Below are 57671 nucleotides of genomic sequence, written 5' to 3'. Positions count from 1 at the left end.
GGTGTACTTCGGGAACAGGCCCGCTGGCAACTTACTGCCAGCGGGCCTGTTCCTGTTTGTCGGGGGAGTGCAACGGGCAGAGCCGAACCGGTCGGGCACCAAAAAAGGGCGGACGCCGTAGCGCCCGCCCTAAAACAATCGACAGCTCAAGCCAGCAGATCGGTCTAGTACACCATGCCCATGGCGTCCTGAACCTCGGCTAGGGTCTGCTCGGCGATCTCGTTGGCGCGACGGTTGCCCTCGTGCAGGACGTCCTTGACGTAATCCAGGTCGTTCTCGTAACGCTGGCGACGCTCGCGAATCGGCGCGAAGTACTCGTTGACGGCCTCGGTCACGTACTTCTTGAGCTGGCCGGAGCCGCCCATGCCGATCTCCTCGGCAATCTCGACCTCGGAACGACCGGTGCAGATGGCGGCCGTCGAAAGCAGGCCGGACACGCCGGGGCGGTTCTCGGGATCAAACGTGATCATGCGCTCGGAGTCGGTCTGGCTCTTCTTGATGCGCTTGGCCGTCTCCTCGGCGGTCATCGAGATGTTGATGGCGTTGCCGTAGCTCTTGCTCATCTTGCGACCGTCAAGGCCGGGCAGCAGCGGGGTCTCGGACAGCAGCGCTTCGACCTCGGGAAATACCTTGCCGTAGCGGTTGTTAAAGCGGCGTGCGATGGTACGGGTGAGCTCGATGTGCGGCAGCTGGTCGCGGCCGACGGGAACCACGTTGCCCTTGCAGAACAGGATGTCGCAGGCCTGGTGCACCGGATAGGTGAGCAGAAGGCCGGTGAGCTCGTGGCCCGAGGCCTCCATCTCGGCCTTAACCGTGGGGTTGCGCGCCAGCTCGGCCTCGGAGACCAGCGACAGGAACGGCAGCATGAGCTGGTTGGCGGCGGGTACGGCGGAGTGCGCGTAGATCATGGTCTTGTCGGGGTCGATACCGCAGGCAAGGTAGTCCATGACCATGTTGTACACGTTGTCCTGGATATGCTCGGTGGTGTCGCGGTCGGTGATGACCTGGTAGTCGGCGATGAGCACGTTGGTCTTGGCGCCCATGTTCTGCAATTCAACACGTCCCTTGAGGGTGCCGAAGTAGTGACCCAGGTGCAAGCGTCCGGTCGGGCGGTCGCCGGTGAGCATGGTGAACTTCTCGGGCGTCTTTGCCAGGCCCTCGCGAATGGCGTTGCTCTTTTGCAGCGCGACTTCGTAGCTGTTCTCGTTTGGCATGATTGCTCCTTACGTATGCGTATTGGTCAAGATGATAACGCGTTTATTGAAGGGGGTGAGGCGTAAGCAGGAGAGGGGCGAGAAAGGGCGGCTTGCGCGATGGGTACAGAGCTGTGCGACGGGTGCGGCGTGGCTGCGCTTGGCCAGCGGCACCTGAGTGCATCCTCGGCAGCTTACCCTAGCGCCTGTGGTGGCGCTCTTCCCTACGTTCCTCGGCTGCCTGCTCCTCCTGCTTAAAGGCGGGGTCGTCGGGGGTTACCAGCTCGTCTTCGTGCGTCCGCTTGTTGTAATGGTGGCGCAGGACGGGCTCAAACAGGTGCAGATGCTTGGCGAAGGCAGCCGAGCCAATGGCGAGCACGACAAAGATGAGCACGCGCGTGGGCACCTCGACCTGATTGATCGCGGCGGCGCCGGCCGAAAGCATGATGCACCAGGCGTAGATGAGCAGCACGGCCTGCTTCTGGTTGTAACCCTCTTGGATCAGGCGGTGGTGGATGTGGCCCTTGTCGGCCTGTCCGATGCTAATGTGGGCGCGCTTGCGGCGCACGATGGCGCTGAACGTGTCGATGATGGGCACGCCGGCTACGATGAGTGGGATGATGAGTGAGGTGAGCGCGGCGGTGCGGCTCACGTTGAGCAGCGATATGGAGCCCAAAGCGAAACCCAACAGCAGCGACCCCGAGTCGCCCAAGAAGATGCTCGCGGGGTTGAAGTTGTAATGCAGAAAAGCCACGCACGAGCCAAAGAGCGCGATGGAGAGCGCAGCGGCGTCGATGCGGCCCGAAAGCATGGCCATCGTGAACATGGTGAACGATGCGATGCCGCAGATGCCGGTGGCCAGGCCGTCGAGGCCGTCGATGAGGTTGATGATGTTGGTGAACGCCACCAGGTAGATTACGGTGATGGGGTAGGCGAGCCAGCCGAGCACGATCTCGCCAGGGGCAAACGGGTTGACGATGACGCCGATTTTAAGGCCGCCCACGCAGGCGATAAGCGCGGCGAGCACCTGGCCGGCCAGTTTTTGCTTGGGCTTGAGCTGGAAGACGTCGTCGATCGCGCCGGTCGCAAAGATCACAGTAAAGGAGAGTGCCAGCACGGGGTAGCTGATGTGCAGGCGCGGGTGCGGCACCAAAACGGGCGGCCAGCCCAGGTACCAGGTGCCCAGGATCTGCACGATGCAGGCGACGACGAGGCCCAAAAAGACCGCGGTGCCGCCCATGCGCGGGATGGGCTTAGTGTTGATACGGCGCTTGGAGGGATAGTCGACGGCGTCGAGCTTAATTGCCAGGCGCTTGACCAGGGGCACCGTGAGAAAGGTCGTGATAAAGGCAGCGGCCGCCACGCATAAGTACGGTATGAAGCTCGTGGATGAAGCCATGAATCGAAAACCGCCAAGCGTCGAAGGAAAAGGTCAAAGGGCGCTACGCGCAAAAGGGCATAGCTGACCCATGATACTCGACCGAGGGGGTGCGGGGGTTTGCGCCGTGCGATTATCACGCGCTTACCAGATATTGGGATGTTGGCGGAGGTTCTGCCGAGTGCCGTTGTTGGGTGTCATACGGGATCTGCGATGGCAATTCTTGGCAAAATCGGTAAAAGAAAACCACCCCCCACGTTACGAAAATGAACCCACCTAAAACAGGTGGGTGCCCTCATCGACCGTTCCAGCGTCCTTAACAACGAAGGATACCTGTACTAAGTACGACTGTGTGGGCTCCCTAAATAAACGCGACGGTTCACCCAGTTGCTCCGCGGGGGGCGGAATACCTATATCATAAAGCGGCGCTTTGTTGATTCCAGTCTTGACATTACAAAATTCGTGTCGGACGATTACGGCGCCTTGGGCTTGGAGCCGTCTGTGCGGTCCGGGCCTTTGCGTTTGAGCTGCTGAATCGTTGTTTTGGAGCATGTTTTTATGCCGACGTCGTTGACCGAACTTTTTTCGCCCGCCTGCCATTTGTGTCCACGCCGTTGCGGCGCGGCACGCGACGAGGGCGCGCGTGGCGTGTGCGGCGCAGACGACACGCTTAAGGTTGCCCGCGCGGCGCTCCATATGTGGGAGGAGCCGCCTATCTCGGGCGAGGCCGGCTCGGGCACGATTTTCTTTAGTGGCTGTTCGCTCAAATGTGTCTACTGTCAAAACCACGAGATCTCGACGGGCAATTTTGGGCTTGAGATTTCGCCCGAGCGCCTGGTCGAGATTATGTTGGAGCTGCAGGACCAGGGCGCCAACAACATTAACCTGGTGACTGCGACGCATTATGCTCACCTGCTGCCGGCCGCGATTGACGCAGCGCGGGAGCGCGGGCTGGACATCCCGATCGTCTATAACACGAGCGGCTATGAGCGGGCGAGTGCCGTGGCTGCCCTGGGTGACCTGGTTGATGTGTGGCTCACCGACTTTAAATATGCCGATGCCGGGCTTGCGCAGTCGCTCTCTCATATTAAGGATTACCCGCGCGTGGCCGTGTCGGGCCTGGCACAGATGGCGCGCGAGATCGAGCGCCGCGGGGGAGAGCTGGTGGACGACGAAGGGCTCGTGAAGCGCGGTATCATCGTGCGTCACCTGGTGCTTCCGGGCCATGCGGACGATTCGTGCCGCGTACTGGACCTGGTGTGGCAGACGGTGGGCGACGTGCCGATTTCGGTCATGAACCAGTACACGCCCAATGCGCTCATGCGCGAGCAAGGCGGCGAGTTAGCACGCGCCGTGACGCGCGAGGAGTACGAGCAGGTGCTCGACCATGCCGACGACCTGGGCTTTACGACGATGTTCTGGCAAGAGGGCGGCGCGGTAGACGAGAGCTTCACCCCAGCCTTCGACACCACCGGCGTCCTCACCAGCGCAAAGTAGCGCGTTTGCCGATGATTTTTCTGGGACGGGGATTAAAAAATCATTAGGAGTAGTCTTTTTGGGCGTTGACAGTTGGCGAGCCGTGGGTAAAATATCAACTTGTCCTGGGGACGTAGCTCAGTTGGGAGAGCGCTGCCGTCGCATGGCAGAGGCCGAGGGTTCGACTCCCTTCGTCTCCACCCTTGGATTTGATAAGCCGCTGACATTGTGTCGGCGGCTTTTTTTAAAAAGAAAGGGCTGAACTATGGCCGAGCTTGAGTCCCAACCATTGTCTGACGAGGAGCGCGCCGAGTTGGAAGAGCTCCGCGCCGAGAAAGCTCGTCGCGAGGCCCAGGAAGAGGCACGCCGCGAGCGTGAGGAGCTGGCCGCCCTGCGTGCCGAGCGCGAGAAGGCCGAGGAGGCCGCTGCGAAGGTTGCATCCGAGCCTGCGCCCGCGCCCAAGCCCGCCGCCGCGAAGCCCGCGCCCACTTCACCCAAACCTCAGCCCAAAAGAGCCACTCACCCCAAGCCCGCCGAGCCCAAACCGAGCCGTGACGAGATGACCTTTGCCCAGCGCATGGTCACCTCCAAGGAGCCTACGGGCGAGAACGAGATCCCTGGCATGGCGCCGGCTCAAAAAATCATCATTGTCCTTGCCCTCATCGCGTTTGTCATCTTTATGGGCTACACGATCCTGACCAGCATGGGCCTGCTCTAGCCCATTCGCGCTGGGTGCCATGCCCGAACACTCTGCCCTTTTCCAACCCTCAACCTCTGCACAACGCATCCGAAAGGTCGCCCCATGGCTTTGACCGACATCTCGCATCCCACCGACATTGCAATGCTCACCGATCTGTACGAGCTCACTATGGCCCAGGGCCTGTGGGAGAGCGGCAAGGCCAATGAGCAGGGTTGTTTTACCGCGTTTTACCGCGACCATCCTTTTGGCAGCGCCTATGCCGTCATGTGCGGCACCGCCGAACTGCCCGAGCTGGTCGAGAATCTGCGCTTTACGCCCGAGGACATCGACTACCTCGCCTCGCTCCAGGCCCCGGCCGGCGGCGCGATGTTCAAGCCTGGATTCCTCGACTACCTGCGCGATTTTCGTGCGCATGTAAACATCGACGCCGTGCCCGAGGGCGAGCTCGTCTTTCCGCGCGAGCCCATGGTTCGCGTCACCGGCCCCGCGCTGGAGTGCCAGCTGCTTGAGACGGCGCTGCTCAACATCGTTGGGTTCCAGACGCTTGTCGCCACCAAGACGGCGCGCGTGGTGCTGGCGGCGGACGGCCGTCCCGTTGCCGAGTTTGGCCTGCGCCGCGCTCAGGGTCCCGATGGCGGCTTGGCCGTCGCGCGCGCGAGCTACGTTGCCGGCTGCTCCTCTACGTCCAATGTGCTCGCCGGCCGCCGCTACGGTATTCCCGTCTTTGGCACGCATGCGCACAGCTGGGTGATGAGCTTCGACTCCGAGCTCGAGGCATTCCGGGCTTTTGCTAAGTCGAGTCCCAAGAACTGCACGCTGCTCATCGACACCTACGACGTACGCGAGGGTTGCGAGCATGCCATTACGGTTGCCAAGGAGATGGAGGCGGTGGGCGAGCGTCTGTCGGCTATTCGCATTGACTCGGGCGACCTCGCCAAGCTCTCCAAGTATGTTCGTGGCCGTTTTGATGCCGAGGGCCTGCCCTATGTGGGGATCTCGGTTTCTAACGATCTGGATGAGTACACGATTCAGTCACTGCTCGACCAGGGCGCGCCCATCGATAGCTTTGGCGTGGGTACCAAGCTTGCGACCTGCTATGACCAGCCGGCGCTGGGCGGCGTGTACAAGCTTTCCGCCCGCCGTGCGAGTGAGACGGACCCGTGGACGCCGGTGGTGAAGCTCTCCGAGCAGCCCTACAAGCGCACAATTCCCGGTGTTCAGCGCGTACGACGCTATTACGACGGCTTTGGCGGCCCGGTTTGCGACATGATTTATGACGAGGACCATCTGGCAGGGGAGGGCGCCGCGCGCGGCAATACCCTTGTGGCCGTGAACGATGCCGCCCTGGTGACCGACGTGTCCGAACTTGAGTATCGCGAGCTGCTGGTGCCGATCGTGCGCGATGGCAGTGCGGTGGCTCCGCGTGAGAGCATCCAGGACGCGCGCGAGCGCTGTGCTTGGGCGCTCGACCATCTGGACGCAGCTTTCAAGCGCTTCCTGTACCCGCAGACCTATGTGGTGGGTATGGAGCAGGGCCTGGCTCAGGTGCGCGACGAGCTCGTGCGTAAGAACATGGCCGCGGCCTCTGCCTTTCCCTGGGCCCACTAATTCCTTGGGCGGTAGGGGCGAGTCACGCTTCCCTGGCCGCCGGCTCGGCCGTTCGCTGAACAGTTGATTGGTTTGACGTATGACGACTTCTTATAAAACGATGGTGGTAAAGATCGGTTCGTCCACGGTGGTGGGTGCCGATGGCAAGGTCAACCGCGCCTTTATCGGCGGACTTGCCGATCAGGCCGCAGCGCTGCGCAAGCTCGGCTGGCGTCTGGTTGTGGTGAGCTCGGGCGCTATCGCCTGTGGCTATCCCGTGTTGGGCTTCGACCGCAAGCCGGTCGGTGACCTGCCGAGCCTGCAGGCCTGCGCCTCGGCCGGTCAGTGCATCATCTCGTCGGCCTACGACGAGGAGTTCCATGCGCGCGACCTGCTCACCTCGCTCGTGCTGCTCACGCGTCACGACACGGCGCGCCGCACGTCCTACCTGCACGCGCGCGACGCCCTGCTTCGCCTGGTGGAGCTGGGTGTGGTGCCGGTCGTCAACGAGAACGATACCGTCACCGTCGATGAGATCAAGTTTGGCGACAACGACACGCTGGCGGCGCTTGTGAGCTGCCTGGTTTCTGCCGATCTGTGCGTGACGCTCTCGGACATCGATGGTCTCTATACTGCCAATCCGCATGAAGACCCCACGGCCGAGTTTGTTCCTGTCGTGCATAAGATCGATGCCAAGATTATTGCCTCGGCGGGCGATTCTTCCACATCGGTGGGCACGGGCGGCATGATTACCAAGATCCGCGCGAGCCGCATCCTGATGACGGCGGGCATTCAGAGCGTGATTTGCTCGGGCGAGGAGCCCGATGCGCTCGTGCGTCTCGCCCGCGGCGAGAGCGTGGGCACGCTGTTCGATCCGCCGGCGGAGCGTCTGGACATCGCACCCCGCAAGCTGTGGATCGCGCTGGGCGACAAGGCACATGGCTCGGTGACGGTCGATGATGGTGCTGCGAAGGCGCTGGTCAGCCGTGGCTCTTCCCTGCTTGCGGTGGGTATTCGCGAGGTCGATGGCCAGTTTGCCGAGGGCGATGTGCTCGATGTGTGCGATCCGAGCGGTATGGTCGTCGCCCGCGGTATCGCCGAAGCCGATTCGGACGTGCTGGAGCTTGCTGCCGGTCGCCGCCAGGACCAGATCGCCAGCAACCGCCTGCTCGCAGACCTGGCCGAGAAGCCCGCGATACACAGGGATAATCTAATCGTCTTCGCCTAACGGGTCGACGCTGCGCGCCGCCCAGAGCGACAATTTGTCATTCAAAAGGCGAGGCATGACCATCAGGTCTATGCCTCGCCTTTTTCATGCCAACTTGTTCGCTCTGGGCGGCGCTCGCTTCTTTTGTTCGACCTACGATTTAAAGCCACTGCTAAGGGGCGTTTTCGCTTTCCGTCCTCTACCTGCGGCATTGTCGTTGCCGGCACTTGTTCGGCACTTGGGGACGTTCCTTTTGTGCCGGCAGGTGGGGACGCTCCTTTGCTAGAAGATTTGGCGCAGGTCTCCGCGGTTGAGGGCTTCGTTGAAGAGGTGCTTGAACACCACGCTACCGTGTAGACCGTCGTGCTCGAACTCGTTGGTCACCCAGGCGTGCGAGTTGCCCACGCGGCTGAGCGTATCGAGCTGCAGGCCCGAATCGACGTACATGTCGTCGAAATACACCGCGGCCTGGAGCGGCACCTCGTTGCAGGCCAGGCGCTGCGGGTCGTAGATCTTGTCCCAGCTGGTGTCTTCCATCAGCAGGTCCATGGCGGGTTTAAACGGCTTAAGTTCGGGCATTTGCTCAAACATCCACGGGAACATGGCCTCGCCGGTAAACATGAGCGGGCGCGCGAGGGTGTCGAACTCGGCACGGTGTGCCTTCTCTTCTGCCGCGGCCCAGCGAATGGGCATGGTATCGCCGTCGGCGTAGATGAACTCCTGCAGTGTCCAGTACAGCGGGTTTGTACGCGTGTTGGTGCGCTCGAAGGCGCGCATCAAAAAGCTGTCAGATACCGAGGCGTCGCAGGTCAGCGTGCCGTCGCCATCAACAAAAGCGTGATCGATAATCCAATGCATGCGTTCAAAGCTCGGCTTCATGCCAAAGTCGCTGCCCATGAGCTGTAGGCGCTCGACCGTCATCGGCGAGCCGTCGGGCAGCACGGGCTTCTGTGCCTCGAGCGCATCGGCCAGGGCTGCCACGCGCTCGACGTCGGCGGGGTAGCGGTCGTAATACTGCTGCGTCTTGGCGGCCATGCGCGGGAAGGTGTGCGCGTAGACCTCGCTGGCGCTCGCCGGCACGTGGGGGATGCCGCCGCAGGTAAAGCTCGCCGCCACGCCCTCGGGGAAGAGCGACAGATAGCTCAGCGTCAAAAAGCCGCCGTAGCTCTGGCCGAGCGTGACCCACGGCTTGCCGCCAAAACCCACCAGTCGCAGGTATTCAAAATCGCGCACGATGGAGCTGGCGAGGTGGCGCTTGAGGAAGTCCGCCTGCGAGCGTGCTGTATCGGCGCCGGCGGCCGTTGCGCGATCACCCAGTGCCTTGATCGTGCGTCCGTCCACGCAGTTACTGCGTCCGGTGCCGCGCTGGTCGGGAAGGACCACGCGGAAGTGCTTGACGGCCTCCTCGATCCAGCCATCGCTTGTGGGCGACAGCGGACGCGGGCTCTCGCCGCCGGGGCCGCCCTGCAAAAACAGAAGGAGCGGCAGGTCGTCGTTGATGCGGTCGGGTGCGCAGACCACGCGGTAGAAAAGCTTGATGCTCTCGGGTGCGCCGGCGATGGGTGCCGGCATGGCGCCGCGGCGCATGGTGCTGCCGACGGCCAAAAGCATGGGGTCCAGCCCGCGCCAGTCGAGGGGGACATCGATGCTGTGGTCCTCAACATACAGGCCGGGGACGTGGTACGAAGTAATGAGCGCCATGTGATGCTTCCATTCATTGGGGTGTTTCGGGTTGACCAATTCTACCGCCGCAGACGAAGGTATGTGTAAATCGGCTACCATGGTGGGCAAACATCTAGGAGAAAGGGCCGTCCATGTCGGTCGATATAGCCACGTACGTTCACGATCTTGCCGTTGAGGCCAAGGCCGCCTCGGGCGCGCTTGCCACTGCGAGCGATGCCCAGCGCCAGGAGGCCGTGCGCGCCATGGCCGCGGTGCTGCGCGACGGCATCGATTCCATCGTTGCCGCCAACGAGCTCGACATGTCCGCCGCGCGCGATGCGGGCACCTCGGCGGGGCTCCTCGACCGCCTGCTGCTGACGCCCGAGCGCGTCGAGGGCATGGCCGCCGGACTGGAAAAGCTCGCCGAGCTGCCCGATCCCGTCGGCCGCGTACTCGACCACCGCGCGCTCGCAAGCGGCGTGGACCTGACCCGTGTGAGTGTGCCGCTGGGCCTAGTCGCCATGGTCTACGAGGCGCGCCCCAACGTGACGGCCGATGCCGCAGGCATCTGCATCCGTACCGGCAACGCCTGCATTCTGCGCGGCGGCTCGCTGGCCTATCACTCGTGTGCCATGATCGCCGAGCTGCTGGCCGATGCGCTCGAGGCCAAGGGCTTCCCGCGCGAGGCCGTGTCGATGATCGAGTCCACCGACCGCGAGGCCACTGGCGAGCTCATGAAGCTTCGCGGCATTGTCGACGTACTCATTCCGCGCGGCGGTGCAGGCCTGATCCAGCGCTGCGTGCGCGAGTCGCTTGTGCCGGTGATCGAGACGGGCACGGGCAACTGCCACATCTACGTGCATGAATCCGCCGACTTTGATAAGGCGCTCAATATTATCGTTAATGCCAAGACCCAGCGCGTAGGCGTGTGCAATGCCGCCGAGTCGCTGCTGGTCGACCGTGATGTGGCCGATGCGTTTTTGCCTGCGGTCGTTGCCGTGCTGCACGACCACGGCGTGCTCATTCACGGCGACGAGGCCACGTGCGCCGCGTGCGCCGACGCCGGCTTTGTGGAGGGCGATGACTACGTCGCCGCGACTGAGGAGGACTGGGGTCGCGAGTACCTGGCGCTCGAGATGAGCGTGAAGGTCGTGGCAAGCGAGGACGAGGCCATCGCACACATCAACCGCTATGGCACCATGCATTCCGAGGCCATCGTCGCCGAGGACGCGGACGCCTGCGAGCGCTTCCTGGATGCGGTCGATGCCTCGGCCGTGTACGCTAACGCCAGCACGCGCTTTACCGACGGAGGCGAGTTTGGTCTGGGCGCCGAGATCGGCATCTCGACCCAAAAACTCCACGCCCGTGGCCCCTTTGCCGCCGAGGCCCTCACTACCTACAAATACAAGCTCCGCGGCACCGGCCAGGTCCGCCCCTAACGCCCACGCAAACAAAAACCACCACAAAGGTGCCTGTCCCCTTTGTGGTGGTTTTGGTGCTAGGCCTGGAAGGCGTCGCGATCGGGAGCGAAGGACTGCATAGCCGCGATGGTGCGGTCAAAGAGCTCGGGAAGCTCCCAGCCCAGCATCTCAGCGCCTTGCGAAATCACGTCGCGCGAGCATCCGGCGGCAAAGCGCTTGTCCTTGAACTTCTTCTTGAGCGACTTGGTCGTAAAGTCCATGACGCTCTTGCTCGGGCGCATGATAACCGCGGCTCCGATCAGGCCGGTAAGCTCGTCGCAGGCAAACAGGATCTTCTCCATCTGCAGTTCGGGCTTGGGCAGCGAGGTGTTGAAATCAGAGGTGTGCGACTGAATGGCGCGGATGAGCTCAGGAGAGGCACCCTCGCCTTCGAGGATCTCGGCAGCGTAGATGGTGTGGTTCATGGGGTCGTCCTCATGCTCCTCCCAATCCAGGTCGTGGAGCAGGCCGACGATGCCCCAGAACTCCTCGTTCTCGGGGTCGAACTCGCGCGCAAAGTAGCGCATGGTGCCCTCGACCGTTTCGCCGTGGGTGATGTGGAACGGATCCTTGTTGTGCTCGTTGAGCAGTTCGAATGCGCGGTCGCGGGTGATTCCGGCGGTAAGCGTCTCTGCCATAACAGACTCCTTGTGCTCGTGGGTATCGATGAGATTGAATACTACTAGAACAAGAAAACCACCACAAAGGTGCCTGTCCCCTTTGTGGTGGTTTTTGACAGGTTAGTTGAGGGCGGCTTGGGCTAGGCGGGCTTCGGCGGCCTCTTCGGTGACGCCCAGGGCCACGGCGAACTCCTCGATGGAGCGGCGCTTGGCTTCCTTGAGTACGCGCATGTAGTAGGAGCTGGGCTTTTTATCAGCTTCCTCGGCCTGGCGGATGCGGTGCATCATCGTCTTGGCCACACGGACCGTCTCGGGCGCGCCCAGCTTGAGCTGCTGCTTAAAGTGTGTCTCTTCAAGCGAGCTGTTGCGCTCGGTAAAGGTGTCGCACTCCAGCTCGTCGTAGTGGCTCAGCAGGTGCTCGGCATCCTGCTGAGAGATGGCGGCATGTAGGCGGTCGGCCTGCGCCACGGGGTACATGAGAATCGTCTGCGCATGTCCCTGCTTGGTCTCGAGCAACAACATGGGCTGCGGCGTGTCGTCCCTAAAACCGACGACGGTGCAGACTCCCTGGCCCGGATGAATGACGTGTTGACCGATTGAGAACATGCTACCTCCAACTTATACGAATTTGCGTATGTCTAGAATACCACGTTGACGTGCGCAAACCATTACTTTATGCAGGAAAAGCACACAACTCCGATAGGTAAGAGTATTCGATATTCCGAGCAGCTCATGCACATGTTTATGCATTTTCGGCAGGTGCACAATCGGCAGGCAGACCGCTATCTTTGAATGGTCCTGTGCGAGCTGTAGTCATTTTTGTGCATATGCAATATCGATTAACTTTACCCTGCGACAGTAGCTACTGCTTGTGATAGAGTGCTACAAACTCTGGCTTTTGCCCTACGAGTGACCAAGAGCTCGGGGGCTTTAACACAAGGAGGATCTATGCCCGAGAAGATTGAAGAGCTGGTACGCGCTGCGCTTGCTGCGGCCCAGGAGGCCGGCGACCTTTCCGCATTTGAACTTGACGATTGCGCTATCGAGCGACCGGCTGATACTTCTCATGGCGAGTGGACTTCCACCATGGCTCTGAAGTCCGCCAAGCTGGCTCACTGCGCCCCGCGCAAGATCGCCGAGGCCGTCGTTGCCCATATGCCCGAGGACCCCGCGATCGAGAAGGTCGAGATCGCCGGCCCCGGCTTCATCAACTTCTACCTCTCCGTCGCCGTCAAGAACGCCATCTTTGGCGAGGCCCGCGAGAAGGGTATGGACTTTGCTAAGTCCAACGTCGGCGGCGGCCTGAAGACTCAGGTCGAGTTCGTCTCCGCCAACCCCGTCGGCCCCATGCACATCGGCCACGGCCGCTGGGCTGCTCTGGGCGACTCCCTTTGCCGCGTCATGGACCACGCCGGTTACGACATCCAGCGTGAGTTCTACATCAACGACCACGGCTCTCAGATGAACACTTTCGGCAACTCCATCAGCACGCGCTACATGCAGCTCGCCGACATCATCGCCAAGCAGGGCGTTGATATCGACGAGGCTCACAAGCTGCTGATCGCCGACCGTGACGCCTTTGTTGCCGACGAGAACGACGAGCACCCCGAGACCCATCCGTATCAGGACAACTTTGCCGAGACCTTGGGCAAGGACTCTTACGGCGGCGACTACATCATCGACGAGGCCGCCGAGTTCTGGCGCACCGACGGCGACAAGTGGGTCGACGCCGATCCGCAGGAGCGTATGGAGAGCTTCCGTGAGCGCGGCTACGTGAAGATGGTCGACAACATGCGCGACCTCTGCCACGCCGTCAACTGCGACTTTGACCGTTGGTACTCCGAGCGCTCGCTGTATGTGAAGGACACCGAGGGCGAGACCGCCGGCACCTCCGCCGTCGACCGCGCTTTTGAGAAGCTCGACAAGATGGGCTACCTCTACACCAAGGACGGCGCCCTGTGGTTCCGCTCCACCGATCTGGGCGACGACAAGGACCGCGTCCTGATCAAGTCCGACGGCGAGTACACCTACTTCGCCTCCGACGTCGCCTATCACTGGGATAAGTTCCAGCGCGTCGACCACGTCATCGACATCTGGGGCGCCGACCACCACGGTTACATCGAGCGCGTCCGCTGCGTCTGCGACGCTCTGGGTTACCCCGGCAAGTTCGAGGTTCTACTGGGCCAGCTCGTCAACCTGCTGCGTAACGGCAAGCCCGTCCGTATGTCCAAGCGCAAGGGCACCATGGTGACCCTTCAGGAGCTCGTCGACGAGGTTGGCTCCGATGCCGCTCGCTACACGCTCATCTCCAAGAGCTCCAACCAGATGGTCGACTTCGACATCGAGGCCGTTAAGAAGCGCGACAACTCCAACCCGGTCTATTACGTGCAGTATGCTCACGCCCGCGTGTGCTCCATCCTGCGCCGTGCCGCCGACGTTACCGCCGAGCAGGCCGACGAGATGGGCATGAAGGCCGTTGCCGCCAAGGCCATCGGTGAGAACGTCGATTACTCGCTGCTGACCGACCCGACCGAGCTCGCCCTTTCGCGCAAGCTCAACGAGCTCACCGACCTGATCGCCAGCTGTGCTCGCGATCGCGCCCCGTTCCGTCTGACCCACTTTGCCGAGGAACTCGCCGGTGACTTCCACAGCTTCTACGCTGCCTGCCAGGTGCTGCCGAGCGAGGGCCGTCCCGTCGACCCCGAGCTTTCGCGTGCCCGTCTGGCCGCTTGCGATGCCGTCCGCGTGACGCTCGCCCTGGTGCTCACCCTCGTTGGCGTTTCCGCGCCCGAGCAGATGTAACCTGCGGGTCATTTGACCGTGTAGGTTTGGTTTAACTGGGCCCTATAAGCCCGATCTCCCACGGAGGTCGGGCTTTTTTCGCAAATGCCGACGTATTGACGAATTTGGAACTGCTGGAAATACGAAACTATGCCGGTTTACTACGATGAATTGGGAATTTCCAACCACGCCGGCTTTTCGCAAAAAAGCGCAAGGCATCTACCTGCGGTTTTTAGTTCAACATGTTTCGGAGTGGTCGCGGTTGATCGATTCGTCGTAGTAAACCGCCATAGTTTTGGCGGAGGCAGTCTGATTTGTGGGTGGTAGACCAAAGAGTGTCCCTTTTGACTAGTCGTTTAAGAACGCCCCCAATGACTAAGTTGCAGGTGGCGGCGGTTGTGTTACACTAACGCTGCGTAGTTGACGCAATCATCTCGATACAGATCAATGATGTCCGTCGTTTTGAACGGAACTAGACTGTTTAGCCGCCCTGAAGGTTTATGCAGGGAGCATGTGATCACAGGGCTTGAAAAGAAAGTTGAGCAAACACTGTGTCTGATCAACAGCAAGAAAACGAAATAACGACGACGCAAGCCGCTCCCGCTGCACCGGTTGCGTCGGACCAGGTCGCGGCGCCCGCGCAAGCCTCGGCTCCCGAGACGCCTAAGGCTGCTTCGACGCCTGCGCCTGCAACTGGTGAGGAGGCTGCTCCGGCAAAGCCCAAGCTCGCGCGCCGCACGGCCAAGCCTGCCGCTGACGGCGAGGAGGTCACCAAGCCCAAGCGCCGTACCACGCGCACGACGCGCGCCAAGCGCACCGTTGCAGCTGACTCCTCGGCGCCGATTTCCGATGAGGTCGCGCAGGCACGTGCGTTGGCGCAGATTAGCGAGGCTCAGGTGGTGCGCGCCCGCCGTCGTGCTGCCGAGCGCGAGGCCGCGGCTCTGACCGAGCTTGCAGCTCCGTCTGTGCCCGAGACGCCTGCCGCCATCGAGACCCCTGCCGCCGACCTGCCGACCGAGAAGCCGGCACCGCGCACACGCCGCCGCACGGCTGCTAAGGCCGAGCAAGTTGCGGAACAGGTAGCCCCCGAGCTCACTGAGGCTTCGGTCCGTTCCGCGGCAGGGGAGGGCACATTGCCTGTTGAGCCCGCTGCGCCTGTCGAGGCCAACGAAGTTCCCGTTGTCGATCCGGCTTTGCGCCCGCACCGTCGCGGTCGCAAGCCCAAGGCCTTTGTCGAGGCAGAGAAGGCCGCAGCAGCAGCCGCCGCCGCTCGGGATGCTGCGGCGACCGCCGAGTCTGCAACCGCTGCCGATGCACCCGTCCAGGATGCTACGACTTCCGAGGCCGCTCCCGCCGATGCCGAGCCCGCCGACGTCCGTCCCGGTCGCAGCCGTCGTACTGCTGCTAAGCGCACGTCCAAGGCCAAGGCTGCCAAGAAGGGTGCGTCCGAGGATTCTGCCGAGACGACCGCCGATGCGTCGACTGATGTCGCCAAGGCCCAGGACGTCGAACAGCCTGCGTCCGAGAAGCCCAAGCGCGGTCGTAAGAAGTCCGTTAAGGCCAAGGCGTCCGAGCAGCAGGATGTCGAAGCGCAGGTTGATTCTGGCGCCGAGGCCAATGACGCCGCCGCGGCCAATGTTGGCACCGCCGCAACCGATGGTGCCGCCCCCGCTGAGGGCGAAGACGGCACTCGTCCCAACCGTCGCCAGCACAAGCGCAACGACGAGCGCAACGAGCGTAAGGACGACCGCAACAACGACCGTCGCAACCGCCAGCGCGATCGCAAACAGCGCAACAAGGAGCGTAATGCCGCTCCCACCGAGCCCACGCTTTCGCGCGAGGAACTCGCGGCCATGAAGGTCGCTGAGCTGCGCGAGAAGGCTAAGGAGTTCGAGATCGAGACGACCGGCAAGAAGAAGGCCGAGCTCGTCGAGGAAATCTACGTCACCGCTGCGAAGGCCGAGGGCTTCCGCGACATCAAGGGCATTCTGCAGATTCGCCCGGACAGCTCCGGCATCATCCACGCCCATGGCTACATGAAGTCCAACGACGACGCCTTCGTGCCCGCCTACCTCATCCGCTCCGCGCGCCTGCGCACGGGCGACGTCATCGAGGGCTCGCTGCGTCCTTCGCGCGGCGGCGACAAGCGCGCCGGCCTCGCCAAAATCACGACCGTCAACGGTCTGGACCCCGAGCAGATTCGCAACCGTCCCAAGTTCGGCGACCTCACCCCGGTCTATCCCAACGAGCCGCTGCGCATGGAGCACGGCAAGGACTCTATTACCGGCCGCGCCATCGACATCGTGTCACCGATCGGCAAGGGCCAGCGCGGCCTGATCGTGTCCCCGCCCAAGGCCGGCAAGACCACGATCCTCAAGAAGATCTGCCAGTCTATCTCGATTAACAACCCCGAGGTGCACCTCATCTGCCTGCTCGTCGACGAGCGCCCCGAAGAGGTCACCGATATGCAGCGTTCCATCAAGGGCGAGGTTGTGGCGTCGACCTTCGATATGCCTGCCGACAACCACACCCGCGTGGCAGAGCTCGTCATCGAGCGCGCCAAGCGCATCGTAGAGCTGGGTGGCGACGTCGTGGTGGTGCTCGACTCCATCACGCGCCTCGCCCGCGCCTACAACTTGGCGGCGCCCGCCTCGGGCCGCATCCTTTCGGGCGGCGTCGATTCGGCGGCCCTATATCCGCCCAAGCGCTTCCTGGGTGCAGCCCGCAATATCGAGAACGGTGGCTCGCTTACCATCCTGGCCTCTGCCCTCATCGACACCGGTTCCAAGATGGACGAAGTCATCTTTGAGGAGTTCAAGGGCACCGGCAACATGGAGCTTAAGCTCGACCGCGACCTGGCCGACCGCCGCATCTTCCCGGCTATCGACCCCGTTGCCTCCGGTACGCGTAACGAGGACCTGTTGGTCGACGAGCAGATGCGTCCGTTTGTCTTTGGTCTGCGTCGCATTCTTGCCGGCATGAACAACACCGAGCGCGCAGCCGCATCGTTTATCAAGGGTCTTAAGGGCACCAACACCAACCAGGAGTTCCTGGTGCGTTCGGCCAAAAAACACAGCGACTACGAGCAGACGTTCTAGGTTGTCATCCACGCGCAGCGATAGTCATCAATGCGATAAAGGGTCGGGGCTTTGAGCCTCGGCCCTTTTCTATAGCGCCGCTCCGCGCTTATTTTTGACCGTAAGACCGACGAGCAGCAGGTTTCCCGTTTCAATCCGACATCGTCACTTGCAATCGACAGGACGGTTTCGCATAATAACTTTTAAGCTTCGCGACGGAAAACGCAGATGAAACGAACCATATACCGTTGCTTTGGGGCATAGCCCCGCTTCATCTTCTCTCGCGCAGCCAACTGAATGATGCGATTTGGGTGCTGGAAGATGGGGAGAGCTCATGGCTTCTTCTGATGCAACACAACGAGCAGTCCTTGCCGGACTTTCGTGCGGGATCGGCCTTGCCGCTCCCGTGGTTATGTATGCCGCGACGCTGCCGTTTTCGTCGGTGAACGAGACGGTCGTGGCGGGTGCAGTTCCCTTCGCCGTGGGCGCGGTGGCGGGCGTGGGTATCTATGCCGCCTCGCTGGGTATCTCCGAGTATCGTGCGCAGCGTGAAGAGCGTCTGTTCCAGCCCGATGCCATGGGCGGTGCCGCCAATCTCAATCAGCATCAAAGCGAGTTCAAGACCGCCTCGATTCCAGCTCAGCAGCAGGATGCGATTCCGTACGCTGCGGCTTCTGCTTCTCAGGCTCAGTCGGAGCAGTCTACCTCGGCACTCCTTTCCGGCCTGACTGGTGCGTTCCAGCGCCGTCATGTCGATGATGGTGTCCCTACCATCGCTCGAGCCGCAGATGCTATGGACGAGGCCGAGGCTTGGTCCATGATCGACAGCATGCTCGACGACGATTCGCCGGTGAGCTGCGACCCTGCACGCTCGCGCGACGTCTATCAAGTCGCCATCGACGAGCTCACCAACGGCGGGCAGACCGGCTCCTTCAATCGCGATGATATCGCCGCCGCGGCACGCGCCGTGTCGGGCTCCCAGGCCGCCCCTGCGGGCAGCACGGCGGCTTTCGTGGCACTCGTTGCCAATGCGGCGGTCAATAACGCCTACAGCGCTACCTCGGCGGACGCGAACGCTTCTGCCGATAATTCGTACGTTGATGAAGCCATGACCGCGGACGAGGAGGCTGTTGCCGCCCGCCGTGCCGCCGAAAGCTCGCTTTGGGGCGCTCCTGCCCAGCAGCAGGCGGCTGAGGCTGCGCCGTACAATGCAAACCTCGCCAGCATGCCTATCATCTCCGGTGCCGCGGGCATCGATCTCGATGACCTCGATGAGCCTGCAGCCATCACCGCATCGATTGATGCCCAAGATCGCATCGACACCGGCGACCTTCCGGACGCCTCGCTCGAGGTTGATGTCCCCATGGCCGATTACTCGGGCCACGAGGGTATGTGGGCCGCCGCCACCGCGATTCTGGATGAGATTGACGAGCCTGCTCCTGTTTCAGCCCCCGCTCCCGTCGCTGCCCCTCAGCCTGCTGCCCCCGCCTATGTCGGCCGTCACAGCGCTGTGTTCCCCGAGGATACTGCCCGTATCTCGCGTGAGAGCATCGAGCGGGCCGAGGCTATTGCCGCCGGCATTATGGAAAATCGTCGTCACGAGCGCGTCAATCAGATCCTCGAGGAAGAGATCGAGCGTCTTCAGTCCTCTACCGCCAAGCGTACGGGCCGTGCTTATCTGAGCGTTATCGAGGGCGGTACCGCCAGCTTCGCGCCGCTCCGTGCGGAGGCATAACTTCTGCATGGTTAAGATCAATCGAAAATGGGCGGTCGTAACCTGCCTGATGGCGCTCTTGATCTGGGGCAATTCGCTGGTTCCCGGCTCGGGGTCGGGCTCACTGAGCCTAACGGTCATGGAAGCTATCCGCGGTTTTCTGCACGGCGTGGGACTTCCATATGAATGGGTGACCAACTTTGTTGTTCGTAAGTGCGCGCATTTTACCGAGTATTTGGTGCTCGGCATCCTGGCAACGCACGCCTTTGATTTTGAGGGCCGACGCACCTTTGACGTGCTGCTGCCCACGGCAGTGTTCCTGCTGCTGATTCCCTCGATCGACGAGACGATTCAGCTCTTTGTGCCGGGACGCGCCGGCATGATCACTGATGTGATGATCGACTGCTGTGGAGCGGCAACGGGCGTTGTGCTCCGATATCTCTTACGGTCGCTGATGTGCGCCAAAAAGGCCGCCTAAGGACGCATTGTTTGGTCCTAGGCGGCCTTTTTTATTGGAGGGCTTATATGAGGTGTGGCGGCGTCGTTCCATAGGTCGGATTTGCCGGGTGCGCCACGCCCTGTGGGTGCGTCTGTTACTGAAGCGCCTGTGCGCCTAGGGCCAGGCAGCCCATGATGCCCTGCTTGCCCTCGAGGCTGTTGTTGACGATGTAGCTATCGATGTCGGCCATCTCGGGCGTGACGATGTAGCCGTTGAGCATCTCGGCGCACTTCTTGCGTGCGAGCGGCGCGATGGGGGTGTGGTCGGCCACGCCGCCACCGATGACGATCTTCTGCGGTGCGTAGCACAGGATGTAGGTCATGAGCGCCTGCGCAAGATAGCCGGCGAGCAGGTCCATGGCCTCCGGGTCATCGGCCATCTCTCCGGCGCTCTTGCCACCCCAGCGCTTTTTAACGCCGGGGCCGGCGATGAGGCCCTCGAGGCAGTTGTCGTGGAAGGGGCAGCCGCTGTGCTCGCCAATGGTGTCGCGCGGGTCGCGCGTGACCAGGATGTGACCGGCCTCGGGGTGCATCATGCCGTGCACGAGCTGGCCGCCCGAAAGCACGCCGGCGCCCACGCCGGTGCCGATGGTCAGATACGCCACGTCAGTGAGGCCCTGGGCGCAACCAAAGGTGACCTCGCCCAGGCAGGCGACGTTGACGTCGGTGTCGTAGCCGCAGGGAATGTCGAGCTCGTTTTGAATGGTGCCCAGCAGGTCAAAGTAGCGCCATGCCGTCTTGGGGGTCTCCAAGATCTTGCCGTACTGGGGCGAGGCGGGGTTGACTGCGGTGGGGCCAAAAGCTCCGATGCCCAGTGCGGCGATGCCCTTGTTTGCAAACCATGCGTTGACGGCCTCGACGGTCTCCTGCGGGGTCGTGGTCGCGATCTGCTCGCACTCCAGGACCATACCGTCTGCATAGCCCGTGGCGCAGACCATCTTGGTGCCGCCGGCCTCGAGCGCTCCGATAAGCTGCTGCTCTGCCATAGTGTTCCTCTCTCTATGACGAGTTGCTCTGTCACTAAAGTATAGCGCCCTAAACAATGTAAGAAAGCGCTATAAAAAGAATCCTCGCAACGCGGTGGACGGTGCGAGGCTTCTTTGGTTCCTATAGTTGTCGGGCTGTCCTTACCAGCGCGGCTTGATTTTATCTCGCAGAGACTCGAGGTTCTCAAGCGCAGCGTTGAGCGTCTCGTCTCGCTTGGCAAAGTGGAAACGAATCAGATGGTTGACGGGCTCGCGGAAGAAGCTCGAGCCCGGAACGGCGCCCACGCCCACCTTGGAGGCCAAATCCTCGCAGAAGTCGAGGTCGCTGTCATAGCCAAACTCCGAGATATCCATCATCACGTAGTAGGCGCCCTGCGGCACGTTGTGCGTAAGGCCGATGCTGTCGAGTCCCTGACAGAACAGGTCGCGCTTGGCGGTGTAGAGGTCGAGGACCTCCTGGTAATAGCTGTCGTCGAAGTTGAGGGCGGTGACGACGGCTTCCTGCAGGGGAGCGGCGGCGCCTACGGTGAGGAAGTCGTGGACCTTCTTGATGCGCTCGGTGATCTGGGCTGGGGCAATGGTGTAGCCCAGACGCCAGCCGGTGATGGAGTACGTCTTAGACAGTGAGCTGCAGCTGATGGTGCGCTCAAACATGCCGGGCAGCGTGGCCATGTACACGTGCTCGTGGGGCGCGTAGACGATGTGTTCGTAGACTTCGTCGGTGATGCAGTAGGCGTCGTGCTTTTTGCAGAGGTCGGCGATAAAGGTGAGCTCCTCGCGGGTAAAGACCTTGCCGCAGGGGTTGGACGGGTTGCACAGGACGATCGCCTTGGGATCGTTGTCGCGGAAGGCTGCCTCGAGCGTCTCGCGGTCAAAGTCGAATGTGGGCGGGTTGAGCGGCACGTAGATGGGCTCGGCGCCCGAAAGGATCGTGTCGGCGCCGTAGTTTTCGTAGAACGGCGAGAAAATGACGACCTTGTCGCCGGGGTTCGTGACCGCCATCATGGCGGCCATCATGGCCTCGGTGGAGCCGCAAGTGACTACGATATTCTCGTTGGGGTTCACCGGCATGCCCATAAAGTGCTCCTGCTTGGCGGCGAGCGCCTCGCACATGGCCTGGGAGCCCCAGGTGATGGAGTACTGGTGGTAAAGCGGCTTGGGGTCGGCGGCGATGGTGCTCAGGCTATTGAGCAGCTGCGCCGGGGGATCGAAGTCAGGGAAGCCCTGCGAGAGATTGACAGCGCCGTACTTATTGGAGATGCGTGTCATGCGGCGGATGACCGAATCGGTAAACGTTGCCGTACGGTTGGAGAGTTCTTTCATGCCGGTCCTTTCGAGCATTTGCAGTGGGGCAAGTTTACTCCTATGAAACCGGTGGGAATTGCTCGAAACGCGCTTGAAAAACTCTTTTCAAAATTCTTGAAAATTGGGGCTTGCATCGCGTGGCGTTCCTTGCAATAATAGTCGAGCGCGAAGCGCACAGGACACGGTGGGTGTAGCTCAGTTGGCTAGAGCGACGGGTTGTGGTCCCGTAGGTCGAGGGTTCGAGTCCCTTTACCCACCCCAGTTCTTGCTTCGTGTTGATATCGGGTCGTTAGCTCAGTTGGTAGAGCAGGGGACTCTTAATCCCAAGGTCCAGGGTTCGACCCCCTGACGGCCCACCACACGATATCTCCTCTAAAGTCCGCCACAACGGACTTTAGCTTTGGGTCGTTAGCTCAGTTGGTAGAGCAGGGGACTCTTAATCCCAAGGTCCAGGGTTCGACCCCCTGACGGCCCACCCAAAGATGATTAAGACGGTCAACGAAGGTTGGCCGTCTTTTTTTGTTGACCTTTCATGGGGTCGAACCCGTCGGGGCGCGGAGCTGAGGAAATGCGTGAGCATTTACCAGCGCAGCGCGCAAGGCGCGAAGCGCCGCAGCGGCCGCCTGCAAAGCAGGCTGACCCCCTGACGGCCCACCAAAGCAAGTTAAGACGGTCAACGAAAGTTGGCCGTCTTTTTTGTTGACCTCGCTTGGGGTCGAACCCGAAAGGGCACAGCCGCTTTCACAGATCGAGTCTACCCTGGGGATCAGTAAAACCGGCGCGTCTGCACGGCGAAGTACGCCTGTGCGAGCGCGATTTCTTGCTTGTTTGAATCTCCGTTTTGGGCGATTAATAGCATGCATAGCGCGTAAGCTTGTAGTCTTTAACCGCGCGAGCGGCGACACCGGCAGTTATCATTTTCGTGGTGTCACGAAAATGGGAATCAACTGGAGTTTTGTTTGTTTCGCACGAGACTTTTGCCCTCTTAACAACTTCGGCGAAGTTCTCCCATCGAGTGTATCCCATGGGTTCCATTAAATCGCGTGCGAGCCAATACTCAACGCCGTCTTCCACATTGGCGTAGCTATCAAGTTCGACACGCCACTTCTCGATATCTCTACTGTCCATATCTCCTCCTCGCTGATCTATTGTCTATGCGCGCTTTGCCCGCTCTGTACTCAGAATAAGGATACGCTGCCGTGCGGACACGAATGGGCCCCGTGCCACTTCGAGGTCACGGGGCCCATAGATATCGATTAGTTGTGCTCTGCTCTAGATAGGTGTCCAGTTTAATTCGATCGATAGTGCGAACCCAGGCTTTCGGTCCGCTTGCGCATGGCTTTGACCATCTCCGTTGCCAGCTGATTCTGCGATTGCAGGCGGGCGAGGGCTGCGATCTCGCTGTCTTTGGCATGCGGCTTGCTCAGCGCCGTTGCCTCGTCTTTCAGGCTTTCAAGCTGTTGCAGGGCCTTGGATAGACCTGCTTCGGTCCTGTTGATCATGCAATAGGTACTCATCGTGTGCTTAAGGCTGTGTGTCAGGCGTTCGGCATCTGTTGTGGCAATGCCATACTGAGGGAGGGCGATATCCATCGGAGCGGCCGCCTCGGGAGCGTCCAGCGCTGCTTGGGCTGCCGATGCGCCCGCGATGCGCCCAAACACGATGCCGTTGGCGCTTGACAAGCCGCCGATGCGGTCGGCGCCGTGCATGCCGCCTGTTGCCTCACCGCAGGCGAAGAGGCCCTCAATGCCCGTGTACGCGGTCATGTCGATCTTGATACCGCCGTTAGCGGCGTGGGCATACATCGCAACGCGCATCTCGTCAGTCGGGGCGATGCCGTGCTCGTCTTGCAGCCAGGTGGCAAAGGTCTGCACGAACTCGGGGACATTCTCTCGCGGGAAGTCGTAGTGGAGCGCCAGGCCTTCGTCACCAGCATGATCGATGGCAAGATCGATGGCGCGGGAAGCCAGGCGCGAAGTGAAGGGACCATATCCGGAGCGCTGCTCAAGCAGATCGTCCAGCTTGCCGTCGGCAATATCGACCGGTTGGTCAAATGTGACGTAGCGCCAAGTCTTCTCGTTAAAGACAAGGTTTCGCTTGGGTTCGATGAAGCCAGGCATCATCTGCATGAACTCTATATTAGTAAGGGACGCGCCGTGCGCCAGCGCGATGGCCTGTGAGGAGCTGAGTACATCGGCGGAAGTGAGGCTGCGCTCGAACAGGCCACCCGTGCCTCCGGCAGCGATGATAGTGGCCTTAGCTGCCATAGGCACGAGACGCTCGTTTGTCCGGTCGTAGAGCGTGGCGCCGACAATCTTTTCGTCCGTATCTTCAACAAGGTCGATAAGCTCGTGGCGGGGGAGCAGGCGAATGCCGAGCGACTCGATCCGGGTCGTCAGAGCGTCCTCAAGGGGCTTGCGGGTGAGGCCGCGCCACATGCGCGTCTTGTGGTCAAAGCAGGGGATAAACTGCTTTTGCTGAGCGCTCTCAGCGCTTTGCGGACGCTGGAGCTCAACGCCCAGGTCCTGCTCGAGCCATTCAATTGCCTGGGGAATGCCGTGGACGAACGTCTGGACGAGTTCAGGGTCGGCAACGCCGCCGCCGACGGCCTGGATGGTGTCGATAAGGTTCTGTTCGTCGCCTTCGTCGACGGGACCAATAAGGCCGAGGCCCCAGGTGCCCGGGAAGAAGCTCGATCCACTCATAGTCTTTCCGGCGCTTGCCACAGTGACGGTTGCACCCGTGCGTGCCGCTTCGATGGCGGCGCAAAGGCCCGCAATGCCAGATCCAATTACCAGTACGTCAGTCGATTCCATCGGATTCCTTTCTCGTCCGGCGCATTGTCGCACGGGTGATCGGCAATGGGGCCGCAAAGACTCGGCAAATCGGTAAAGGGCAAATATGGCAGGTGGGCGTCATGGACGCTCTGGCGCTCCGTCTCATCACATCTCGTATTTCGCCCCAACTGATATATCGGCATTAGCTACCCTGCGACAGCGTAAACAAAAAGAGCCGCTACCCCGAAAGGTAGCGGCTCCAAAGCTCAACTATGTGAGCATCGCGCGGGCGCGACTAGGCCTTGAGGGCCTCCTCGACGGCGACAGCGCAGGCGACGGTGGCACCGACCATGGGGTTATTGCCCATGCCGATGAGACCCATCATGTCGACGTGCGCAGGCACGGAGGAAGAACCGGCGAACTGGGCGTCGGAGTGCATGCGGCCCATGGTGTCGGTCATGCCGTAAGAGGCAGGGCCGGCGCCCATGTTGTCCGGGTGCAGGGTACGGCCAGTGCCGCCACCAGAAGCGACGGAGAAGTACTTCTTGCCAGCCTCGAGGCGCTCCTTCTTGTAGGTGCCAGCGACGGGGTGCTGGAAGCGCGTGGGGTTGGTGGAGTTACCGGTGATCGAGATGTCGACGTTCTCGTGCCACATGATGGCAACGCCCTCGCGGACGTCATCGGAACCGTAGCAGTTAACGGCAGCGCGGGGACCATCGGAGTAGGGGATGGTCTCGACGACCTTGAGCTCGCCCGTGTAGTAGTCGAACTGGGTCTTCACGTAGGTGAAGCCGTTGATGCGGGCGATGATCTGAGCGGCGTCCTTGCCCAGACCGTTGAGGATAACGCGCAGCGGCTTCTTGCGAGCCTTGTTGGCGTTCAGAGCCAGGCCGATAGCGCCCTCAGCGGCAGCGAAGGACTCGTGGCCAGCCAGGAAGGCGAAGCACTCGGTGTCGTCGGAGAGCAGCATAGCGCCCAGGTTGCCGTGGCCCAGACCGACCTTGCGGTCCTCGGCGACGGAGCCGGGAACGGTGAAGGCCTGGATGCCCTCGCCGATGATGGCGGCAGCCTCAGAAGCGGTCTTGGCGCCACGCTTGACAGCGAGAGCGCAACCGAGGGTGTAGGCCCACTCGGCGTTCTGGAAGGCGATGGACTGGGTGTTGTTGACGATCTCACGCGGGTTGAAGCCCTTGTCGGTGCAGATCTGCAGAGCTTCCTCGAGGGAGGCGATGCCGTTGTCGGCGAGGCACTTGTTGATCTTGTCAGCGCGGCGCTCGTAACCTTCGAACGTAACAGTCATAGTTATTTCCCTCCCTTTCTACTCGTGAACCGGGAACACGCTGGCGACGGAGTGAGTCTCCTCGTCGGTGCGCGGGTCGATGTACTTGGCAGCGTTCTCCCACTGACCATAGTGGCCCATAGCGCCAGCGATGGCCTCCTCGGGGGTCTTGCCGGCCTTGACGGCGTCGGTGAACTTGCCGAGGTTCAGGAACTCGAATGCGATGATCTCGTTCTTGTCGTTGAGAGCCATGCGGGTGACGTAGCCCTGAGCGAGCTCGAGGTAACGAGCGCCCTTGGCCTTGGTGCCGAACATGGTGCCGACCTGAGAGCGAAGGCCCTTGCCGAGGTCGTCGAGGGAGGCGCCCACGGGCAGGCCGCCCTCGGAGAACGCGGTCTGGCTGCGGCCGTAAACGATCTGCAGGAAGATCTCGCGCATAGCAACGTTGATGGCGTCGCAGACGAGGTCGGTGTTGAGGGCCTCGAGGATGGTCTTACCGGGAAGGATCTCGGAAGCCATGGCGGCAGAGTGGGTCATGCCCGAGCAGCCGATGGTCTCAACGAGGGCCTCCTCGATGATGCCGTCCTTGACGTTCAGCGTGAGCTTGCAGGCGCCCTGCTGAGGTGCGCACCAACCCACACCGTGCGTAAGACCGGAGATGTCGGAAATCTCCTTAGCCTGGACCCACTTGCCCTCCTCGGGGATGGGTGCGGGGCCGTGGTATGCACCCTTGGCAACGGGGCACATGTTCTCCACTTCCTGTGAGTACTGCATGCCTCTCCTCTCTATCGTGTTGGCGTCCCGTCTGGGGGTCGTGGCTGGCGATTGCCGGGCGACCCTTCGAAAGGGACATGACATGCAGCCCCTATAATACCGCGAAATGCACGGAATATTCGGCGAACGGCTCAGTTTTCGTAGCGAGAAGTCCGGAAGTTTTAATTGAAACGGTTTAACTATATGTTCTGTGGTCGCGAACTTCCGTAGAGGGGGTTCGTCTTGGGCAAGCTTTTGGTCAGCTCTTGTAAGCGTTGCAGGGGTTGACCTGTTGCAACGGTGCCGTTCGCCGCCCGTTTACTGCCTTTGGCCGCGCGAGTGTATTGTTTTGCGTGAATGTTTTGATGGCACGCTTCAATCGTGCTGTATTGGATGGCAATCAGATCCCGGCGAAGGGAGCGCCATGCAGCGCGTTTGGAGAACGGTTACCGGCTTTTACCATGTCTGTGCCCGCGGTGTGGGCAAGCAGCTCATCTTTGAGGGCGATGAAGACCGGTGGGAGTTTTTGGAGCTGATGCGCGAGTGCTGCCGCGAGGCGGGCGTGACGGTTATCGCCTGGTGCCTTATGGGCAATCACGTGCATCTGGTGCTTGCAGATTACGAGGACGCGATGAGCGCGGCGATGCACCGGCTGCTTTTGACGTACGCGCGGCGGTTCAATAAGCGCACGGGGCGCACGGGTCATCTGTTCCAGAACCGTTTTGACCGGCGCTCGCTCGATACCGACCGTTATCTAATGGCTGCCATTCGCTATGTTCACGCTAATCCGCAGGAGGCGGGTATCGCCCTGATCGAGCGTTATCCCTGGAGCAGCTTTGCCGAGTATCTGAGAGCGTATGACAACGATACGACGAGGGGATTTTCGGACCCTTCTTGTGTGCTTGAGCTCTTTGAGTCTGCCAAGGGGTTTCTGGATTATTCTCTGTCGATGCCCGATGGTTCCGATCCGGTGATTCACGATATGGATGAGACAGAGTGGGAGCGGCGTGCGTTTGCCGACAAGATGGCGAAGCGCCTGGGCGTGCCGCTCAACGAACTCAAGACCGTAGCGCCCTCGCGGCGAGATGGAATCATTTTCGCCCTGCACGATGTCGGCTACACGGTGCGCGAGATCGAACGATATACGGGAATCAGCAAGAGTACCGTCTCTCGTATCGTGCGCGCTTATGTTCGGGTGAATGCTCAGGCTGAGGGCTCGGAATAGAAAATGGCCGAACCACTCTTGTCAAGCGATTCGGCCAACAAAATTCTTAAGATTTGGGACAAATACTACTGATTATTTTGTCCCGTGAGCATGCCGTCGAGGGTGCGCCAGGCGAGCTCGGCGCATTTGACGCGGGCGGGCATGTGCGAGATGTCCTGGAGCTGGGCGGCCTCGTCCAGGTCTTCCAAGTCCTCCTCGGAGAGCTGCTCGCCGCGGATCATGGCGAGGAAGAGCTCTGCCAAGCGGCGAGCTTCCTCGACGGTCTCGCCGGTGATGAGGTCGGCCATGATGTCGGCGCTGGCCTGGCTAATGGCGCAGCCGTGGCCGGTAAAGGACGCCTCCTCGATCACGTCGTTCTCAACGCGCAGCTGCAAGGTGAGCTCGTCGCCGCAGCTGGGGTTGATGCCGTCGTGCTCGTGCGTGGGAGCATCCATCTCGTACTTATAGTCGGGGTGCGAGTTGTGCTCCATAAATGTGGTGGAGGTGTACAGATTACCCATTGAACGTGCTCCAAACGTGATGCAGGCCGGCGATGAACTTGTCGATGTCGGCCTTGTCGTTGTAGAAGGCCACGCTGGCGCGGCAGCAGGCAAGGTTCTCGACGCCCAGCCAGGTGAGCAGCGGCTGCGCGCAGTGGTGACCGGCGCGGATGCAGACGCCGTCCATGTCCATGATGCTCGCGACATCGTGCGGGTGGATGCCCTTGACATTAAAGCTCACGACACCGTGGTGGTTATCCCAATAGATTGAGCCGATGATCTGGACAAAGTCGAGCTGCATGAGCTCGCCCATCAGGTAGTGGACGAGTGCCTGCTCGCGTGCCTGGATGTTTTCGTAGCCCACCGTGTTGACGAGGTAGTCGAGGGCGGCGCCTGTGGCGAAGATGCCGGCGGCGTCCTGCGTGCCGGCCTCGAACTTCTCGGGGACGGGAGCCCAGACGGCGTCCTGCTCAGTAACCGAGTCGATCATCTCACCGCCGGTAAGCATGGGCGGCATGGCGTTGAGCAGGTCCATCTTGCCCCACAGCACGCCGATGCCCATGGGGCCCATGGCCTTGTGCGCGCTAAAGGCAAAGAAGTCGGCGCCCAGATCGGCCACATTGACTGGCATGTGCGGCAGCGACTGTGCGCCGTCGACGACCAGATAGCCGCCGTACTTGTGCACGAGCTTGCCGAGATTCTTGACCGGGTTCTCGACGCCCAGCACGTTAGAGACCTGACCCACGGCCAGGATCTTGGTCTTGGGGCCCACCTTGGCCAGAACCTCCTCGGTCGTGAGCTGGCCGGTCTTGGTGGGGTAGAGGTAGACGAGCTTGGCACCGGTCCCGCGGCAGACCTGCTGCCACGGAATCAGGTTGGAGTGGTGCTCCATGATGGTGATGACGACCTCGTCGCCCGGTTCGAGCACTGTGGGCGCAAAGCTCTTGGCGACCAGGTTGAGCGACTCGCTCGTGTTGCGGGTGAAGACAATCTCGTTGGCGTTGGGGGCGCCGATGAGGTCGGCGATCTGTTGGCGGACCTTCGCGATGGCGTCGGTGGCCTCGACGGACAGCGAGTACAGGCCGCGCAGAGGGTTGGCGTTCATGCGCTGGTAGAAGTCGCGTTCGGCGTCGAGCACACAGGCAGGGCGCTGCGCGGTGGCGGCGCTATCGAGGAAGGCGATCTCGGGGTGCTGCTGGAACAGCGGGAACTGGCCCTTGTAGGGGTTGGTCTCGATATCTACGGTGGGCCAGCCGCGCGAAGCCTCGTCGCTGGCGTCGAGCTCCATAGGCTCCGGTGCGGTACAGGTGTCACATTTAACGTGCTCGGTATCGATCATGCGAGCTCCTCCTCAAAGTTGTCGATCAGGTTGTTGCCCAGGCGGACGACGGCGGCGCGGGTGCGCTCGTCGGTGGCGGAAAGCGCAGCGTCCTCCAGCTTGGCGCGGATGAACAGGTCCTCGGCTGCGTTTTGGTCAAGGCCGCGGCAGGCGAGGTAGAACAGCTGCTCGTCGCGGACGTGGCCGATGGTGGCGCCGTGGTTGCCGGCGACGTCGTCCTCGTCGCAGAGGATGACGGGAACGGTTTTGTTGTCGACGCCCTTGTTAGCCAAGAGCACCGTCTCGCGCTCGGTGCCGGTTGCACCCTTGCAGCCGTGCACGAGGTCGATGGTGCCGCGGTAGACCTTCTTGGACGTGCCGGTCAGCACGCCGTTGGCGTCGATCTCGCACTCGGTCTTGCGACCGCGGTGGCGCAGCTCGTAGTTAAAGTCGCGCACCTGCTCGCGGGCGCCCAGGTAATCGGTATCGATGGTCACCTTGGCGGTGTCGCCCAGCAGGTCGCCGGCAAGGCCGGTGGCGCTGGCGCCGGCACCCAGGACGGTGTGCTGCACGTTGACGCGCGCGCCCTCGTCCAGGAACAGGCCGGTGTCGTCGAGTGCGATCCAGCTGTCGTCGAGTGTCTGCGTGCAGGTCACGTTGACGGTGGCGTACTCGTGGGCGCACACGCGTAGCACGGAGCCCACGACACCCTCGCCGGTAACAGGAGAGTCTAGGGCAATATGCAGGTCGAGCGTTGCCTGCGGGCGAGCGACGATGTCGATGGCGGCGATGGCCGCGGCGGCATCGACACCGCTCACACGCACGGTAACCGTGGCGTGCTGGTATGCGGGCACATCGATGACGATGCGCTTGGTAGCGTGCTCGGCCAAGTAGGCGTAGGCAGCCTCGCCCATGCCGGTTTCGAAGGCTTCAGCAGGGGAGAGCTCCTCCTCGAGCTTAATGGCACCGGCCTGGTAGACGGAGGTGGCGGGGACATCGAGCTCGGTCTCGGGCGTGATGCGGGCGCGGTCGGCGGCATCACCGGGGGCGGAGGCACGGCGCTCGGGGAAGCGCTCGGCCATGGCGTCCATGGCGGTGTCGAAGGCGTCGGCCGCGCCGGAGAACTGCTCGTCCAAGCCCTCGACCTCAACGGCCTCGGCGGGAGTGGCGGCAAGCTCGTCAGAGAGCTCGAGCTTGGTCTGGTTCATTTTCAACCAGCCCCAGGTTGCTGCGGGCATCGCGTTGACCTGCTCGAGCGTGGTAGCAGCGGCGTTGGTTTCCTGTTTCATTATCCGATCGCTCCTTCCATCTCGAGCTTGATCAGGTTGTTCATCTCGACGGCATACTCCAGCGGCAGCTCCTTGGAGACCGGGTTAGCAAAGCCGTTGACGATCATGGTGCGGGCCTCTTCCTCCGAGATGCCGCGGCTCATCAGGTAGAACACCTTGTCGTCGCCGATGCGGCCGATGGTGGCCTCGTGGCCGATGTCGACGTTCTTGGCGCGGATGTCCATGGCGGGGATGGTGTCGGAGCGGCTCTGGTCATCGAGCATGAGCGACTGGCAGCTCACGGTTGCCTTGGAACCCTCTGCCTTGGGCGTGGCCACGATAGAGCTGCGGAAGGTCTGAATGCCGCCGCTCTTGGAGATACCTTTGGTCTCGACGGTTGCCGAGGTATCGGGCGCGTTGAGCACGACCTTGCAGCCGGTATCCAGGTTCTGGCCGGCGCCGGCAAAGGTGATGCCGGTAAAGCTCGAGCGGGCGCGGCGGCCGTTGAGCACGCTCATGGGGTAGAGGTAGCCCACGTGGCTGCCGAAGGAACCGCTGATCCACTCGATATCGCCGTCCTCGTCCACGCGCGCACGCTTGGTGTTGAGGTTGTACATATTCTTGGACCAGTTCTCGATGGTCGAGTAGCGCAGATGTGCACGCTTGCCCACAAAGAGCTCGACGGCGCCGGCGTGGAGGTTGGCAACGTTGTACTTGGGCGCGGAGCAACCCTCGATAAAGTGCAGGTCGGCGTCGTCCTCGACGATGATGAGCGTGTGCTCAAACTGGCCGGCACCCTTGGCGTTAAGGCGGAAGTAGCTCTGCAGCGGAAAATCGAGCTTGGTGCCCTTGGGCACGTAGACAAACGAGCCGCCCGACCACACGGCACCGTGCAGGGCCGCAAACTTGTGGTCGGTGGGCGGGATGAGCGTCATAAACTTCTCGTGGATGAGCGGCTCCCACTGCGGGTCGTGCAGGGCCTCCTCGATGCCGGAGTAGACGATGCCCATCTTGGACGCCGTGTCCTGCATGTTGTGGTAGACCAGCTCGGAGTCGTACTGCGCACCGACGCCCGCCAGGTAGCTGCGCTCGGCCTCGGGGATACCCAGGCGCTCAAAGGTGTTCTTGATGTCGTCGGGCACCGACTCCCAGTCGTGCTTTTGGTCGGTGTTGGGCTTGACGTAGGTGACGATGTTGTCCATGTCCAGGCCCTCGATCGAGGGGCCCCACGTCGGGTCGGGAAAACGATTGAAGATCTCGAGGGACTTTAAGCGCAGATCGAGCATCCACTGTGGCTCGTCCTTCTTGGCGCTGATCTCGCGCACGATGTCGGGCGTGATGCCGGCGTCGAGGCGCTCGAATCCCTCCTCGCCGTAGGTGAAGTCGTAGAGGCTGCGGTCGATGTCCGCGACCTCGGTGCGGTTCTTGGTCATTGCGTCGCCCCTTTACGCCTGCTGCTCGGCAGCGGCGGCCTCGGCCTGGGCGCGCTGCTCGGCGGCCTCGCGCTCGAAGGTCTCAAAGCCGTTCTTGTCGATCCAGGGGATCAGCGAGGCATCGTCCTCGCGCACGATGTGGCCCTTGACCATAACGTGGACGCGGTCGACATCCAGGTGCTCCAGGATGCGCGTGTTGTGCGTGATGATGAGCATGGAGCCGTCGCAGCTCTTGCGGTAGGCGTCCATACCGTGGCTGACGGTGGACAGGGCGTCGACGTCCAGGCCGGAGTCGGTCTCGTCCAAGATGGCGAGCTTGGGCTGCAGCAGCAGAAGCTGGAGCATCTCGACCTTCTTTTTCTCGCCGCCCGAGAAGCCCACGCCCAGCTCACGGTTGAGGTAGGCGGTATCCATGTTAAGCTCGGCCGCGAGCTCCTTGACGCGACGACGGAATTCCTTGCCCTTCATCTCCAGGCCGGGGCGGCCGGCGATACTGGCGCGCAAAAAGCTCGACAGTGGCACGCCGGGGATCTCGACAGGGGCCTGGAAGCTCAGGAACAGGCCGGCGCGCGAGCGCTTGTCGGTGGTGAGCTCGGTGATGTCCTGGCCGTCAAAGACGATGCGGCCGTCGTTGACCGTGTAGACGGGGTCGCCCATGACCAGGTGGCCAAGGGTGGACTTGCCGGCGCCGTTGGGTCCCATCAACACGTGGGTCTCGCCGGCGGCGACGTTAAGGTTGACGTTGTGGAGGATGGTCTTCTCGTCCACGGAGGCGGTCAGACCTTCGATGGAAAGCAGCGGATTTGCGCTCATGCTGTCCCTCTCTGTATATGGTGTACTCATAGGTGTGCTAAACCCTAGGAATCTTCTCGGAATAAAGTTACTATGGGTTCGGCGTTAGTCAAGGGAAAACCCGACTAATCCACTCGACTTTTCTAGATGTGGGACAAAATAACCTGTTGTGTTTGTCCCACTTACTTAAGATTTGGGACAAACAAACCTGGTTATGTTGTCCAAGATGCGATGGGAGGGTAGGTATGCTCATTTCTTCTAAGGGCCGCTATGCCCTCCGACTGATGATCTATATCGCAGCGCTTGGTGACGCCGAGGGCAAGATCGCCCTGCGCGAGGTCGCCGACCGCGAGCGTATCTCGCAAAAGTATCTGGAACAGCTGGTTCGTCCGCTCATGAAGGCGGGCCTGCTTAAGAGCGTACGCGGCAAGGGCGGTGGCTACATGATGGCCAAGGACCCGGCCGAGGTTCGCGCCGGCGACATCCTACGCGCCGTCGAGGGCAGCACGGCCCCGGTGGCGTGCGATGGCATCGACAACAGCTGCGCCCGCAGCGATCTTTGCTCGACCGTCAAATTCTGGCGTGGTCTGGACGACGTGATCGAAAAGTACGTCGACGGCGTGACGTTGGCCGACCTGGCCGCCGTCCCCGAGATCAACTTCGACATTAAGCTGTAGGATTTCAAATGGCATCTCTCGACAAGGTGTACAAGCAAATCGAGGTTTTTGCTCGGGAATGTGACGCCGAGAAGGTTGTGCTGTTTGGTTCTCGTGCCCGCGGTGACAATTTGCCTAAGAGCGATATTGATATTGCTGTAGCAGGTTGCCGGGATTTCGACCGTTTCTCATATCTGATAGAGGAGCGTCTTGATACTCTTTTAGATATAGACGTCGTCAATCTGGATGAGTCCTTATCGCAGCAATTGCTCGATGAAATTGCCAGGGATGGTGTGATTCTATATGAAAAAATATGAGAACTTTGCCAGCGCCTTGGCGAATCTTGAGGATGCACCCAATCAGGATCTTAGCAATGATTTTGTTCAGAGTGGATTGATTAATAAGTTCAACCTTCAGTTTGAACTGAGCTGGAAGCTCCTTAAACGTCTGCTCGAGTATGAGGGCGCCACGCTTGCTGCATCGGGGTCTCCTCGTGCCATCTTGAAGGAAGCCTACCGATTCTACGATTTTATTGATGAGGCGGCATGGCTAGATATGCTCAGGGATCGCAATACGAACGTTCATATCTATGACAACAAGCTCGCTCAAGATTTGATTCAGCGTATCTTGAACGTCTATATCCCCGCTTTCTGTCAGTTGAGAGACGGGCTGATGGGGCGCTACGGCGATCTTCTTCTGGTGCCCGACGACCAGTTTGTTTAATTCCTTTAGATTTCGCGGAGGGTTGTTGCCGTTTACCGAGGGGTTGTTGTGCAACAACGGGCGAGCTGCAATACTTATTTTTATCTTTGCAAACTGCACTTTAACTACACCAATGCAGGGAGGATCTTATGCAGCCCAAGCATTCTGCTATTGTCGCGGGCCTGACGCTGGCGCTTTCGTTTGGCGCCGTTTCCGTGCCGGCACCCGCCGCTGCCGAGGAGCCCACGCCGGGCGTTGCCTCGGATGCCACCGATATCGATAAGGGTCTCTACACCCAGCAGTCCTTCTCGGGCGTGCTGAGGTCGGTCCAGGGCGTTTCGTTTGTTAACGTGACTCCCGAGATGAAGTACTTCACCAAATACGAGAGTCACGGCAACTATAACCAGGGCTTTTCGTACGGTGACGGTTATAACGCGCTGGGTTATTACCAGTTCGACCGTCGTTGGTCGCTCATCCCGTTTATGAAGCAGGCCTACAACTACAACCCCGAAAAATACAGCATGCTCAAGGATGCGATTGATCGCGGCAGCGAGATTTCCAACACGAGCAATGCCATGTACGAGAACGGCCAGCTCACCGAGTTGGGCCGTATTGCGCAGGAGGCTTTCCAAGGTGCTTATAACACCGACCCTGTTGAGTTCTCGGCTCTGCAGGATGCGTATGCGTACAACTCGTACTATGCGGTGACCGAGGCGTGGCTCAAGAGCGGCCTGGGCATTGATATTTCGGGCCGTGCCGATTGCGTTAAGGGCATGGTGTGGAGCATCACCAACATGTGCGGCACCGGTGGTTGCAGGGACTTCTTCCGTTGGGCAAACCTTTCTAACAGTATGACTGATCGCGAGTTTGTGACGGCGCTTTCCAACAGTGTGGTCAATAACGTGGCGACCAAGTATTCGAGCCAGCCCCAGTATCATGAGGGCTGGAAGAACCGCTACCGCAACGAGCTGAAGGACTGCTTGGTTTATATCGCCGAGGACGAGGCCGCTGCCGCTGCGACGCCCGTGCAGCCCGAGCCCACGCCGGCGCCCTCGCCGACGCCTGATTCGAATGACGACTCGAGCGACGATGCCAACGATGACAGGATGGATGCGCCCTCGACCGGTGCTGACGGTGATGGCTCTGCTGGTGGCACTACCAACAACGGCTCTACCTCGAACGGCTCCGATTCAAACGGCTCTGCTGCGGGCGATTCGTCTTCAAGCTCTGCCGGCAATACGGACAGCGACGCTTCTGGTTCGACCGGCGCTGGCACCTCTAACTCATCCACCGGCTCGAGCGATTCGTCCGTTGGCACCGGCCCTAACAACGGCTCCGGCTCTGACGCAACCCCTGGTTCCGATGCTTCCAAGGATGACTCGAATAAGGCGCCGGACGTTCCCGTTGCTTCGCCGGACAAGAAGCCTTCTTTCTCCGAGCAGCTTGGTTCTACGCTGGGCTCTTCGCTGATGGCTGGCGTCAATAACGGCTCGACCCAGAACAAGGGCAACTCTGATCAGGTTTCCACGGAAAAGATCGAAGCCGCAAAGGGCGACTCCAAGGACAAGGCTCCCGAGAAGACCAAATCCGATAAGGGTTCTAGCTCTGAGGAGAAGAGCGACAAGTCCGAACAGAAGAAGGACGAGGACGAGAGCAAGACCGAGGGCGGAAAGCAGCAGGGCGAGAACAGCGGTAAGGGCAACACCGATGACCAGGTCCAGGGGCAAAATGACTCCAAAACGGTGACCACCACGACCACGACGACTACAACTACCAAGTCTTCGGGCGGTAACATGCCCAAGACGGGCGATCTGATTGTGATGGCGAGCCTTGCCAGTGCGAGCTTGGCCACGCTGGGCGCTACGTCTATCGTAAGTGGTAAGCATAAGCTCGATCAGCAAAAGAAGGCTTCTGGGGAGGACGGCTTGGAGGAGTAATCTTCCAGATCGTTTTCTATAAGAGTTTGGGACGGGGTCCGGTGCGGCGGCATCTGGCCCCGTTTTTGTTGTGCAACGATTTGTTATGCCCCCTCGGGGGTCTGTTGCTACCGCTGCCCGAAACGTTTTCATGTCAATATTGTTGCGCTCTACCCGCTCGCTACAATGGGCATCGTGCTGCGTTAGAGGGAGAGTTTACGGTGTCTGAACAGGCGAATTATGGTGTTGCTCATGCGTTTGGCGCGCGGTTGCTCAATTATGCGGATAACGCAGCTCTGCCGGTTGAAGTGCACGACTTTTCTGATGCAATCAATTGGTGTTTACTCGTCGATAAGACTATGTTTATTGCCGATATATTGGACAGCGAAGCACCTGTTGCGCTTTGTTGTCGGCCCAAGGGTTTTGGCAAGAGCATGAATCTATCGATGCTCAAATGCTATTTGGAACGATCTGATCACCGACGGCCGGATCGAAGCCCGTTCGTCGGCACCCAGATTTGGCAGGCGGGCGGTGGTCGCTATCGTGATGAGTGCGCGTGTTACCCGGTCATCATGCTCGACTTTTCAGCTGCCGCTGCGAGGCGCGACACCGATGCTGCGGCGGCTATTCGCAGCGCTGTCGCGCACGAGTGCGCCCGATTGCTGCCGCTGCTTGACGCGCCTGATCTGTCAAGACGTGAGGTCCGTCTTATCGAGAGGGCGGCGCGTGGGGTGGCCGGCGATAAGGAGATCGATGCGGCGCTTGGCGTGCTTATTAAACTGCTTCAGACAGCTTTCGACGAGCAAGTTGTTCTTCTGATAGACGACTACGACGCAGTATGTCCAAAGCGTTTGGGCGCTAAGGACGACGGTAGCGTGGATCCCCTAGAGTCGCTCAGCCGAATGTTGTTCGACACCATTGCCGACGCCGGCGACTCGTTGCGATTGACGTGTCTTATGGGCGAGCGCCCCGGTCCTGCCGAGTTCGCGTTGTCCCAACGTGGGGTTTCCTATCGGTCGGCGACACCGCTGTCGAGCTGGTGTGATCGATGGTTCGGTTTTTCGGACGACGAAGTCCAGGTGCTGTTGGATCGCATCGGTCGCAACGGCTGTCTGGATGACGCGCGTGAGTGGCTTGAGGGCTATCTGTTTGGTGGTTTTTATTGCTCGATCCCGGAGCGCGTGGTGGACTACGCACATCGCGGTTGCGTCGCGCCCGTTCGGGCAGATCTGTATGGTTACGCCGACCGTCTGAGCGCATGCGTCGGCGACTGGAATCTTATGCGCCTGTCCGCACTGTTCGATTTGGTTGAGCCGCATGGGTTTATTGAGGCGCCAGTGCATATGCATGCCGAGAAGGTCGATGTCGCCAAGCCCGAAGATATCTGGACTGCGCTGTATCTGTCTGGATTTCTTACGACGGACATGACGGGGCATTCGGAGGACGGCGCGTGCCTTCGTTCCCTGCGTCTGCCTAACAACGAAGTGCGTCAGGCGCTCCGTCTTGTAATTCTGGAATGGTTTGAGTGCGCCGTTGAGGATGTTGGAGTTATCGACTCGTTCCATGACGGCCTGTGTCGAGGAGACGAGGACGCTGTAAAGCAAGCTTTGAGCTGTGCTATCGGCGATCTGGGCATCGATGTGGGCCAATCAGATATGCCGACAGCCTATCATCTGGCGCTTCAGGGGCTCTGCTTTGGATTGCCCGGCTATTGCAATCCCAGCTCCAAGCGAAGCGGCGTCTCGGATCGCTGGGATATCCAGGTGATTCCCACCGGTCGGGTGTTTGACGTGGCCGACACGCTCGGCATGCTCGATGAGCGACCGCTCATTACGATCAACATGATGTACGACCCTGGCGTCGATGCCCTGGGCCTGGAACTGTTGGCGGTTCAGGCACTGCTCGACATAGAGCGCGACGGCATCGATGATATCCGCGTGCCGCGCCCCGCCGTCGGGCGCATGCGTTGGGGCTTTGGTTTTGACGGTCAGCGTGTGTCCGTGGTGTGCCAACGACTGTAGCGGCGGGCGAAAGCCCTTTAGCGTTCTGCGTCCTTCAGGGGCGGCATGGGCTTCCAGTTGGGGTCCTTGACGATCTTGCGGGCGTCCTTCATGCCGCGGCGCAGCGCCGGAATGCCGGTCTTAAAGCATTTGTCGACTGCTGCCAGACGAATGAACTCCTTGCAGAAGGTCGCGGCATTGCCCAGACGGAACAGCACGGGGTGGTAGTCGCCGTAGATCTGCATGTAGCGTGCCAGATAACCGCGGTTGCGCATGATGTAGTAGCGGTTGGTGTCGCTCGTGGAGTTGAGCTGTCGTTTGCCGGCGATGTCCCAGTTAGAGACGGCGCGGGCGCGCTTGAGCACCACGTCGGCAACAACGGCGGCGGGGAAGTGTTGGCTGGCTACGTAACCGTAGCAGGCATCGTCGCCGTAGATAAAGAAGCGCGCATCGGGCAGGCCGATCTTGTCGACCACGCGGCGCGAGAACATGCCGCCCTCAAAGCACAGCTGGTTCATGGCGCGGTAGCCCTCGGGTCCCAGGTCCCACTTGGCGACAGGGTTGGGAATGCCGAGCGAAAGGATGAGTTGGTATTGCCAAAAGAAGGCGCCGCCGTCAAAGTCCAGGCGCGAACCCTGGATGACATCGTAGCGGTCGGTCCACTTGGCCAAGCGCTCGATGCCTTCGGGGATGACGAGCACGTCGTCGTCCATCACCCAGAACCACTGGGCGCCCAGGTCGTATGCGCATTTAGTGCCGGCCGAGAAGCCGCCCGCACCGCCGCCGTTTTCGAGCTGCGGGGCGTAGATGACACGGTCGGTGCCGCCCTGCGCGTCGGGCTGCTCGGTGTCGATGCCCCACAGGTTGGCCAGGCGCTCGTTGAATGCGGTGCACATGGCCTCGGTCTCGCGCGAATTCTCGTTATCGACAATCACGATGCGCCAGGGCGTTGCCGTGAGCTCGGTCATAGAGTCGAACAAGTTGGCCAGGAGTTCCTGGCGCTTGTACGTAACGACGACGATGGCGAGCTTATCGATGGGGGCGGGAAGGGTTGAAGGCATGGGGCAATATATCCTTTCACGCGCGGCGCGCGAGCGCTGCGCGGAAGCTATCGAATACGTCCTTGGGACTGTCCTATTGTAAAGGCTCGGCGCACCTTGACGGCAAGCTTTGAATAAAACGCAGGAACCTGCCACGGGCCCGCCGCATGACGTGCGGCTACTTTGCCCGCAAGAGGCTCCATAGATTATATAAACGCCCGCTGGCGCGCTGACCCTTTGATACCATGAAACGACAGGTATTTCCTAAGGAGCACATTTGTCTACTAACGCCTCTGGCAGCCCTGTTCTGTCGCTGCTTATTCCCATTTACAATGTTCAGCGCTACCTGCGCGAGTGTCTCGATTCCGCCCTGGCGCAGACGCTTAAGGATATTGAGATCATCTGCATTAACGACGGGTCGACCGACAACTCGCCGGCGATTATCCGCGAGTATATGGAGCGCGATGGGCGTGTCAAGATGATCGACAAGGCCAACAGCGGCTACGGCGACTCGATGAACCACGGTCTGGAGATGGCGCGTGGCAAGTACGTTGGCATCTTGGAGTCCGATGACTTTATGGCGCCTGACGCACTCGAAAAGCTTGTCTCGGCCGCCGATAGCAATAATGCCGACTTTGCGAAGGCGAACTTTGATTTCTACTGGTCTAAGCCCGAGGAGCGCCGTTCGCTGCACGAGATGTTTAGACCTCGGGATTGCGGTAAGCCAGTGCACCCGAGCGATACGACGCAGTTTTTTAAGCAAAAGCCGTCGATTTGGTCGGCCGTGTACCGTCGCGATTTTCTTGAGCGCAACGGCATTAAGTTCCTGCCGACTCCGGGGGCATCCTTTCAGGACACGTCATTCGCCTTTAAGGTGATCGCGTGCGCCGATAAGGCTGTTTACCTGCATGATGCCGTGTTGTCGTATCGCCAGGACAACGAGAATTCCTCGGTCAATTCTTCGGCTAAGGTCTTTTGCGTCAATACCGAGTATGCCGAGATTGAGCGTTGGATTCGAGAGGATTATGCCCGCGACCACGCAAGTGATGACGTCGCGCGCATGCTCAAGTTCAATCAACTCATTAAGTACGATTCGTACATGTGGAACTATGTGCGCCTAGCGCCTAAGTTTTATAAGGAGTTCCTGGTGCAGATGGCTAAGGAATTTCAGGCGGCCTTGGACGCGGGGGAGTTTTCGCTTGACGACCTCAAGCCGTGGAAGCGCGCGAATCTCGCTGCCATTCTCAAAGATCCTGAGGGCTGGGTTGACGAGCATCCGAGTTTTGCGACGGATGGTGCCTTGGGGCGCGCTAAGTATTACGCCTCGGTTGGAGGCCCTGGCGTGGTCGCCGCCTTCCTCATCGAATCGCTGAGGGGGTAGGTCGGCATGGGAGAGGTCTCGTGTCCTAAAGCTACCATTGTCGTCCCCGTTTATAACTCTGTGCGTTCCATTCAGCGATGCCTCGATTCGCTGTTGGCCCAGTCCGAGCGCTCGATTCAGGTTGTCTGCGTCAACGACGGTTCGACCGATGATTCGTTGGACGTGTTGCACCAGATCGCACAGGCCGACGATCGCGTGCTGGTGATTGACCAGGAAAACGCGGGCGTTTCGTGTGCTCGAAATGCCGGTATCGATGCCGCCGAGGGCGAGACCGTCTTTTTTGTGGACGCCGACGATTACATCGATGTCCAGACGGTCGAGCGCGTGCTGCATGCCATGGAGTCTGCAGATGCCGAGGCCGCCGTTTTTGGCGGCGTCTGTGAACCAGCCGATGCTGCCCCCAAACGCGTCCAGCAACTCATGAGCCCCAAAGCCGGTACCTTCGGCGCCCGTGATCCCCAACTGCTGTTCCATTCGAATGCGCAGCCCTATGCCTGCCGTGCGGCTTTTTCGCGCGAGCTGCTCAATCGCGAAGGCATTCGCTTCGCCCCCGGTTTGGCTTTGGGCGAGGACGTCGTCTTCCAATTCGCGGCTTATGCGCTTGCCCGCAAGACCGTCGTCATGCCGGACAAGTTCTACCACTACGTGATGGAGAGCGAATCGGCGACGCACGAGTTCAACAGTGCCGAGGCTCGCGCCAAAAAGCTTGACGCCCACATGAGAATGCTCGAGGAGGTCTTGGAGGACTGGGCAGCCTACGGTCTTTTGGACCTGTGTCCCGGCGAGCTGATAACTTGGTTTTTGGACCTCATTGTGTTCGACCTGGCGCGCTTGGATGCCGATGACTTCCATCGCGTGGCGGCTCGCGTCAACATGGACCTCACCACGTTTTTGGGAACGGAGTGGGCGGATATGCCTGCTAAGGGCGCCGTTCGCCGTGTTGCCCACAAGCTCGTTGCGGCGACCTCGGGCGTTTCGATGGCAGACGCCACGCTGTTCTATCTTTCGACTCGCGGTCTCAAAGCCTGCCTGGAACGCTTTCTCTAATTCCAAGCGCTGCCGCCCGCCGCAACTCGGCTGCTAAAATAACCCTGTTACACGCTATTCAACAGGAGGTTCTCTTGCAGAACTCTGATACCCCTAAAGTTTCGCTGCTTGTTCCCATCTGCAATGTTGAGCGCTACCTGCGCGAGTGCCTCGATTCCGCCGTGGCGCAGACGCTCAAGGACATCGAGATCATCTGCATCAACGACGGCTCCACCGATAGCTCGCCGGATATCATCCGCGAGTACATGGAGCGCGACCCCCGTGTAAAGATGATCGACAAAGCCAACAGCGGCTACGGCGACTCGATGAACTGCGGCCTGGAGATGGCACGCGGTGAGTACGTGGGCATTCTTGAGTCCGATGACTTTATGTTTGAGGATTCGCTCCAAAAGCTGGCCGCCAAGGCCGATGCTGAACATGCCGATGTGGTAAAGGGCGACTTTTACCTGTATTGGTCCACGCCCAGCGAGCGCCGTGAACTGTTTGGGATTATCGACGAGCATATGACGGGCGCCGCGTATCGCCCCGTCGATCGCCCGGGCATCTTCTACCGCAAACCTTCCATTTGGTCGGCTATCTATCGGCGCGAGTTCCTCAACGACAATCAGATTCGGTTCCTTCCCACGCCAGGCGCCTCGTATCAGGACGCAGGCTTTAACTTTAAGGTTTGGGCATGCGCCGAGCGTGCCGCGTTTATTGCGGACCCCATTTTGTGCTATCGCCAAGACAACGAGAAGAGCTCCGTTAATTCGCCCAACAAGGTGTTTTGCGTGTGCGACGAATATACCGAGATGCAGCGCTTTTTGGATGAACGCCCCGAGCTTAAGGCTCGGCTCCAGGGCATTTTAATGCGCATGAAGGTCGATACGTACCGCTGGAATGATGAGCGCCTGGTCGATGAGCTGCGCGAGCAGTTTTGGGAGAAGGCTTCCCTCGAGCTCAAGGCCGATTGGGATGCCGGTCGCTTTGACCTGTCGCTGTTTGATCCGCGTGGCGAGACCGATTTGCGCCTGATGGTCAAGTCGCCCCGTGCCTATATCGATTCGCGCTTTGACTTTAAGAAGCCGGGCAAGCTCAATACGTTTAAGCACTACTTTAAGATCGGCGGCCTGCCGCTGGTCTGGCGCGTGCTGACGTATCAGCGCACCTACGGTGATAATCCGCATCCCGATGACGTTCCGGTCGCACAGTAGGAGCACTTGACTATGGCTACCCCCAAGATTTCCGTTGTCGTTCCCATCTATAACGTGGAGGAGTGCCTGGCCTGGTGCCTGGACTCCCTGCTTGCGCAGGACATGCCCGATTGGGAAGGCGTGCTGGTCAACGACGGCTCGCCGGACGGTTCGCGCGATATTGCGGCTGCCTATTGCGAAAAGGACGCGCGCTTTACGCTGGTCGATAAGGAGAACGGCGGTCTGTCGAGCGCGCGTAATGCAGGCATCGCTGCGTCCACGGCGCCTATCGTTGCGTTTTTGGATTCCGACGATCGGTTTACGCCCGATGCGTGCCGTGTAATCGTCGATGCCTTTGAGCGTGAGGATTGCGACGTTTTGACCTTTGGCGCGAACCCGTATCCGTTGGAGGCGGGGTATCCGTGGCTTAACTATGTGCTGAGTCCGCACGATGTGTCGTTTGAAGGCTATAGCTCTGACCTACTGTTTAAGGAAGCGTCTCGCCCCTTTGCATGGCGCACCGCTTGTAAGCGCGCTTTTTTGCTGGCCAACGGGATTGTGTTCGATGAAACCGTTAAATATGGCGAGGACCAGGTTTTCGATTTTGCCGTGTACGGTCGCTCGCGCAAGACTGCGCTTATCTCGAACAAGCTGTACGACTATCGCGTGGCACGCAAAGGCTCGCTCATGGACACCATGCGCTATGACGACGAGACACGTTTGCTGGAGCACGTGAAGATTTACTCAGCGGTGCTGGCCGATTGGCGCCGTGATGGGCTCGATGCCCAGCATGCCGATGACCTGGCATACTTCCTGTGTGATCTGGTACTGTACGATGCGCTCAGGCTGCTGAGCTCGGGCTGCGGCAAGGTGTTTGCTGCCGTTGCTGCGGCGCTTGACGGTTCTGCCGTGGGCAGTGATGCTGCGCTCGCACAATGCGCTCCCTCTGTTGCCGCTATGGTGCGTGCGGCGCTTACCAGCAAGGCCCCCAATGCCCGTGAGTGCAAAAAGCTCATGTTCGATTACGACGTCTTGAGGTTTGGGCGCCTGGGCGCGTGCAAGCGCATGGCTGCGAACGCTCTGGGAAAGCGAGAAGTGTAGATGAGTATCAAGCGTTTGGCACTTTGCCGCAGTCAGGGCCGTCTGTTTGTGCTGCTTCGTTTTGCCGGTCAGGATGTCGCCGCGCTTATTGAGCGGGAGGGCTCTCAAGCGTTTGCCCATGCGACGACGAGCGGTTCTTGTGTGCCGTCGCTGGTGCTCCCGGTCGATCATGGCCGTGTGTTGGCGCTTTGCCCTTCCGTTTCCGATTACGAGCGCGAGCTCGCCGTCTTGGTGCTTCCGTTTTTGGATGGTTCCTCAATCGACGTCGCATTTGCGTCCGGTGGCCAAAAGCTTGGCTCCATTCGCCTTGATAGCCGTATGGCCAAGCTGGAATCCAAGATTAACTACAAAGCAAAGCCTGCACTGTGCGCGCTTATCCGCGATGCGCAGCGTGGCGAATGCTGCGGTCGCTATGAGATCGATGCCATTCGTTATTTGCCGGCAGACGCCGGCGCGGTGTGGCGCTATGAGGTTACCTGGGCGGGAGACCCCCAGTGCACACCTGAGCTCCGGATCTTCGATACGCATATGAACGCCATCGATGTTACCGTGCATGTGTTCGAATCGCAGGTCGATGTGCCGCAGCAGAACGGATACCGCGTTAATAAAACGTATCTGAGCGTTGAGATGCCTCAGGATATATGGGATTTTGTCGCGATTGCGAGCGATCCCACGGAGCAGATTCAGAGTGGTTTTTGCGCTATGGATGGTCGCCTGTACAACGGCATGGTCGACGACAGCTGGAACCGTATGAAGGATGCGCGTGCAGACGACGCAGCTTATCGGCGTTGGTTTGAGCAGCATCGCGCAAAGCCGGGCGATTTGGCGTGCCAGCGTGTCGATTCGGCGGCCTTTGCCTATAGGCCGCTCGTGAGCATTGTGGTGCCGTGCTACAAGACTGATCGGGTCTACTTGCGCGAGCTGCTGGACTCGGTGCTAGCCCAGAGCTATGACAACTGGGAACTGCTCCTTATGGATGCCTCGCCCGAATGGGATGCGGTGGCTGACCTTGCGGCGGACGCCAATGACGAGCGCGTTCGCCGCATCGAGTTGTCCGGCAACGGCGGCATTGTGGTCAACACCAACGCAGGTATCGAGCAAGCGACGGGTGACTACATCGCGTTCTTGGACCACGATGACATCCTGGAACCGGACGCATTATTCCGCTATGTTTCCGCGCTGAACAAGGCTGCCGAGGGCGAGCGTTCCCAGGTCCTGTTCTGCGACGAGGACATGTTCCAGAAAGCAGGGGAGTGGGGCCAGCCGGTCTTTAAGACGCAGCTCAACGTCGACCTGCTCTATAGCCATAACTGCGTGACGCATTTCCTGATGGTGGAGAATGCGCTCATCGATCGTATTGGCATGTCGCCAGAAGATGTCGCGGGCGCCCAGGATTACGACCTGACGCTCCGCTGCCTTGCAGCCGGCGCGCGCTTTGAGCACGTTGCGCACGTGCTGTATCACTGGCGTGTGCACCCCGGTTCCACCGCAGACGGCTCTGCCGATAGCAAGCCGTATGCCATCGAGGCCGGTCGCCTTGCGCTTCAGCGCCACTTTGACACGTCGGGTGTTCGCGGGGCGGTCGAGGAGACCGAGACGCCGTTCGTCTATCGCATGCGTTATGCGCTTCCAGAGTCTGCGCCGCTGGTGAGCATAGTGATTCCCACCAAGGACCACGTTGAGACACTCGGTGCCTGTGTGATGTCGATTGCCCAGAAAGCCACGTATGCCAATTACGAGATCGTCTTGGTGGAGAACAACAGCGAAGCCTCGGAGACGTTTGCGTATTACGAAACCCTGCCAGAGCGCGTGGCTGCAGCATCCGAAGGCAAGGGCATCGCGCGCGTTGTGTACTGGCCGGGCGAGTTCAATTACTCCAAGATCATTAACTTTGGCGTGGAGCACGCCAAGGGCGACTACCTGCTGCTGCTGAACAACGATACCGAGGTCATAAGCCCCGATTTTATCGAAGAGATGATGGGCTATCTGCAACGTCCCGATGCGGGCGTGGTGGGCGCCAAACTTTACTTTGCCGATCATCTGGTGCAGCACGCTGGTATTGTGGTTGGCGTGCGTGGCGCACTTGCCCATGCCAACCAGGACTTCTCGGCAAAGCGCGAGGGCTATCTTGCCCGCGCTGTGCGCCCCGGTAACTTCAGTGCCGTGACGGGTGCCTGCCAGATGGTGCGACGCGACGTTTTTGAGCAGGTCGGAGGCTATAACGAGGAATTCGCCGTCGGCTTTAACGACGCAGACTTTTGCCTGCGCGTATGGGAGGCAGGCTACCGTACCATCTTTACGCCCTATGCCGAGCTGTATCACTACGAGTTCACCTCGCGCGGCAGGGAAGAAGCCAACGAGGAAAAGCTGCGCCGCTGGAAACGCGAGCAGGCGCTGTTCATGCAACGCTGGCCGGAGCTCTTCTTGACAGGCGATCCGTGGTTGGGGCCGAATCTTAGCAGCGAGAGCGAGTATCTCTCGATCTAGCGCGAAGTGATTCCGAGTTGTGGTAGCGATTCAGCAATCGTGTTGAGCTCATGTTGCTGTAGGTAGGCGGGATTGAGAGCTTCTTTTCTATAGGCTAGGTAGCTGTCTCTGGTCAGCTCCCTAAGCTGTTTAGTAAAGAACTGTTCCCAACTGAAGAACTTCTCGCAGTCGATGAAATCGGCAGGATGAAGGAGCATGTCTTGCGTTTCGACATCGTTGAAGAGCCCCGATCTCAGCACAAGCCATTCAAACGATTCCGGCAAAAAGAGCTCGATCTTCTTAAATCTCCTGAGCGAATAGACATAGGGCATCTCGGGCCCAAAAGCGGCCCCATCTGCAATTACGAGCAACTTTTGGGCTGGGGAGCTCAGAACGGTTTCGTATATGTTTGATTTGCCACCGGCACTTACGCAGCGAATTTTACTTTTTGCGCACAGGACTTTAAAGAACTCGTAGCCGGCATTGCTGTCTTCGACGATGACTTCTTCTGGCTGATCTCCATCGTAGAGCTCGTCTCCGTAAATGCGGTAGGTAGAAGCGTACGTGCGTGTGTAGACAGGATATTTTGTTGTGGCCCTGTTGGTGTTTTTGAGGCCATAGATCTCATCCACGCTATAGGGGAGCTGGGGTAATTCGTCCCTCGCAACGATGACGTAGTAGTTGGAACTGTGTCGAGCTGCATGCTGGAATGCATGGCTCCTTACGAATTTTTGCGTATCGTCCACAAACACGATGCTGTTATCGATGCGGCTGAGTTGCGCTTCCCAATCGATGCCGCCGATGACGCGGCAGGGGGCTGCGCAATTAACGATTATCCCGCTTTGGGCTCCTAGGTTTTCGTATGCACGGAGACTGTCCAGCAGGGTGGTTTTGCCTGTTGCGCTTTTGCCTTGGATGATGGTGAGGTTTCGACGAATGGTGAGTTTGACTTGAACTTTATTGGTTCTTACGGTCAGCTGGTATTCCCCTCTCATGCTCGAGCCTCCCTCAGACATTTTGCCGAGATAAGGATAAGTTCATCCATGGTGTGAACAATCTGCCCGGTATTGGTGACGCGGACTGTAAAACGCCCTTTACCAAAATCCATCATATGGTAGAGGTTGATGGTGATGTCATGTTTAGAAGCGATGCGCAAAATCCAGTAGGCGCAATTATCTCCGCAGGTAGAGGCGTTGTAGAGATTTTGAGGCATAAAGAGCATCAGCAGAAGTGTTTTGGTGCCCGTTGATAATTTCTCGGGTGGAATAACTCCGAGCACCTTGGTGTCGATTGCGTTTGCGCCAAGAACCGTCCCATTGTCAATAGATTTGATGATACGCTGTGACAGTGGATCTTGCAGCCAAGAGGGAGAATAACTGTAATCAAAGAATGTTGATGTGTCATAAATCACATCGTCTCTGTCGCCGTAGTGAATGCTGAGCATTGTTCCTCCATGGTTGCTTGTTGCGACTACTTTACCATGTTGGGGTCGATTTCCCTCAGGCCGTGGATAATGGGTCATTCAGCACGTCTGTTAGAACGAACCGATGACTTTTACAGGTGTAACAACTTTCTATCCTGCGGTAATTGGCTGTCTCGATATGTTGGATTTAGCAGGTCGAAACAAACGATATTCCGCGATAAGCTTATACAAGTTTATATAAACCGATAAATCTCGATATAACTTACGATAGGAATATAAAGATGCGATTTGACATGAAACGACAGATTGAAATGCTTGAGACTCTTAAGTAGCCTCTCGTACGGGAGTTTTTTGCTAATGAAAATGACAACTCATAGGCTTCTATTTATCTTAATTACTGTAGTGACATTTCTATGGTGCTACAGTACCATCTTTACGCTTTATGCCGAGCTGTACTACTACGAGTTCACCTCGCGCGGCAGGGAAGAGGCTGACAAGGAAAAGCTTAAGCGCTGGAAACGAGAGCAAGCGCTCTTTATGCAGCGCTGGCCAGAGTTCTTTGTGGACGAGGACCCATGGCTCAATCCAAATCTCATCTCAGATAGCGAGTACTTTGCGCTTTAGATTGCTGAAATGTTTTTCGGGAGTTGGCTGTCTGTTGATATGAAAGACACTGAGAAATAGGGGGCTAACGAGCCTGTAACGGTGACGAGTCGTTAGCCCCTTGGGCTAGTCTTTTACAATAATTGATGGAACTATTAGCATAACAAAATGTTTCTCAAATTGCGACTTATTTTTTTCGAGGAATAGTAGTCTTCAACGCTACCAAGCAGCTCAGTGATTAGGTCACAAATGGGTAATTCGATAATTGGATTTTCAGCGGCTATATTAATCGCTAAAGCCCTTCCGTCTCCAAAGTCTGAATTTATTAGCTGGAAGTTGACTTCGCGCCCAGATTTCAAATTTAGATCCAAATTTCCGCTGTGAACAATTGAGCAACGTATTTTATAGATGAACCTTCCGAAATCATTTCCGTTTAGCATACTTTGGTCATGAATAAAAGCTGAAGTGTCAACAAATTGGTTGATCCAACGGCTGTACCGAACTCCTACTGTTTTTTCGTTTGGATATTCGACTTGAGCGCAGACGTCTGGCAGCGTGAGAGAAAAACATAGAGCTGAATAATAAGCTTTAGCATTTAGCGCTCTGCGTGCATCTTCAATGTACTCCAGCATAACGAACTCCTATAATTGCCAAAGCTATTTATTTAATTCAATTATAACGAATACTTGTCTACCATTTGGTATGGACGCATATAGCATCTCGTACAGCTAATAGCTATTAGCTATTAACGGCTATTAGCGTATAACAAATAATATGTTCCATATATTGCGGTTTCCTCGAAACCCTCTATTAATCATTCAGTTAAACGTAATAAGTCTTTTGGAAAACCAAATTAGTCGATTGTATAATTCGGTTTAGATGGAACGGAGGTAAAATGGGAATTCTCGAGAATATAGATGCTCTGCTGGTTAAGTTCGGTATCACTCAGGAGACTCTGGCGAGGATTGCCGGAGTCGCTTCCTCTTCGGTGAATGGCCGGAGAAACGGAGCGGTGCCAAGAGGGAACGCTATTGAGCGGATGTGCGAATCGTAGAAGATTTCGAGGGACGACATTATGTCTGACGAGTATGGCTTTGCCGCAAAGGAGTACGGGGGTTACGCCATGCCCCCCCGGCGCCATGCTTTCCTCTGAGTCCCGTTCCGTCTACGCGCCACTGTTCAGGCGCGTCCATGCGGGTGATGTCTGCGAACCCGATATCATCGATGACCGTATTCTCATACCCTGAGAGGTGCGCGGGCTCACCCACGCGGCACTTCCTGAAGGTCGAGGGCGGCTGCATGAGCCGGGTCTACCCGAAGGGTGCCACATTTTCATAGATTCCGCTCAGCATCCGCTCAATGGTTCGGTGGCGGTGGTCTCTATTGACGGTGCGGACTACATGATGCGCCGCCTGTACAATACGGGGCGTACGGTCGTGCTGCCCCCGGATTCGTGGGACGATTGTTACGAGGATATCGTCATGACGAGGGAGGACGAGCACGCGGTGAAATATGTCGGTACCGTGGTCTGGTTTCAGCCAGCCGAGGAGATGAAGTAGGGAATATGCCGGGAAAGACCAAAGGAAAACAAAAGCGAGATTTTGGCATTGACTCAATTGAGGTTGAGAAGTTTCGCAATTTCAAGCCGATGACCATAAACCTAGGTCGGTACATCACGGTGGTTTCGGGTCAGAATGGGACGGGGAAGTCAACGCTGCTCGGAATGCTTGGACAGCCATTTGGATTGGTCGATAAGAAGGACGTCTTCGGGCGCAGCATGCGTGCGAAGTTTACGGACATGTTTAAACTGTCGCCAGAGCATGACGCGCCGGGGGAGCATATCTATTATGTGAACCTTCGCGACCAAGATTTATATCAGAGCGGTCCGCACGTACAGGTCAAGTCATACAAGAGAGATGGCTACAAGCTGCCGATTCGCCTCGTTACCGGTGCGAGGCGCGGAAAAGGAGACGGCAATATCGATTATCCCGTCATCTACTTGGGCTTGCGTAGAACTTATCCGGTGGGTGAGATACCGAACGCGGCCTCGACGGCACCGTTGCTCACCGTAAAAGAGGTGAAACAGCTCAACAAGTGGTATAACGCGGTCTTCCTTTCGTGGCGCCAAGACGATTTGGAGCCAGTCAAGTTGACGGCATCAACGGCCAAGAAGGCGACGATACTTGTCAACACTAAAAGCTATGATTATCTGGCAAACTCGGCTGGTCAGGACAATCTGGGCCAGATCTTGGCCGCGCTTCTTTCGTTCGGTAGGGTGAAGGATGAGCTTGGAGACGCGTACCGCGGCGGCCTGCTCCTTATCGACGAGCTCGATGCGACTCTGTTCCCCGCATCTCAGGAGGCTCTGTTCAGTTTGCTGCTTTCGGCTGCGATTGACCTTGAGATCCAAGTGGTGTTCACAACGCACTCATTCCAACTAATCGAGCAGGCTATTGCCAAACGTGGGAAATCGAATGATGTTCAAGTCGCCTACCTTAGGAGAAGGGACGATGGAATTGAGCTCGTCGATAGCCCTGATATGATTGATGTTCTTGCCGATTTGACCGTTAAGATGCCCGATAGGCCCAAGAAGACCAAGGTCGAAGTTCTGTGTGAGGACGATGAAGCTAAATGGTTTCTCAAAATGATCCTTCCACGAGCGGTCTATTCGAAATGCAACGTGATATCCGCTGGGCTTGGGTGCGGTGAACTTGGTGAGCTGTCCATTCGCGAAATTCCGTCTTTGTCCAATAGCCTGTTCGTTGTTGACGGAGATGCAGTAAAAAACGCTTGCGCTAAGGTAAAGAATAGCCCGCGCTTATGCATTCTGCCAACTGGAGTAAAGAATCCAGAAACGGCAATCTACGACACTTTGGCCGAGTTGCCGGACAATGGCGAGTTTTGGACTTCGATGGAATTGGGCTTCCATTACAGCAGGCAGATGTTCATCCGATCGTATGAAGAGTCCCATGGGGCGTACTTCCCGGATGACAAGGCAAAAAGAAGGGCCGATAAAAGTTGGTTCAAATCGGAAAAGTCGAGGGGCGGGCTAGGCGAGAACGGCAAAGAGGCGTTCAGGCAATGGAAGTCCATGAATCAAGAGGAATGCGATAGATTTGTATCTGCCTTTTCTGATAAAGTCGAGCGGACAATTAGAAGGGTCGAGGCTATGGTCAAGATGGGCAAGAGCCTGTAGCATCTTGCAGTTGACGACGAGGAGGTGCGCCCATGCCCATTACGTACACGCCTATCAGATACCCCGGTGGTAAGTCGAAGATATATCCGCTGATAGACTCTATCATTGAGGAGAACGGCCTCGAGTGCTGCACCTACGCTGAGGCCTACTGCGGTGGAGCGGGCCTGGCCATAAAGCTGTTGTTGCTTGGGCGTGTCTCCAGGGTTGTGCTCAACGACATCGATCCGGCGGTGTACAGCATGTGGGACGCGGTGGTAAACCGCCCGGACGAGCTTTGCTCCTTCGTAGAGGACGTTGAACTCACCATCGATGAGTGGAAATCGCAGCGTGAGGTGTATGCGTCCAGCAACGCCCCGTCGCTGGAGTTGGGGAAAGCGGCGTTTTACCTGAACCGCACGAACAGGTCCGGCATCCTGCGCGGTGGCCCAATCGGCGGTATGTCGCAATCCGGCAAGTACGGGCTCGACGCGCGCTTCAACCGCGATATGTTGTGCCGTAAAATCAGGTCCATCGCCGCGAGGTCCGATGCGATTGAGCTGCACAACATGGACGCCTGCTGCTTCATCGATTCTGTACTCCCAGGTATTGACAGGTTGTTCGCCAACTTCGACCCGCCGTACGTGGTCAAGGGGCCGGGGCTCTACGAGAACTCGTATACCGAGGACGACCACAGGGAGGTCGCGAAGAAGATAACCGAATGTGAGTTCCCATGGATCGTCACGTATGACGACGCGCCGCTGATATCGGAGCTGTATAGTGGGTTCGACCGCTACCGCATCAGGATCGGGTACAGCGCAGCGAGCGCTAAGAAGGGGACCGAGGTGCTGATAGCTGGGAGGGGTATAGAGGTGCCGATCGGCATCGAGAAGTACTGACCCAGACAAATTAGGCTCCGCGCATACGGACGGCAACCCTGTGCGAGGGCGCGCGAATCGCCATCAGGATAGATCGGAGTGCAAGGGGACGTACACCATGGTGCTTTGATAGCTTAAGAGCGGAAAGCTGATCTGCGATATCATGGTCGCTGTCAGGTGCGACGGGTTAGTGACAGGCGTGTTGAGACGTGCCGGGTCAAGGGATAAGCTAGCAAGCGGAAACCTGCCTGTCCATGGAGTGGGGGCGACTGCGCGGCTGCGACAACTTCGCGGAATTCGTTGATGAGGCCTATTGACCCAGATGGCGGGCCCGTGCGCGAACATGAGGCGGGGTTACGGGTGCGACCTGAGGCCACGCATCCTGTCCACGCTGGCCAACATGGAAATCGAGCAGATATACAACTAAACATATATCTCGTGGTCTCGGCTTGCTCCGAGCAAGACGCTGTCCTCGTGTGTCGGGCTATGCCGGAGAGATGGGCGTGCTGCCCGTTAACCCCCCCCCGTTTCGCTACACGTATCGGTGTCGTCTGCTTACCACTTTCGCCGAGCGAATTCGCCTGCTGGGGCACCAGCACGAGCTGCTGCCCGCTTCCTTCACCGAGCGCATATACGGCTCGGCTCTGTGGGGATCCGCATAAGGGCGAGGTGCTGGCCCTTATGCTCTGAGGACGTCGATCTCGGGCGGCGAGAGCTCACGGTGAGGGTCCCCTACGTGCCTCATGAGTTTTCCGTACGAACTTCCGGACGCCTTCGGTTTGGACATGCCGGACTCCCTCCATCGTGGACCAGGGGATATCGGCTCCTTTGGGGTTGCCTACCTGGATTTGCGTCTCACGACTTTGCGCAACGCGTTGCACCGAGTCGTGAGACTATTGCAATGAAAATGAGAATTAAGGGTCGTGCAATTTAAACGGAACGTTACGAATGGAGGGTTGAATTATATTTAATCTGACAGTCTAGGAAACGGGTGATGGATTCGCTATGTCGAGCTGCAGAAACGCGCCTCGGCGAGGAGTAGATGGCGAACCACCCTTGCCGTCTCGGGCATCTCTCGGAGTCCCGCTTGACCCTGAACAGGTACACGAACCAGTTGAGGTACGGCTGGAGGTTCGACATCGACATGCCCGTGAACCTCCAGAGGTATCGCCTGAGCCAGGAGCAGAGGTTGTTCACCATGGCCATCCGCTCCAGGTAGACCGGGTCGTTGACGTCGGCCCTGTGCGCCTTCTCGGCGCAGCCCGACTCGCGGATCAGCGCGCCGTGCGCCCTCTCCCTGTCGTGGACGCCCAGGCCCCCCTCGGCGATATGCCCGCCGAACGCTGTCAGTACCCTGGCCGAGCTGGGCTTTCCGCGGCCGTCCAGCGGGGAAGCCCCTCGCGGGTCGTCTCCTCGCTCGTCAAGCCGTCGTGCCTCATCGTGGACGAGGTGGGAAGATGCGTCTACGACAGGCCGTGCACCGACCTGTTCTTCGACGTCGTCGACAGGCGCTACGAGAAGGAGGGGGCCGAACGCGATGGTCCTCACGAGCAACATCGCACCGAGCGGGTGGGACGAGTTCTTCACGGGCGACGACACGCCCCTCTGCGCCCTCGACAGGCTGTTCGACAAGGCGTCGGTGTTCGTGATGCGGGGCCCGAGCTACCGCGGCAGGGAGCTCGACACCTACTCGGTGGAGGCGGTCCCCCAGGCGGTGAAGGTGAGGGGGATCCAGCCCGAGGGGATGTAGGAAAGCGATAGGAAAGTCATAGATGCGGGCGTGTTGGCTAAAATGGGTCGGCCGAGATTGGTCAATCTCGGCCGACTATATTTGGCTAAATTATTCCGACGTTAACAACGGGCCGGCGTACCGGTCGCGCGAATTCAACACGCTGCTCGAGGGCCGGAGTACAAGGCACAAGTACACCAGGCCCTTGAGCCCCTGGCAGAACGGAAAGTTCGTACGCATGAACCGGACGCTCGCGCAGGAGCGGCAGTACGCTCGCGCCTGGGAGAGTGAGGAGTCCAGGGCCGAGGCCCTGGATTCCTTCATCGAGCATTACAATTGGGACCGTCCTCACAGCGCATGCGGGGCTTGCCCCCGATGTCACGCATCGTCGGCGTAAACAACGTCTTGGCACGTAACAACTTGCCGCTATTTCGGGTGCTCAAGTTTCTGAAGCAATTCAGCTGAGGACGATTAGGATTTCGACGTTTTATAGGCCTACCCACTGCCTGATGGGTGGATAGCTCAGCGCGACGGCTGTTAGCATTATGAGGATGAGAATTGCCTCGGTTGCAACGAGGCAATTTCTCGGCCATCTGCCCAGTTCGATTTTCCGAAGGCTGAAGGACATCTTCCAGATGAATACAAGTAAGATGCATATCGTGTTGATGAGGACGAATCCGACCAGGGCTGTTTGGAATACGAGCGCTCTGATGCCGCTGTCAATTCCGAGGGCGCTCAGGGTTGATGTGGAGAATCCGACCCCTCCGTTGAATGCGAGCACGACTGCAGCGAAAACGCCAAGAACCGCGATGTACTCCATCCTTGTTTTCTCGAGTCGTTCGGTGAATTCACGGTCTACTTCGATTCTTTCTCTCTTGGCTTCCGCAACCGCTTCTTGGAATTCTCGCATGGCCTGTTGCTGGTTGATGTAGTGGCCCAGTCTCGTTTTCTCAAGGTCAATGTGGTCAGCAAGCTTTAGGACACTCCTTGCTTGTGCGTTCTGTCCATTGACGACCATGTGTTCGTGAATAATTCGAATATTCTCCGCAAGGCAGTTGACGGAGTACGGTACGCCGTCGTCTAGCTCCCCGTTGGATTGATCCATCTCGCTAAAGATGATGTCGCAAACGTCGGCGTACCTGTGTCGATATGGCTCCCGTCCTCCGTACAGGCTTGCGAAAAAGTCGGAGGCCCTGTCGATGTCATCTGTTGATAGTGCCGACTTGTTGTCTACGCTGGCGAGCGATTTGAGCATGAGTCGTAACGCTTCGCGCTTTCTGGAATCGTCATCGTTTTTTGCTATTACTGGAACATCCAGCGGGGTCTTTGTCAACTTCTTGATGCCGGCGGAGAGCGTCTCTAGAACTCCGCTGAAGCTCTCGAGCGCCGTCTCGTATGCTTGGTTATCCATCCTAGCGCCTCACGTTTGCACCGAGTGCGCACTGCATTATCAACTTGTTGGGGATAATGCCCTTGTGTTTGCCATCGAGATTGTATACGGTGTCCCATGGTGACCCTTCTGCATGGGACACCCTTACGAGATCCCATGGGGACTTTTTGGCGAGTGTGTCAATACCAGCGTCCAGAAACGGCTTGGTTCGGTCATCGATGGCGATATTGAATTCGCGCCTTATCGGGTAGCCTCCGCAGTCAGCGAATTTGACATAGACGTCCCTGATTACTGGTCCATAAGGCCATGCCTCGAATTGATCGGAGAACAGTAGGTGGCCAGTCTTGCTCGTGAAGACAATCTGTAAAAAGTAGAGTATTTTTTGGAGCTGTAGGTTGCTTATGGGCCTGTTGGACTTGTACTGCCTGTTGACGGCGTACTTGGCGATGTCCATCGCGCTGTATTTCAATTCGTCCCGGTTTTCCATGTTTCCTCCTTCGTTAAATCATAACGGTGCCCATGGTCGTAGGCAAGATTTTTGCACGTCGCGCGGACAGCGTGGGGACATCGCCTTGGTGACCCCTCGCGTGACGTAGCTCTGCCGCCGTGACGCCGTGCATGGTGGTGCGAAATCGCTTCGGGCGTGTGGCGTCGCATCCATGAGCTCCTCCGTTGTGACCTCGTTCTAGTGAATCTGAATCTACCAAAGAACCTTTGTTAGTTCTATTTCTGTTCAGGATGATGCCCCTGATGGGGGATCGGAGGACGGGGCGGGAATGGGTACGCTATCGTCTAAATGCTCATTCGAGTTCAAGTGGAAGGTGGTGGGTGGGCGGAGGGCGCGTCCGCGCCGGGCTCGACCGTGAACGCGTATCGGGGTGCTACCAGTGATTGCGTTCTTGGCGTCCCGAGGTTTCGTTTGGTTCCTGGCTGAGTAGTTATTCTCGTTGCACTCCTTTCCTTGGTAAATCTAGTCTTGCCGCAATGGATTACGTATTCCTCTGTACGTTGCGGGTGTTGATAATTTCTGACTCCTGATGTTAGCCTCCTATTAAATTTGTTATTAAGCAGATACGTTGTCTGCGTCAATGCGCATTCGCTAAAATTCACTTTTGATTAACTTTGGTTTGTTACGAGAATTTGGAATAGCTATGGGTCAGTTTAAAAGGGTGTTCGTCTTTATCATTGCGATGGCCGTGTCATTAGTTATTGTCGCGACACCGTCTTTTGCTGACGAATCTTCGAGAGTTCTTGTTGAAAATTCTTGGCGCTTTCAAGATGGTCAGTCAATTACTCTTGAAGAAGACTCCGAAGATGCTGGAATTTCAGCGTATTCGCTCAGCAGGCTACCTGACGGTGTCACTGCTCAGGGTATCGATGTGAGCGAGCACCAGGGCAATATCAATTGGGATGCCGTTAAGGCGAGCGGTGTTGATTTTGCGATTCTTCGAGTTGGCTTTGGTGCGCCGTCTTTCGGGGGAAGAACTGATTATCAGTTCCAGCGTAATATCTCTGAGTGTGAGCGCTTGGGGATTCCGTACGGTATCTATCTTTACTCGTATGCGTGGGATGATGGACAGGCGGCAGATGAAGCGGCATTCGTTATTAGCAACATTGCGGGCCACAGCCCACAACTGCCTATCTACTACGATCTTGAGGATAATTCGATTATTGCTGACGGTCGCCAAGGAGGTATCGCCTCAAGGGCTTCAGTTTTTTGCAATCGGATTATAAATGCTGGCTATAAGGTTGGCATTTATGCCAACTTAAATTGGTTTAACAATATCCTGACCGACCCCGTGTTTAATTCGCCGTCATGGGACCATTGGATCGCACAATATAATTATCAGTGTGATTACGCGGGCAAGTACAGTTTTTGGCAGTATGCGAGTGATGGTAGCGTTGATGGAATCAGCGGTTCCGTCGATATGAACTATGCCTACATCACAATCGAATCGAATGAGGATAAATGGGCTCGCGCCGACGAGCTCGCCGCCGCCCATTCCTCCGACCTTCCCGACGGGACC

General features: G+C 58.8%; 49 protein-coding genes, 4 tRNA genes and 1 pseudogene. 32 read left to right on the top strand and 22 right to left on the bottom strand.

The annotated features are described in order from the left end of the window. Positions 1-164: 164 nt before the first annotated feature. Together trpS and DW112_RS00260 are read right to left on the bottom strand one after the other, a co-directional pair. A complete protein-coding gene (trpS, locus tag DW112_RS00265) occupies positions 165-1214 on the bottom strand; it encodes a tryptophan--tRNA ligase (RefSeq protein ID WP_117757745.1) in 1050 nt (349 codons plus the stop codon). Positions 1215-1392: 178 nt separating this feature from the next. Beyond that, the gene (locus DW112_RS00260; RefSeq protein ID WP_118328105.1) at positions 1393-2592 is read right to left on the bottom strand and encodes an MraY family glycosyltransferase; all 1200 of its coding nucleotides are present in this window, start codon (positions 2590-2592) and stop codon (positions 1393-1395) included. Positions 2593-3129: 537 nt separating this feature from the next. Here DW112_RS00260 and DW112_RS00255 point away from each other — a divergent pair. The 5 genes from DW112_RS00255 (at position 3130) to proB (ending at position 7562) form a co-directional block, all read left to right on the top strand. After that, the gene (locus tag DW112_RS00255; RefSeq protein WP_118328104.1) at positions 3130-4068 is read left to right on the top strand and encodes a radical SAM protein; all 939 of its coding nucleotides are present in this window, start codon (positions 3130-3132) and stop codon (positions 4066-4068) included. 106 nt (positions 4069-4174) lie between these two features. Next, positions 4175-4247: transfer RNA gene (locus tag DW112_RS00250), tRNA-Ala, on the top strand. Between the two features lie 65 nt (positions 4248-4312). Then, positions 4313-4765 carry a hypothetical protein gene (locus DW112_RS00245; protein WP_118328103.1) on the top strand — a complete coding sequence of 151 codons (453 nt, stop codon included), beginning with the start codon at positions 4313-4315 and terminating at the stop codon, positions 4763-4765. Between the two features lie 84 nt (positions 4766-4849). Beyond that, positions 4850-6355, top strand: coding sequence for a nicotinate phosphoribosyltransferase (locus DW112_RS00240; protein ID WP_117641006.1), 1506 nt, complete (start codon positions 4850-4852; stop codon positions 6353-6355). 79 nt (positions 6356-6434) lie between these two features. Next, positions 6435-7562: a glutamate 5-kinase gene (gene proB / locus DW112_RS00235; RefSeq protein WP_117766921.1), complete on the top strand. Its 1128-nt coding sequence runs from the start codon at positions 6435-6437 to the stop codon at positions 7560-7562. Positions 7563-7823: 261 nt separating this feature from the next. On the opposite strand, the gene DW112_RS00230 is transcribed toward proB, so the two are convergent. Further along, a complete protein-coding gene (locus DW112_RS00230) occupies positions 7824-9242 on the bottom strand; it encodes an alpha/beta fold hydrolase (protein WP_118328102.1) in 1419 nt (472 codons plus the stop codon). 113 nt (positions 9243-9355) lie between these two features. On the opposite strand from DW112_RS00230, the gene DW112_RS00225 reads away from it, so the two are divergent. Beyond that, positions 9356-10642 (top strand): glutamate-5-semialdehyde dehydrogenase, encoded by a 1287-nt coding sequence (locus DW112_RS00225; RefSeq protein WP_118328101.1) that lies wholly within the window; start codon positions 9356-9358, stop codon positions 10640-10642. A 59-nt stretch (positions 10643-10701) separates the two neighbouring features. On the opposite strand, the gene DW112_RS00220 is transcribed toward DW112_RS00225, so the two are convergent. Both DW112_RS00220 and DW112_RS00215 read right to left on the bottom strand, forming a co-directional pair. Then, on the bottom strand, positions 10702-11301 hold the full coding sequence (locus DW112_RS00220) for an HD domain-containing protein (protein WP_117637809.1): 600 nt from the start codon (positions 11299-11301) through the stop codon (positions 10702-10704). Positions 11302-11403: 102 nt separating this feature from the next. After that, entirely contained in the window at positions 11404-11889 is a 486-nt protein-coding gene (locus DW112_RS00215) for a CarD family transcriptional regulator (RefSeq protein WP_006235480.1), read from the bottom strand. Between the two features lie 342 nt (positions 11890-12231). On the opposite strand from DW112_RS00215, the gene argS reads away from it, so the two are divergent. The 4 genes from argS (at position 12232) to DW112_RS00195 (ending at position 19333) form a co-directional block, all read left to right on the top strand. Continuing rightward, positions 12232-14085, top strand: a complete 1854-nt coding sequence (gene argS / locus DW112_RS00210; protein WP_117766929.1) for an arginine--tRNA ligase — start codon at positions 12232-12234, stop codon at positions 14083-14085. 530 nt (positions 14086-14615) lie between these two features. Further along, complete coding sequence (rho, locus tag DW112_RS00205) at positions 14616-17162, top strand: transcription termination factor Rho (RefSeq protein WP_233514432.1); 2547 nt, start codon at positions 14616-14618, stop codon at positions 17160-17162. Positions 17163-17475: 313 nt separating this feature from the next. Continuing rightward, positions 17476-18876, top strand: coding sequence for a hypothetical protein (locus tag DW112_RS00200; RefSeq protein ID WP_118328100.1), 1401 nt, complete (start codon positions 17476-17478; stop codon positions 18874-18876). 7 nt (positions 18877-18883) lie between these two features. Next, positions 18884-19333, top strand: a complete 450-nt coding sequence (locus DW112_RS00195) for a VanZ family protein (RefSeq protein ID WP_117583742.1) — start codon at positions 18884-18886, stop codon at positions 19331-19333. A 115-nt stretch (positions 19334-19448) separates the two neighbouring features. On the opposite strand, the gene DW112_RS00190 is transcribed toward DW112_RS00195, so the two are convergent. Beyond that, positions 19449-20339, bottom strand: a complete 891-nt coding sequence (locus tag DW112_RS00190; protein WP_117638219.1) for an ROK family protein — start codon at positions 20337-20339, stop codon at positions 19449-19451. Between the two features lie 141 nt (positions 20340-20480). Further along, on the bottom strand, positions 20481-21662 hold the full coding sequence (locus DW112_RS00185) for a pyridoxal phosphate-dependent aminotransferase (RefSeq protein ID WP_118328099.1): 1182 nt from the start codon (positions 21660-21662) through the stop codon (positions 20481-20483). Between the two features lie 166 nt (positions 21663-21828). On the opposite strand from DW112_RS00185, the gene DW112_RS00180 reads away from it, so the two are divergent. The 3 genes from DW112_RS00180 to DW112_RS00170 all read left to right on the top strand — a co-directional run bounded on the left by DW112_RS00180 (position 21829) and on the right by DW112_RS00170 (position 22119). Beyond that, positions 21829-21905, top strand: a tRNA-His gene (locus tag DW112_RS00180). A 22-nt stretch (positions 21906-21927) separates the two neighbouring features. After that, positions 21928-22003 (top strand) — tRNA-Lys (locus DW112_RS00175). A gap of 43 nt (positions 22004-22046) precedes the next feature. Then, a tRNA-Lys gene (locus DW112_RS00170) sits at positions 22047-22119 on the top strand. A gap of 374 nt (positions 22120-22493) precedes the next feature. Here the strand turns inward: DW112_RS00170 and DW112_RS09980 are convergent. The 4 genes from DW112_RS09980 to DW112_RS00150 form a co-directional block, all read right to left on the bottom strand. Then, entirely contained in the window at positions 22494-22772 is a 279-nt protein-coding gene (locus DW112_RS09980) for a BRO family protein (RefSeq protein WP_199572084.1), read from the bottom strand. A gap of 161 nt (positions 22773-22933) precedes the next feature. Then, entirely contained in the window at positions 22934-24460 is a 1527-nt protein-coding gene (locus tag DW112_RS00160) for an FAD-dependent oxidoreductase (protein WP_118328098.1), read from the bottom strand. Positions 24461-24716: 256 nt separating this feature from the next. After that, positions 24717-25721, bottom strand: a complete 1005-nt coding sequence (locus DW112_RS00155) for a GGGtGRT protein (RefSeq protein ID WP_055252290.1) — start codon at positions 25719-25721, stop codon at positions 24717-24719. 18 nt (positions 25722-25739) lie between these two features. Next, positions 25740-26474 (bottom strand): iron-sulfur cluster assembly scaffold protein, encoded by a 735-nt coding sequence (locus DW112_RS00150; RefSeq protein WP_006235554.1) that lies wholly within the window; start codon positions 26472-26474, stop codon positions 25740-25742. Positions 26475-26877: 403 nt separating this feature from the next. Between DW112_RS00150 and DW112_RS00145 the strand changes: the two genes are divergently transcribed. Next, positions 26878-27678 carry a transposase gene (locus tag DW112_RS00145; protein WP_117583739.1) on the top strand — a complete coding sequence of 267 codons (801 nt, stop codon included), beginning with the start codon at positions 26878-26880 and terminating at the stop codon, positions 27676-27678. Positions 27679-27743: 65 nt separating this feature from the next. Here the strand turns inward: DW112_RS00145 and sufU are convergent, their stop codons facing one another. The 5 genes from sufU to sufC are packed head-to-tail and all read right to left on the bottom strand — an operon-like array spanning position 27744 to position 32989. Next, positions 27744-28178, bottom strand: coding sequence for a Fe-S cluster assembly sulfur transfer protein SufU (gene sufU, locus DW112_RS00140; RefSeq protein WP_117736728.1), 435 nt, complete (start codon positions 28176-28178; stop codon positions 27744-27746). Further along, positions 28171-29496: an aminotransferase class V-fold PLP-dependent enzyme gene (locus DW112_RS00135; protein ID WP_199585288.1), complete on the bottom strand. Its 1326-nt coding sequence runs from the start codon at positions 29494-29496 to the stop codon at positions 28171-28173. Before DW112_RS00135 ends, sufU begins: the two co-directional genes overlap by 8 nt. After that, complete coding sequence (locus tag DW112_RS00130) at positions 29493-30764, bottom strand: SufD family Fe-S cluster assembly protein (protein WP_117786542.1); 1272 nt, start codon at positions 30762-30764, stop codon at positions 29493-29495. The genes DW112_RS00135 and DW112_RS00130 overlap by 4 nt, the downstream gene beginning before the upstream one ends. Then, entirely contained in the window at positions 30764-32176 is a 1413-nt protein-coding gene (sufB, locus tag DW112_RS00125; protein ID WP_117854891.1) for a Fe-S cluster assembly protein SufB, read from the bottom strand. Before sufB ends, DW112_RS00130 begins: the two co-directional genes overlap by 1 nt. A 12-nt stretch (positions 32177-32188) precedes the next feature. Then, on the bottom strand, positions 32189-32989 hold the full coding sequence (gene sufC / locus DW112_RS00120) for a Fe-S cluster assembly ATPase SufC (RefSeq protein WP_006235561.1): 801 nt from the start codon (positions 32987-32989) through the stop codon (positions 32189-32191). Positions 32990-33213: 224 nt separating this feature from the next. On the opposite strand from sufC, the gene DW112_RS00115 reads away from it, so the two are divergent. The 5 genes from DW112_RS00115 to DW112_RS00095 all read left to right on the top strand — a co-directional run bounded on the left by DW112_RS00115 (position 33214) and on the right by DW112_RS00095 (position 38263). Next, complete coding sequence (locus tag DW112_RS00115) at positions 33214-33645, top strand: Rrf2 family transcriptional regulator (RefSeq protein WP_099431873.1); 432 nt, start codon at positions 33214-33216, stop codon at positions 33643-33645. A gap of 8 nt (positions 33646-33653) precedes the next feature. Beyond that, positions 33654-33941 (top strand): nucleotidyltransferase family protein, encoded by a 288-nt coding sequence (locus DW112_RS00110; protein WP_117635060.1) that lies wholly within the window; start codon positions 33654-33656, stop codon positions 33939-33941. After that, positions 33928-34347, top strand: coding sequence for an HI0074 family nucleotidyltransferase substrate-binding subunit (locus DW112_RS00105; RefSeq protein ID WP_117635061.1), 420 nt, complete (start codon positions 33928-33930; stop codon positions 34345-34347). Before DW112_RS00110 ends, DW112_RS00105 begins: the two co-directional genes overlap by 14 nt. A 128-nt stretch (positions 34348-34475) precedes the next feature. Continuing rightward, positions 34476-36263 carry a hypothetical protein gene (locus tag DW112_RS00100; RefSeq protein WP_118328097.1) on the top strand — a complete coding sequence of 596 codons (1788 nt, stop codon included), beginning with the start codon at positions 34476-34478 and terminating at the stop codon, positions 36261-36263. Positions 36264-36304: 41 nt separating this feature from the next. Continuing rightward, complete coding sequence (locus DW112_RS00095) at positions 36305-38263, top strand: AAA family ATPase (protein WP_369834899.1); 1959 nt, start codon at positions 36305-36307, stop codon at positions 38261-38263. Between the two features lie 17 nt (positions 38264-38280). Here DW112_RS00095 and DW112_RS00090 read toward each other — a convergent pair whose 3' ends face one another. Then, positions 38281-39303, bottom strand: a complete 1023-nt coding sequence (locus tag DW112_RS00090; protein WP_118328095.1) for a glycosyltransferase — start codon at positions 39301-39303, stop codon at positions 38281-38283. Positions 39304-39559: 256 nt separating this feature from the next. On the opposite strand from DW112_RS00090, the gene DW112_RS00085 reads away from it, so the two are divergent. The 5 genes from DW112_RS00085 (at position 39560) to DW112_RS00065 (ending at position 46470) form a co-directional block, all read left to right on the top strand. Next, positions 39560-40663 (top strand): glycosyltransferase, encoded by a 1104-nt coding sequence (locus DW112_RS00085; RefSeq protein ID WP_118328094.1) that lies wholly within the window; start codon positions 39560-39562, stop codon positions 40661-40663. 6 nt (positions 40664-40669) lie between these two features. Next, a complete protein-coding gene (locus DW112_RS00080) occupies positions 40670-41710 on the top strand; it encodes a glycosyltransferase (protein WP_118328093.1) in 1041 nt (346 codons plus the stop codon). A gap of 74 nt (positions 41711-41784) precedes the next feature. After that, positions 41785-42903: a glycosyltransferase family 2 protein gene (locus tag DW112_RS00075; RefSeq protein WP_158571705.1), complete on the top strand. Its 1119-nt coding sequence runs from the start codon at positions 41785-41787 to the stop codon at positions 42901-42903. 12 nt (positions 42904-42915) lie between these two features. Further along, positions 42916-43983 (top strand): glycosyltransferase family 2 protein, encoded by a 1068-nt coding sequence (locus tag DW112_RS00070; RefSeq protein ID WP_118328091.1) that lies wholly within the window; start codon positions 42916-42918, stop codon positions 43981-43983. Further along, positions 43984-46470, top strand: coding sequence for a glycosyltransferase (locus DW112_RS00065; protein WP_118328090.1), 2487 nt, complete (start codon positions 43984-43986; stop codon positions 46468-46470). Here DW112_RS00065 and DW112_RS00060 read toward each other — a convergent pair. Further along, positions 46467-47444 (bottom strand): translation initiation factor 2, encoded by a 978-nt coding sequence (locus tag DW112_RS00060; protein WP_118328089.1) that lies wholly within the window; start codon positions 47442-47444, stop codon positions 46467-46469. The two genes, DW112_RS00065 and DW112_RS00060, sit on opposite strands and share 4 nt — an antisense overlap. After that, entirely contained in the window at positions 47441-47893 is a 453-nt protein-coding gene (locus DW112_RS00055) for a DUF4869 domain-containing protein (protein ID WP_118328088.1), read from the bottom strand. The genes DW112_RS00060 and DW112_RS00055 overlap by 4 nt, the downstream gene beginning before the upstream one ends. 381 nt (positions 47894-48274) lie before the next feature. Between DW112_RS00055 and DW112_RS00050 the strand changes: the two genes are divergently transcribed. Beyond that, on the top strand, positions 48275-48496 hold the full coding sequence (locus DW112_RS00050) for a hypothetical protein (protein WP_147351818.1): 222 nt from the start codon (positions 48275-48277) through the stop codon (positions 48494-48496). Positions 48497-48630: 134 nt separating this feature from the next. Here DW112_RS00050 and DW112_RS09850 read toward each other — a convergent pair whose 3' ends face one another. Next, positions 48631-49107, bottom strand: a complete 477-nt coding sequence (locus DW112_RS09850; protein ID WP_147351817.1) for a hypothetical protein — start codon at positions 49105-49107, stop codon at positions 48631-48633. Between the two features lie 618 nt (positions 49108-49725). Between DW112_RS09850 and DW112_RS00040 the strand changes: the two genes are divergently transcribed. The 6 genes and pseudogenes from DW112_RS00040 to DW112_RS10155 all read left to right on the top strand — a co-directional run bounded on the left by DW112_RS00040 (position 49726) and on the right by DW112_RS10155 (position 54651). Next, complete coding sequence (locus DW112_RS00040; protein ID WP_118328085.1) at positions 49726-50034, top strand: S24 family peptidase; 309 nt, start codon at positions 49726-49728, stop codon at positions 50032-50034. Between the two features lie 5 nt (positions 50035-50039). Continuing rightward, the gene (locus DW112_RS00035; RefSeq protein WP_118328084.1) at positions 50040-51671 is read left to right on the top strand and encodes an AAA family ATPase; all 1632 of its coding nucleotides are present in this window, start codon (positions 50040-50042) and stop codon (positions 51669-51671) included. 32 nt (positions 51672-51703) lie between these two features. Next, positions 51704-52546: a DNA adenine methylase gene (locus tag DW112_RS00030; RefSeq protein WP_118328083.1), complete on the top strand. Its 843-nt coding sequence runs from the start codon at positions 51704-51706 to the stop codon at positions 52544-52546. 984 nt (positions 52547-53530) lie between these two features. Further along, a pseudogene (locus DW112_RS10160) lies at positions 53531-53989 on the top strand (hypothetical protein); the annotation flags it as partial. A 73-nt stretch (positions 53990-54062) separates the two neighbouring features. Further along, complete coding sequence (locus tag DW112_RS10030) at positions 54063-54275, top strand: hypothetical protein (protein WP_233545847.1); 213 nt, start codon at positions 54063-54065, stop codon at positions 54273-54275. 22 nt (positions 54276-54297) lie between these two features. Beyond that, positions 54298-54651 carry an integrase core domain-containing protein gene (locus DW112_RS10155; protein WP_118328082.1) on the top strand — a complete coding sequence of 118 codons (354 nt, stop codon included), beginning with the start codon at positions 54298-54300 and terminating at the stop codon, positions 54649-54651. A 90-nt stretch (positions 54652-54741) separates the two neighbouring features. Here DW112_RS10155 and DW112_RS00015 read toward each other — a convergent pair whose 3' ends face one another. Then, complete coding sequence (locus DW112_RS00015) at positions 54742-55665, bottom strand: hypothetical protein (protein WP_118328081.1); 924 nt, start codon at positions 55663-55665, stop codon at positions 54742-54744. Between the two features lies 1 nt (position 55666). Continuing rightward, a complete protein-coding gene (locus DW112_RS00010) occupies positions 55667-56131 on the bottom strand; it encodes a Panacea domain-containing protein (RefSeq protein WP_118328080.1) in 465 nt (154 codons plus the stop codon). A 664-nt stretch (positions 56132-56795) separates the two neighbouring features. On the opposite strand from DW112_RS00010, the gene DW112_RS00005 reads away from it, so the two are divergent. Then, positions 56796-57671 (top strand): glycoside hydrolase family 25 protein (locus DW112_RS00005; RefSeq protein WP_199585287.1); only part of this gene is annotated, 876 nt, incomplete at its 3' end.

Origin of the sequence: Collinsella sp. AM09-41 (assembly GCF_003473245.1) — a bacterium.
Taxonomy (GTDB): Bacteria; Actinomycetota; Coriobacteriia; order Coriobacteriales; family Coriobacteriaceae; genus Collinsella.
Note: the sequence above shows the minus strand (reverse complement) of the source record. Positions and strands in the feature narration are given on the sequence as shown.

Excerpts from the sequence above, each read along its gene's own strand:
- trpS (WP_117757745.1), bottom strand. The coding sequence starts at position 1,214 with ATGCCAAACGAGAACAGCTACGAAGTCGCGCTGCAAAAGAGCAACGCC.
- DW112_RS00260 (WP_118328105.1), bottom strand. The coding sequence starts at position 2,592 with ATGGCTTCATCCACGAGCTTCATACCGTACTTATGCGTGGCGGCCGCT.
- DW112_RS00255 (WP_118328104.1), top strand. The coding sequence starts at position 3,130 with ATGCCGACGTCGTTGACCGAACTTTTTTCGCCCGCCTGCCATTTGTGT.
- DW112_RS00245 (WP_118328103.1), top strand. The coding sequence starts at position 4,313 with ATGGCCGAGCTTGAGTCCCAACCATTGTCTGACGAGGAGCGCGCCGAG.
- DW112_RS00240 (WP_117641006.1), top strand. The coding sequence starts at position 4,850 with ATGGCTTTGACCGACATCTCGCATCCCACCGACATTGCAATGCTCACC.
- proB (WP_117766921.1), top strand. The coding sequence starts at position 6,435 with ATGACGACTTCTTATAAAACGATGGTGGTAAAGATCGGTTCGTCCACG.
- DW112_RS00230 (WP_118328102.1), bottom strand. The coding sequence starts at position 9,242 with ATGGCGCTCATTACTTCGTACCACGTCCCCGGCCTGTATGTTGAGGAC.
- DW112_RS00225 (WP_118328101.1), top strand. The coding sequence starts at position 9,356 with ATGTCGGTCGATATAGCCACGTACGTTCACGATCTTGCCGTTGAGGCC.
- DW112_RS00220 (WP_117637809.1), bottom strand. The coding sequence starts at position 11,301 with ATGGCAGAGACGCTTACCGCCGGAATCACCCGCGACCGCGCATTCGAA.
- DW112_RS00215 (WP_006235480.1), bottom strand. The coding sequence starts at position 11,889 with ATGTTCTCAATCGGTCAACACGTCATTCATCCGGGCCAGGGAGTCTGC.
- argS (WP_117766929.1), top strand. The coding sequence starts at position 12,232 with ATGCCCGAGAAGATTGAAGAGCTGGTACGCGCTGCGCTTGCTGCGGCC.
- DW112_RS00200 (WP_118328100.1), top strand. The coding sequence starts at position 17,476 with ATGGCTTCTTCTGATGCAACACAACGAGCAGTCCTTGCCGGACTTTCG.
- DW112_RS00195 (WP_117583742.1), top strand. The coding sequence starts at position 18,884 with ATGGTTAAGATCAATCGAAAATGGGCGGTCGTAACCTGCCTGATGGCG.
- DW112_RS00190 (WP_117638219.1), bottom strand. The coding sequence starts at position 20,339 with ATGGCAGAGCAGCAGCTTATCGGAGCGCTCGAGGCCGGCGGCACCAAG.
- DW112_RS00185 (WP_118328099.1), bottom strand. The coding sequence starts at position 21,662 with ATGAAAGAACTCTCCAACCGTACGGCAACGTTTACCGATTCGGTCATC.
- DW112_RS09980 (WP_199572084.1), bottom strand. The coding sequence starts at position 22,772 with ATGGACAGTAGAGATATCGAGAAGTGGCGTGTCGAACTTGATAGCTAC.
- DW112_RS00160 (WP_118328098.1), bottom strand. The coding sequence starts at position 24,460 with ATGGAATCGACTGACGTACTGGTAATTGGATCTGGCATTGCGGGCCTT.
- DW112_RS00155 (WP_055252290.1), bottom strand. The coding sequence starts at position 25,721 with ATGACTGTTACGTTCGAAGGTTACGAGCGCCGCGCTGACAAGATCAAC.
- DW112_RS00150 (WP_006235554.1), bottom strand. The coding sequence starts at position 26,474 with ATGCAGTACTCACAGGAAGTGGAGAACATGTGCCCCGTTGCCAAGGGT.
- DW112_RS00145 (WP_117583739.1), top strand. The coding sequence starts at position 26,878 with ATGCAGCGCGTTTGGAGAACGGTTACCGGCTTTTACCATGTCTGTGCC.
- sufU (WP_117736728.1), bottom strand. The coding sequence starts at position 28,178 with ATGGGTAATCTGTACACCTCCACCACATTTATGGAGCACAACTCGCAC.
- DW112_RS00135 (WP_199585288.1), bottom strand. The coding sequence starts at position 29,496 with ATGATCGATACCGAGCACGTTAAATGTGACACCTGTACCGCACCGGAG.
- DW112_RS00130 (WP_117786542.1), bottom strand. The coding sequence starts at position 30,764 with ATGAAACAGGAAACCAACGCCGCTGCTACCACGCTCGAGCAGGTCAAC.
- sufB (WP_117854891.1), bottom strand. The coding sequence starts at position 32,176 with ATGACCAAGAACCGCACCGAGGTCGCGGACATCGACCGCAGCCTCTAC.
- sufC (WP_006235561.1), bottom strand. The coding sequence starts at position 32,989 with ATGAGCGCAAATCCGCTGCTTTCCATCGAAGGTCTGACCGCCTCCGTG.
- DW112_RS00115 (WP_099431873.1), top strand. The coding sequence starts at position 33,214 with ATGCTCATTTCTTCTAAGGGCCGCTATGCCCTCCGACTGATGATCTAT.
- DW112_RS00110 (WP_117635060.1), top strand. The coding sequence starts at position 33,654 with ATGGCATCTCTCGACAAGGTGTACAAGCAAATCGAGGTTTTTGCTCGG.
- DW112_RS00105 (WP_117635061.1), top strand. The coding sequence starts at position 33,928 with ATGAAAAAATATGAGAACTTTGCCAGCGCCTTGGCGAATCTTGAGGAT.
- DW112_RS00100 (WP_118328097.1), top strand. The coding sequence starts at position 34,476 with ATGCAGCCCAAGCATTCTGCTATTGTCGCGGGCCTGACGCTGGCGCTT.
- DW112_RS00090 (WP_118328095.1), bottom strand. The coding sequence starts at position 39,303 with ATGCCTTCAACCCTTCCCGCCCCCATCGATAAGCTCGCCATCGTCGTC.
- DW112_RS00080 (WP_118328093.1), top strand. The coding sequence starts at position 40,670 with ATGGGAGAGGTCTCGTGTCCTAAAGCTACCATTGTCGTCCCCGTTTAT.
- DW112_RS00070 (WP_118328091.1), top strand. The coding sequence starts at position 42,916 with ATGGCTACCCCCAAGATTTCCGTTGTCGTTCCCATCTATAACGTGGAG.
- DW112_RS00065 (WP_118328090.1), top strand. The coding sequence starts at position 43,984 with ATGAGTATCAAGCGTTTGGCACTTTGCCGCAGTCAGGGCCGTCTGTTT.
- DW112_RS00060 (WP_118328089.1), bottom strand. The coding sequence starts at position 47,444 with ATGAGAGGGGAATACCAGCTGACCGTAAGAACCAATAAAGTTCAAGTC.
- DW112_RS00055 (WP_118328088.1), bottom strand. The coding sequence starts at position 47,893 with ATGCTCAGCATTCACTACGGCGACAGAGACGATGTGATTTATGACACA.
- DW112_RS09850 (WP_147351817.1), bottom strand. The coding sequence starts at position 49,107 with ATGCTGGAGTACATTGAAGATGCACGCAGAGCGCTAAATGCTAAAGCT.
- DW112_RS00035 (WP_118328084.1), top strand. The coding sequence starts at position 50,040 with ATGCCGGGAAAGACCAAAGGAAAACAAAAGCGAGATTTTGGCATTGAC.
- DW112_RS00030 (WP_118328083.1), top strand. The coding sequence starts at position 51,704 with ATGCCCATTACGTACACGCCTATCAGATACCCCGGTGGTAAGTCGAAG.
- DW112_RS10030 (WP_233545847.1), top strand. The coding sequence starts at position 54,063 with ATGGTCCTCACGAGCAACATCGCACCGAGCGGGTGGGACGAGTTCTTC.
- DW112_RS10155 (WP_118328082.1), top strand. The coding sequence starts at position 54,298 with ATGCGGGCGTGTTGGCTAAAATGGGTCGGCCGAGATTGGTCAATCTCG.
- DW112_RS00015 (WP_118328081.1), bottom strand. The coding sequence starts at position 55,665 with ATGGATAACCAAGCATACGAGACGGCGCTCGAGAGCTTCAGCGGAGTT.
- DW112_RS00010 (WP_118328080.1), bottom strand. The coding sequence starts at position 56,131 with ATGGAAAACCGGGACGAATTGAAATACAGCGCGATGGACATCGCCAAG.